Here is a 56867-nt window from a genome sequence, read left to right as displayed (position 1 = left end):
ACACGCAGACCGTGGATTGGGGCACCTATTACGACCAGCTCTCCGCCACCTATTCGACCGGCAGCATTCCCGACATCGCGGTGATGCACCGGAGCGTCCTGCCCAATTTCACCACCCGCAACCTCGTCGAGCCTCTTGCGGAGGGGTTTGCCGAGGTGGGGGTGGACACAAAGGACTTTGCGCCCGCTGCGCTTGAGGCGGTGACGGTGGGGGAAACGGTTTACGGTCTGCCCTTTGATCTGCATGCGCTGCTCTTTCACATCAACATGGACCTGATGGAGCAGGCGGGACTTGTCCAGAATGGGCAGCCGGTCCTGCCTTCGAGCCCCGAAGAGCTCCTGCAGCATGCAAAGCAGATGAAGGAACGGACCGGGAAGAACTATTTCGCCATGGAATCGGGCGCCTCGGAATTCATGCCCGTTCGTCTCTTCAATACTTGGGTTTGGCAGCAGGGGCAGGATGTCATCGCCGCGGACGGCTCGGCCGCAAATCTCGATTCGGACGCCGGCCGCGCCGCAGCGGAGCTTCTGGCGACGCTCTATAGCGAGGGCCACATCAATTCCCGTCACGACTATGCGGCCGCCGAACAGGCATTCCTTGCCGGAGATGTCGCGATCCTGATCAACGGCACCTGGGTGGTGGATTCCTATTCCACCCAGGCCGAAGGCGGTGAGGCGGGCCTGAAGAATTACCGCGTCGCCAATCTGCCCAACCTGTTCAGCCAGGACGCGGTGTGGTCCGACAGCCATCTGTGGGTGATGCCGGTCGACCAGAGCCGCTCGGACGAGGAGCAGAAGGCCGCGCTCGCCTTCCTCGCCTTCCTCAACGAACACAATTACGACTGGGCGCGCACCGGGCATCTTGCCGTCCGCACCTCGGTCCTGGAATCGGAGCAGTTCAACGCGTTGCCGCAACGCTCGAACTACGCCGAGACGTCGCAGATCGCCCGCGCGCTGCCGGCCATTCCCGGCCAGCGGGCGATACAGGACATCATGGTGAGCGAGCTGAGCTCCATCTGGCTGGCCGGAAAGTCGGTCGATGATGTGCTGCCCAGCATGCAGCGGCGCGTGGAACAGACGCTGCGGCGCTCCCAGCGTTGATGCGGGTCCGCATGTTTTAAGAGCATGGTCCTTCTCGAAGGCCGCACAGCCCTCGTCCAGGCGAGGCTTGACCTTCGGGATCATGCACCAGCCCGCCGGGGCCGACCTCCTCCCGAGCCCCGGCGGGTGTTCCTCTTACCGACAACCGATGGTGACTTTCTGCGATGCCGATCTTCGAGGAAACGGCCCAAGTGCGTTCCAGTCTTTCGCTTGACGGACCATGGGAATTCCGCTGGGGCGACGGGGAGGCACGCACGGCCACGGTGCCGGGGCCATGGCAGGCGCAATTCGACGATCTGCGCTGGGCGGCTGGCACGGGCGTCTATACCCGTTCGGTGCAAATTCCAGCCGCATGGCGCGAGCGCGAAGTGGCCCTCCTCTTCGGCGCCGTCAGTGACCTTGCTGTCGTCTTCTGGAACGGGGAGGAGATCGGCCGGCATGAGGGTGGCTATCTCCCCTTCGAGGTGGTCGTTCCCGGGCATCTCCTGCGCGAGAAGAACCGGCTCGAAGTATGGGCTACCCTGCCCGAAGGCGGCAGCAGTACCGATCCGAACTACTCCTTTGCGGAAATCCCGCATGGCAAGCAGAGCTGGTACGGGCCGCTGGGCGGTATCTGGCAATCGGTCAGGCTGGAAGCGCGCGACCCCCGCCATATCCGGCGCATGAAGCTTACGCCGGAGCTTTTGACCGGCCGGGTGGAAGCCGAAATTGCGCTCGCCGGCGCTCCAGCTGGCGCGAGATTGCGGCTGCAGATCCTTCACTCCCTGAACGGAGTGGTCGCCGAGGCAGAGGTGCCCGCCTCCGATGGGACCAAGATCGTTCTGACGGTGCAGAGTCCGATCCCTTGGTCGCCCGACCGACCGGAGCTCTACCAATGCCGGGCCGAGCTCGTCGCCGACGGCGCCGTTGTCGACTGCATCGCCGACCATTTCGGCTTTCGCAGTTTCGAGGCCCGCGACGGGCGGTTCTACCTCAATGGCGAGCCGCTCTATCTGCGCGGCGCGCTGGACCAGGACTACTATCCCGACGGCATCTGCACGCCGCCGTCGGTTGAGTTCCTCGAGGATCAACTCCGCAAGGCCAAGCAGCTCGGCCTCAACTGCCTGCGCTGCCACATCAAGGTTCCCGATCCGCGCTACTACGAGGTGGCCGACCGGCTGGGCATGCTGGTCTGGACGGAAATCCCGAATGCTGCCCATTTTTCAGAATCTTCAGCCGAGCGGCTGATCGAAACCATGAAGGGCATTCTGGAGCGCGATTTCAACCATCCCTCGATCATCTGCTGGACGATCATCAATGAGGACTGGGGAACGCGGCTGACGGAAAACCCGGAACACCGCGCGTGGCTCAAAGCCACCTTCGACTGGCTGAAGGCCGCCGATTCCACGCGGCTCGTGGTGGACAACTCCGCCTGCATCCCGAATTTCCACCTGAAGACCGACATCGACGATTTCCACTACTACCGCTCGGTGCCGGAACGGCGCGCGGAATGGGACAGGCTGACGGAAGAATTCGCCGGCCGTCCCGCCTGGTCTTTCAGCCCGCATGGCGATGCGGAACGGACCGGGCGCGAGCCGCTGGTCGTCTCCGAGTTCGGCGTCTGGGGTCTGCCCAACCCGGCCGATCTGCGCCGGGAGGGGACGGATCCGTGGTGGTTCGAGACGGGCCAGAACTGGGGCGATGGCGTCGCCTATCCGCACGGCATCGAGCATCGCTTTTCCGCCTGCGGCCTTGACAAGGTCTTTGCCTCCTTCGACGATTTCATAGAGGCGGCGCAGTGGTATCAGTTCGAGAACCTGAAATACGAGATCGAGACGATCCGCGCCCATGCATCGATCGCCGGCTATGTCATCACCGAATTCACCGACGTGCATTGGGAGTCGAACGGCCTGCTCGACATGGAGCGCAATCCGCGCGTGTTTCACGAGCGTTTCGGCGAGATCAACGCGGACACGGTGATCGTGCCCATGCTCGACCGCCGCGGTCACTGGGCAGGGAGCACCTTGCGCTTCTCCCCGCGCATAGCCTCGGGCGGCCGTGGCGTCCCCGAGGGCGCGAGGCTGGAATGGTCCCTGGCCGGCCTTGCGCTTCACGGCAGCGTCGCAGTGCCTCCCGTCCCGCCGCTTTCCACGGGGGACGCGGCCGAGATCGTGCTGACGCTGCCGGAAGTAGACTCGGCGCGGATGTTCCGGCTCGATCTTACGCTGCGGCATGGCCGGGACGAGCTGTCGCGCAATTGCGTCGACATTGCGCTTTATCCAAAAAGAAGCAGCATCGGCCTTCCGAGCGTGGCAACGCGCGATCATGCCCTGGCCGACTATCTGGCGGGGCTCGGGCTTGACGTGAAATCGCCGGAGACGGCCGACGTGATCGTCTCCCGGGCGCTGTCCAAGGACGACATGGAGGCGATGCGGCTTGGCGCGTGCTACCTGGTCCTGGCCGACGGCAGCGTCGAAACACACGGCACGCTGCGCTCCGATCCGCCGCCGCGAGAGCAGCCCTTCATGCCGGTCGTGGACGAGATTCCCGGGATTCCATCACCGACACATCATCGCGAGCCGGGCATCGGACTGCATCAGCGCGAGGGCACGATCTGGCGCGGGGACTGGATCGCCAGCTTCTCCTGGATCAGGCGGCAGGGCGCATTCGCACGCCTGCCCGGCGGGCCGCTGCTTGACCTTTCCTTCGACCGCGTGGTGCCGCTGCACGTCATGACCGGCTTCCGCCGCTGGGAATTTGAGACGCGCATCCATGCCGGACTGGCGGTGGGCTGGATTCATAAACCGGCGGCGACGATCGCCGAGCGCCCCTTCGGCAAGGGTGGCCTTGTGGCCACCACCTTCCGGCTGACGCAGGATGCGCCGGGCGAGGACCCCGTCGCCACGACTTTGTTCTCGGCGCTCATCGAAACGGCGGCCGCGAAGCGCAGCTAGAGCGCGGTGGCCGCTCTTGCCGCCGCTCATGCGGCAGGCCGCGCAGCTTCCGCAACGACGCGCGCCGCCGCATCGAGGGCGCCCGACCCGTGCGGGATGCCGAGCGCCTGCATTCCGGCCTCCATCACCGCAAGTACGCCGAGCGTCATATGCGCGTTCACATGTCCCATATGCGCGATCCGCAGATAGTCGCCATAGGTGGGCTCCTCCGGCCTTGCCATGCCCAAGCCGATGCCGAGCGTGACGCCGGCATTCCGTTCGGTCCAGTCGCGCAGTCGGGTGGCGCCACCGCCGCCGATCCTGACCGAGGTGACGGCGCGCGAGCGGGCCTCCGGCAGCGGAACATTGAGGCCGATGTCGCCCTCCCTCGCCCAGGTGTCTACTGCGGTCCAGACCGCGCGGGCGAGCGCTTCGTGGCGCGCGAGAACCTTTTCAACGCCCTCCGAAAAGAGGATCGAAAGCGCCTCCTGCAGACCATAGAGGTGCTGCGCGGGCGCGGTGCCGGCGAAATGGCGGTAGAATTCGCTGCTCAGGCAGCGCGTCCTCCAGTCCCAATAGGGGGTGACGAGGTCTGCGCGCCCGGAGGCTGCAAGCGCCTTTTCGGAGAACCAGATGAAGCTGAGACCCGGCGGCATCATCAGACCCTTCTGGCTGGCGCCGATGAGCACGTCGACGCCCCATTCGCGGAATCGGAACGCCTCGCATCCGATCGAGGCGATGCCGTCTACCGCCAGCAGGGCAGGGTGGCCGGTAGCGTCCATTGCCGCGCGTATTGCAGCGATGTCATTGCGTACGGTACTGGCGGTGTCCGTGTGGGTCACCAGCACGGCCCTGATGGAGCGGTCCCGGTCGGCCGCGAGCGCCTCGGCAATTCTCGCGGCATCGACCGCTGCGCGCCTGCCGAAATCGAGAACCTCCACCTCCACGCCGATCGCGCGCTGGCTCTCGGCCCAGCCGTGCCCAAAATGGCCGGTCACGGCGGCAAGAGCCCGGTCGCCGCGCGAGAACATGTTGGCCCCGGCCGCCTCCCACGCGCCATGCCCGTTGGCGATGTAGATTGCGACATGGGCCTCGTCTGCTCCCACCAGCTTTCGCAGGCCCTCAAGGAGGCCCGGCAGCATCTCGTGTAACTCGCCGTGGTAGATGTTGGGAGAGGCGCGATGCATTGCCGCCAGCACGCGGTCGGGCACCACGGAAGGGCCGGGTATGGCGACGTATTTGCGGCCGGAAGCGAGCGTCATGACTTCCTCGAATTTGAACAGGCGGCAGCCGCCTGCGGGGAATGGCAGCGCCGCGCCCCGATCGGGACGGGTTCGGCAGGTCACGCCGAAAGGGTGACCTGCCCGATCCCTATCAGCTTAGGACCCATTCCTCAAACCGCTCGGCGAGTTCCGCGGGATCAATCCCGAGACGCTCCATGTCCTGGGAGACGACCTGATCGGCGTAGCGGCTGTTGGTGGGCATGCGCTCGGCCTCTGCCGGATCGATCAGCTCAAGCGCGGCCGGATTGAGCGGCCCGTCCTGCTGCGCGGCGGCGAAGCCGGCCAGCGGCTTGGCGGAGGTGGCGAATGCTACGAACTCCTTGGCGGCATCGACGTTCGGCGTGCCCTTGGCTACCACCCAATAGGCCTTGTCCAGGATCGCCTCGTTCCAGGTCATCTCGACGGGCGCCCCCGCGTCCTGCGCGGCGAAAAAGCGCGTGTTCCAGATGCCGATCATGTCCACCTCGCCGTCGCGCAGGATCTGAGCAGACTGCTCGCCGGCCGTCCACCAGACGATGATATGGTCCTTGATGCGGTCGAGGGACGCGAAGGCGCGGTCCACATCCAGGGGATAAAGGTCCTCCTTAGTGACGCCATCGGCAAGGAGCGCGATCGGCAGAACCCGCGCCGGGTAGCGTTGCAGCGAGCGCGTGCCGGGAAAGCGTTGTACATCCCAGAAATCCGCCCAACCTTTCGGTTCACTGCCGTATTTGTCGCTCCGCCAGCCCATCACGGTGGCGAATGCATGGGAGGCCATGCCGTTCTGGTAAAGCCCACCCGGATAGGTCTCCTGCAGCGGCTCCAACAGCCCGTTTTGATTGGCGCGGACGAGTTCGGCCGCTCCGAGCGTGGTCACGTCGAACTCGTAGACCCCGGTTTCCACCTGGGCCGCAAGCTTGGCGAAGGAGACGGGCGAGACCGTCTCAATGCGGATGCCGGTCTGCTCCGTGAACGGATCGAAAAGGTGCTTGCGCGCCGAGTCCAGCCAGGAGCCGCCCCAGGAATTGATGGATAGCCGCTTTTCCTGCGCCCGCAACAAGCCGGGCAAGGCAAGGCTGCCGGCGAGCGCCGCCGAGCCTGCAATAAACTGGCGGCGGGTAACCGACAGGTTTGATGGTTTCGTCATAGGTTCTCTCCTCCCTCTTTTACACCACTGCTCAGGGCACGACCGGCCCAATGAGGATCGCCACCGACCGGGCGCCACGCCTGCCCTTTCGCCTCCTGTTGCGCTTAAAGGACGGCCTGGCGCTCATCTCGCCGCGGCGCAGACCATGATCATCTCCACCTTCAGATCGGGGCTTGCGAGCCGCGCCTCGAAACAGGCGCGGGCAGGCGGCTCGACATCCTTCACCCAATCGTCCCAGACCGCGTTCATGGTTTGGTAGTCCGCCATGTCGGCCAGGATGATCGCCACGAAGGCGAGCCGGTCCTTGCCGCTGCCAATCTGCGCAAGGCGGGCTTCGGCCTTGGCGAGGAGCTGCCGCGTCTGCTCGGCTGTGGAGAGGCCGCCGTTATAGGGGGCTTCCGGCGTGACGGCGAAGTAGCCTGTTCCGCCGAGAACCGTGGCGATGCTGGCGCGCGGCCCGATGCCGAACCGCTTGATGAGTTCTGCCGCCGGCGTGCTGTCTATTGCCAATGTCATGTCATTTCTCACTTTGCCCTTCGCTCAACGGCTGATGACGAAGACAGCCTCCGGCAGCCAGCTGATGCAGCATTCCTCGCCTTCCTGGATGATGACGACGTCGGCGCCGAGCACGCGCACCCGCATGGGAAGATCGCCGACGCGGCCGATGACGAGCGCGTTGTCGCCATAGTTGACGATGGTCTCGACCTGCATTGCCGCGTTCTTGCGTCCCTCGACGGGCTTGCGCGAAAGGCGGATGTGCTCGGGCCGGATCAGCAGCGTGACGTCCTGGCCCTGCGACAGCGTCTCGACCGGCGTGAAGTCGCATGTGCCGAGAGCCGGGTTCTCCGCCTTGCCCGCGGCATCGGTGATCCTCGCCGGTATCAGGTTGCTCTCGCCGATGAAGCCGGCCACAAATCTGGTCCGCGGCCGGTGATAAATCTCGAGCGGCGTCGCCGCCTGCTGGATTTCGCCCTTTTCGAACACGACGATCCGGTCGGACATCGACATGGCTTCCGACTGGTCATGGGTGACGAAGATCGTTGTCACGCCGAGGGTGCGCTGGATACGCTTTATCTCGATTTGCATCTGCTCGCGCAGATTCTTGTCGAGCGCGCCGAGCGGCTCGTCGAGGAGAAGCAGCGACGGTTCGAAGACGAGCGCGCGTGCAAGCGCCACACGCTGCTGCTGCCCGCCGGAGAGCTCCTTCGGATAGCGCTGGCCGAGGCCCCTAAGGCCGACCAGCTCGAGCATCTCGGCCGCTTTCCCGAGACCTTCGGTGCGCTTGATGCCGCGCATCTGCAGCGGGAAATAGACATTCTCCACTGCCGTCTTGTGGGGGAAGAGCGCGTAGTTCTGGAAGACGATGCCTATATTGCGCTCATGCGGCGCAAGGCCCGAAAGCGACCTGCCTTCGACCAGAACGTCGCCCGCCGTCGCCTTTTCGAAACCGGCGATGATCATGAGCGTCGTCGTTTTGCCGGAGCCGCTGGGGCCCAGGAAGGTGACGAACTCGCCTTTCCTAATGTCGAGTTTCACCTTTGCGAGCGCGGTGAAATCCCCGTATTTCTTGGTGATTCCGTTGAGCTGAAGATACTGGTCCATGGAAGATCCTGGCTTACCGGCCGGCCGGCGAAGGAGCCGGCAGCGCGGTTCTTGCAAAGCGGCTGCGGATGCCGCGCCAGGCGAAGGGCGCGATTACGGCAAGCAGCACGGCGACAAAGAGCAGGGTGGAGATGACAGCGATCACCGGGTCGGCCTCCTGCCGGATGCTGTCGAACATCTTCCGCGGTAGCGTCTCGGCATCCCTGCCGGAGATGAAGATGGCCACCACCGTCTCGTCGAACGACTGGATGAAGGCGAAAAGCGCGCTGATCACCAGGCCCGGCCGCAGGATGGGCAGCGTCACGTGAAGGAAGGTTTGGACCGGACTCGCGCCAAGGCTTTGCGCGGCCCTCTCCAGGTTTCGGTCAAAGCCCTTCAGGTTTGCCGACAGAACCAGGAAGGCAATCGGGACGGACAGACAGGTATGCGCGAGCACCACGCCCAAATGGGTGTGGACGAGACGGAGATCGCCGAGGAAGGAATAATAGCCGACCGCGATGACGATATGCGGCACGGCAAGCGGCATCAGCATCATGAGGTCGGCGATGCTCTTGCCCTTGAAGCGGTGGCGCACGAGGGCGAAGCAGGCGGGCACGACCAGCGCCATTGTGAGCACTGTGGTGGCGGCGGCGATGATGATGCTGTTCCAGGTGGGCCGCAGCCAGCTCACATCCGTGAAATAGGCCTGGTAGTAGCCCAGCCAGTAGCCGGGCGGCGGGAATTGCAGGGAGCGCGCGTCGGAGAAGGACATCGGTACAACGATGACCAGCGGTGCGGCGATGAAGATGACGACGGCAATGCCGACGAGGCGCATCAGGCGGTCCATGTCAGCCCCATAATTTGTCGAGGCCGAAGCGGCGGTGGTAAACGGCGAGGATTGCAAGCGTGATGGCAAGGAGCACCATCGCCATGGCGGACCCCATGCCGAAGGCCAGGAACTCCTCGATCTGATGGCCGATCAGGCCCGCGATCATCTGCTCGCGCGGACTGCCGAGCAGCACCGGGGTGACGTAGAAGCCGAGGCAGAGTACGAAGACCAGCACGCACCCATTGGCGATGCCCGGCGCCGTCAGCGGCAGATAGACATGGCGGAAGAGGGAGAAGCCACGCGCGCCGAGGCTCTCGGCCGAGCGGATCAGTACCGGGTCGATCTTCCGCATGACCGAGTAGATGTTCATGATCATGTAGGGCGCCAGGATGTGCACCATGGCGAGGGTCGAGGAAAAGCGCGTGAAAAGGAGCTGCGGCGGGTTCGTCAGCCCGAGCGCCGAAAGCAGCGCGACGATCGGCCCGTTATTGCCGAGCAGCACCATCCAGGCATAGGTCCTGACCAGAAAGCTCGTCCAAAAGCTCATGGTGACGAGCAGGAGGATGAGCATGGCCGTGCGCGGCTTGGAATTGTTCATCAGATAGGCGAGCGGATAGCCGACGCAGAGGCAGACCAACGTAACAAGGCCGGCAGTCAGGAACGTGTTGAGGAAGACGCGCTGATAAAGCGTTCCCGTAACGATCTTCTGATAATTGGCCAGCGACAGCCGCGGCTCGGTGAAGCTCATGACGGCGACATCGGCCAGCGGGACCAGGAAGAAGATGGCCAGATAGGCGGTCAGCGGCGCAAGAAGCAGCCACGGCCAGAGATTGGGCCGCTCGCCCAGTCGCGAAATCGTCGCTCCCATTGCTGCTCCCCTTCTTGTTCTTGTCAGGTTGAGCGGGCCGCCGCGTGGGTTCGCCCAGACGCGGCGGCATGCGGGGCCCCGGCAACCGCAGCCGGTCAGCTCGCCAGCCACTCCTCGAAGCGCTGCGCCACCTCCTCGATATCGGCGCCGAAATTGTCGATCTCCTGCTCGAAGGTGTGCGGATAATTCTTCGGCGAGGTCGGCATCCGCTCGGCGTCTTCGGCGGAGATGAATTCGTTGGCCGCCGGGTTAAGCGGCCCGTAATCGGCCTGCGTGACAAAGCCGGCGAGGGGTTTAGCGCTTACCGCGAAGTCGATGAACTTTTTCGCGTTCTCCGCATTGGGCGTGCCTTTTGCCACCACCCAGTAGGCGCGTTCGATCTCGCCCTGGTTCCAGGTCATGGCAACGGGGGCGCCGGCCTCCTCCGCTTCGAAATAGCGGCCGTGCCAGATGCCGATGAGGTCGATCTCGCCGTCGCGGAGGATCTGCGTCGACTGAGCGCCGGCGGTCCACCAAACGAGGACGTGCTCCTTGATCTTGTCGAGCGAAGCGAAGGCGCGGTCGATGTCGAGGGGATAGAGGTCCTCCACAGCCACGCCATCGGCAAGCAGCGCCAGCGGCAGCACGCGCGCGGGATAACGCTGCAGCGATCGCGGCCCCGGGAAGCGTTCGACGTCCCAGAACTCGGCCCAGTTCTGCGGGCCGCCGTCGGGAAACTTGTCGGTGCGGTGGGCGATCACGGTCGCAAAGGCATGCGAGCCAACGCCGTTGTGGAAGAGCGCGCCCTCGTATGGGGCATCCGCCAGCTCTTCGATGATGCCGGCCTGTTCCGCGCGGATCAGTTCGCCGGCGCCGAGCGTGGTGACGTCGAACTCGTAGGTGCCCGTCTGCACCTGCTGCGCGAGCTTGGCGAAGGAAACGGGCGAAACGGTGCGGATCTCGATCCCGGTCTCGGCGGTGAACGGGTCGAAGATGTGCGCTTTCGCCGCCTCTTCCCAGGGGCCGCCCCAGGTGTTGACGTAAAGCACATTGTCCTGCGCCCGCGCGATGTAGGGCATCGCAAGGGTGGAAGCGAGAGCAGCGCCGCCCGCCTTCAGGAAGGTGCGGCGATCGGGGGCGAGAAGGGTCGGCGACCCGGGCCTGGACCTGGTCATGTTCAGTTCTCCTCTCTGGTGTTTCTGAAGGTGGCTTCGTAGAGGCGAAGCCAGTTGCCGTGGGTTATTTTCGCGACCTCTTCTTCCGAGAAACCCACGCTGCGGAGGCCGTTGGGTATCACCTGCATGTCCTCGACGGACTTGAACCAGTCGGGCGGTGGCGCCTTGCCGGGGCGCGCCGCTGAGCCGGCGCCGTAGTCCACGCCGCGCGTCCAGCGGCCCTGGCGCATCCAGGCATAGTCGGGCGCGGTGAAGTTGTGGCTGCGGTCCGTGCCGATGGCAACGGAATCGATGCCGGCGATCTCCACGGTGCGGGCGACCATGCCGCACCAGGCTTCGATGGACTTGCAGAACTCGTCGCCGGTGATGTTGCGGTAGGCAGCGCAACCGATGACGCCGCCGGTCTCCCTGAGCGCTTTCAGCACGTCGTCGGATTTGTTGCGCTTGTGGTCGAAGAGGGAACGGGCATTGGCATGGGTGACGGCGATCGGCTTTTCCGACACCTCGATCGCGTCGAGCGTGGTGCGGTCGCCGACATGGCTGCAGTCGACCAGGATGCCGGCGCGGTTCATCTCGCGCACGACTTCCTTGCCGAAACGGGCAAGGCCGGAATCCTCAGTCTCGTAGCAGCTTCCGCCCAGCTCGTTCTGGTTGTTGTAGGTGAGCTGGACCACACGGACGCCGAGTTCGGCGAAGAGTTCGACAAAACGGATACGGCCTTCGAAGAGGTTGGCGTTCTGGAAGCCGAGGATCACCGCCACTTTGCCAACCTCCCCGATGCGCTTGACGGCTGCAGCCGTGGTGGCGATCTCGGCGACATCGCTGTTCTCGCGCACGAGATCGCGCCATCTGCCGAGGGAATCGAGCGACTCGACGGCACCCTCCCAAAAACCGCAGGTGACGACCACGCCGCCAACGCCGGCCGCCTGAAGCGAGGTGAAGGCCTGGCGGTCAAAATGGCCGCATTGCAATCCGTCGATGATCATGACTGGGCTCCCTCCGTCTCGATGCCGCCGATCCTGGGCGAGGTGAGGAATGTGATGTCGGTCTCGTCGTCATTGTCCTTGCGGCCGATCACCGTGCCGTCGTCGTTGACGATGAGGGGACCAGCATGACGGCGGGAGACGACGCTGTCGGGCGTGAGCGCCTTCTGCGCGAGATGATAGATGCGCCACCAGAGTTCGGCCTCGATCTGCGCGCCCTCTTGCAGGAGATCCCAGAGGAGCGGCTCGTCGCGGCTGAGGTCGCCGGACGGAGCATCGGGTGAAGCAACGAACAGGGGCTCGTCGCCGCCGGAGAAGGTGGTGAACAGCCCCGTGCGTCCCGCCAGCGGCAGGGCCACCTGCAATTCGTCCGAATCGAGCGCATTGCACACGACAACACTGCCAGTGCCGTATTTCTGGGCGGTCTCGCCCAGAAGATCGATCAAGCACGGCAGCACGAACCAGGCGTGTTCGCCGCCGGCATCTATCCGCAGGCGGTTCTGCTGCTCCGCCACGATTTTGATGCGCGAAGGATCAGCGCTCTTCAGCCGCTCGAACCGTTCCTCCAACAGCGCAAAGCCGCCGAGGCCCAGCTTGTGCGAATACATGACCACGTCCTGCGCGGCGAGGAAGAAGCCCTTTGGCAGGCCGGTGAGCGAGAAGACGCGCTCCGTCATCATCCGCATCTCGCGCGGCATGATGCGCAGCATCTGCTCGGTCTGCAGGTTCTGCATCATCGAGGCTCCGCCGGGTAGGCCCAGAATTCGGCGCGGCCGGCGCGGATCTCGGCCGGCGTCGGTGCGCCGTGATAAAGGACGCCGCGCAGGTTGCGGCGCAGGAAATCGCGAGTCTTGTCAATGCCGTGGATGCCGACATTCATGAGCCGCACGAGATGGATGGGGATGAAATCCTCCGCGTTTATATTCGCCATCGGCGTGTGGTATGGCAGATCGCGCAGCGTCTGGATCCGGGCGACCAGATAGCGGTGGGCCGGGTACTTCACCAGGAAACGCGCGACGGACAGGTCCGGCGCTTCGCGGCCGAGGTCGGCGAGAAGGGATTGCACCCCCCCACAGATGTCGAGGCCGAGATCAAGCGCTTCCGGCACTTCCTCGCGGGCGCCGCGGCGCGGCTCCTCGGCGGCCTCGGACTTGTACCACACATATTTGTAGGCGTCGGGGCCGGACATATCGATGTCGAGGGCCCACCGGTATTGTTTTTGAATGAGCGCCGAGAGGCTCCCTACCCTTTCGGCGGGGGAAACATTCACCTCGTCGGGGCCACCAATCGAGGGCAGGAGGGCATCCGCTTCGTCGGGGACCAGCTCGATCAGGAGCGACAGATAGGTCTCGAAGGATTCCGGCTGGAGCGCCTTCTCGAAACGCTCTGCCAACGCGTCCAACGGGTAGACCGCACGCCGGCCGTCGACGAGCCCCGTCTCGTGCAGCTCCGCCAGGGCCGCGGCCACCTTCTCCAGATCGTCGGCGACCTCCGCACTGGAAGCGAAGGTCTCGTAGACCATGCGGTCTTGCCTTCGAAAGGTGATTGCGCGCCTGACCAGCGCCAGGAGGGTCCCGATCCGGAGATCGCCCTTTTCAAGCGGCAGCCCGCGCGCAATCGCGATCGCCTGCTCGCGGGCGGCAATGAAGCTGCTGATCAGCTGCGGATGCTTGTGGATGAAGAAGATGAGGCCGAGAGCGGAGCCGTTGCCGACGCCTAGATAGCGGCGGATTGCCGGGTCGAGCGGCACCGCCTTGGGAGAGGCGAGGCGGGCAAGATGCTCGACGAGATCGCAGGAGTATTCCCGCATCAGATAGGCAGTAAGGAGCTGGGCTTCCAGCGGGCGCCCCAGCGCATGGTCCGGACCGAGCGAGGGGAAGGGGCGCGTGCCGAAGGTGCCATTACCGTCGAGCCCGGTGTTGCGCATGAGGTAGCAGACCTGCGCCAACTCGTCGATCGAGGGCTGGCGTCCCTCGGCAAGAGCTGCGAGCGTCTGGTCGAAGACGCGCATGGAGCGGTTGGAGCGGCACCAGACGAGCGCATTGGGCGTGGCGCGGCCGCGATAGAGCTTCGGCAGTTCCTCGCGGGCCGACCGGATATCGGCTTCCGTAGCGGGCCCCTCGTTCAGGGTGCCCATCATGTCCCAGGACTGCCCGATGATGCGGCCTGTGCGCGCTTTCCTGCTCGGCGGACGGGAGAATGCGATGAAACTGAACTCCTGTCGCGGCGCCTTGATGGAGTAGACGACGGTGCCGGAGGCGGTCTCGTCGACGTCGAACCGCTCGACGGAAATGTCCCAGCGCTCGCGGACCAGCTTGTTCACGAGCGCACGCGTCACGCTGAGACGGCTCGGCTGCAAGGCGGCAAGCCGCTCGGGCCGCATCATCTCGCTGCTTGGCCTCGGCAGCGGGGCCGCTTGCGTTAACGCTGCCTCGCGCAGTGCGGTCATGCCCTCTATCGCGCTCCCTGCTGCATTTTCGTGATCTTCTCGGCTGCCTTGAGCAGCGGCTTGCGGACAGACTCGAGGTTGAAGCGGGTTTCCGGCATCACCAGCGAGAGCGTCGCGGTGCACTTGCCGTGGACGTCGAAGACGGGCGCGGCAATGGCCCGGACGCCCACCTGGGTGTAGCCGCTCGAAAGCGCATAGCCGTCGGCGCGGGCAGCAGCGAGGACGTCCTCCGAGGCCAGGGGGTCCCCGGTCTCCTTCAGGCGCCGCAGCGTGATCTCGTCCGCGAAGGCGGTGAGGATGCGCCCCGACGCCGAGCCCTCGAGGGACATGGTGGTGCCGATCTTCTGCTCGGCGCGAAGGACGCTGTCGGATTCCACGCGCGAAATGATGCAAGGGACTCCGCGGTCGAGAACGGCAAGCGAGGCTGTCTCCTTCACCTGGTCGACGAGTTCCTGCAGGACCGGCTGAACGCGCGAGCCAAGATCGGCCTGCTCGAGCGCGGCGGCGGCAAGCCGGCAGACATGCATGGAAAGCCGGTAGCGGCCCTGCTCATCCTGCTCGATCCAGCCCGCCTCGACGAGCGTCAGCAGGCGCTGATAGGCCGTCGGGCGGGAAAGCCCGAGAGCCTTGGCGATCTCAGGCAGACGGAGGCTGCGCGGGCTGCCGGCGAATATGTCGAGAACCGCCAGCGTCTTCAGCGCAGTCGTCAAAGGTCTGACGCCGCTTTCGGCCTGTATTCTATTTGAATATATCGTATCCATTTAGGATACATACTTCGCCGGTTCGCACGGCAAGTCAATGGGGGGCGGCGGAAAATAGCGCCCGTGGTCGCCCGTCGCCGTTAGCCAGCCCTCTACGTTCCCGGCCAAAGACAGTGTAGGCGCTTGAAATTGGGAGCGAAGCGCGCGACATGCATGGCGGCATTGACGGCATCCTCATTCTCGGCGGGCTGTCAGACAGCCCATGCCGGGCGGAAGCGCTCTCGAATCCCCCGGAAGCGCCCTCAGAGACTAAAAGGAAGATCATGGACCGGACCCCCTCCGCTTATCCCGACACGCAGCTTTTCGTCGACGGCGAGTGGCGCGCCGGTGCCGAAGGAAAGACGATCCCCGTCGCGGATCCGGCGACCGGCGAGGTGATCGGGCAGGTGGCGCATGCGACGCGGCCGGATCTCGATGCCGCCCTTGCGGCGGTGGAGCGCGGGTTCAGGACATGGAGCGCGGTCTCCGCCTTTGACCGCGCCAAGCTGATGCGCAAGGCCGCTGCGCTGCTGCGCGAGCGCAGCGACAGAATCGCGGAGATCATGACGCGCGAGCAGGGCAAGCCGCTGGCCGAAGCGAAGGGCGAGGTCATGGCGGGCGCCGACGTGATCGACTGGTTCGCCGAGGAGGCGCGCCGGACCTATGGCCAGGTCATTCCGGGTCGGGCGCCGGGCGTGATGCAATTGACGGTGAAGCTGCCCGTGGGGCCGGTTGCCGCCTTCACCCCGTGGAACTTTCCGATCAACCAGATCGTCCGCAAGCTCTCGGCCGCCCTTGCCGCCGGATGCTCCATCATCGTCAAGGCGCCGGAGGAAACACCCGCTTCGCCGGCCGAACTCATCCGCGCCTTCGCCGAAGCTGGTGCTCCGGCAGGCGTGGTCAATCTGGTCTATGGCGTCCCCGCAGAAATCTCCGAATACCTCATTCCCCATCCGGTAATTCGCAAAATCTCCTTCACCGGCTCGACTCCGGTCGGCAAGCATCTTGCTGCGCTCGCCGGTGCGCATATGAAGCGCGCTACCATGGAGCTTGGCGGCCATGCACCGGCGATCATCTTTGAGGATGCAAATCTGGACAAGGCGGTGAAGGTGCTTGCCGCCGCGAAGTTCCGCAATGCCGGCCAGGTCTGCGTTTCGCCGACACGATTCCTGGTTCAGGAGCGGGTCTATGATCGGGTGGTCGATGCCTTCACCGCGGCGGCGAAGTCCATAAGGGTCGGCAATGGGCTGGAGGAGGGCACGCAGATGGGCCCGCTCGCAAATGAGCGGCGCATACCGGCGCTGGAATCCCTTATCCAGGACGCGCTCGACCACGGCGCCGAGCTCAAGACCGGCGGCCGCCGCATCGGCAACAAGGGCAATTTCTTCGAACCCACGGTTCTTTCCAACGTATCCAGGGAAGCACGGATCATGAACGACGAGCCTTTCGGTCCCGTCGCCGTGTTCAACCCATTCTCCACGCTCGATGAAGCGGTGGAGGAGTCCAACCGCCTGCCCTTCGGCCTTGCCTCCTACGCCTTCACGGGCTCGGTCGAGACCGCGCATGAACTGGCCATGAGAATCGAGGCGGGCATGACGACGATCAATCACAATGGGCTCGCCCTTCCGGAAGTACCCTTCGGCGGCGTCAAGGATTCCGGCCACGGGACGGAAGGCGGGTCGGAGGCTATCGAAGCCTATCTGGTGACGAAATTGGTTTCGCAGGCGGCCGCCTGAGGGCGGTCCGAAAAATCGCATCAGGAGCAGCGAGGGAAAAGATGAACGGGGCCGACCGCCTGTGCGACGTGCTGCTCGCCAATGGCGTTGACACATGCTTTGCCAATCCGGGCACGTCGGAAATGCATTTCGTAGCGGCCCTCGACCGCAAGCCGCAGATGCGCTGCATTCTGGGCCTCTTCGAAGGTGTGGTGACGGCGGCGGCGGACGGCTATGCGCGTATGGCCGACAAGCCGGCCGCTACGCTCCTGCACCTGGGCCCTGGCCTCGCGAACGGCCTTGCCAATCTCCATAATGCACGGCGCGCGCGCACGCCGATGGTGAATATTGTCGGCGATCACGCGACCTACCATCTGCGCCACGACGCGCCACTGACAAGCGATATCGAGAGTCTCGCACGGCCCATGTCGCAATGGGTCGGGCGTGTGTCGAGCGCTGCTGACATCCGCAGCAGAGCGGAAGAGGCTTATATCGCGGCGATGAGCAATCCGGGCGTTTCGACGCTCATCCTGCCGGCGGATGCGGCATGGAGCGAGGTGGCGGAGGAAGCGCTCGTGCCGGCGACGCTGCCCCCGCGGCGCGACGTCGCGCCCGAAGCGCTGCGGGCAGCCGCGGCGCCGCTCCGCGGCGGCCGCAAGACGGCGCTCTTCCTGGGTGGTCGCGCCCTACGTGCCGATGCGCTCGATATCGCCGGCAGGATCGCCGCCGGCACCGGAGCGACGCTCTTCACGGAGAGGGCGGCACGCTGGCAGCGCGGCGCGGGGCGTGTTTCTCCCCGGCCGGTGCCCTACAATATCGAACTTGCCGTCGCCGCACTGCAGGAGTTCGAAACAGCGATCCTGATCGGCGGACGGGCGCCCGTCGGCTTCTTCGCCTATCCCGAGAAGCCCGGTTTCCTGCTGCCCGATGGCTGCGACGTGATCGAGCTTGCCGGCGTCGAGCACGACCTTCATCAGGTGTTGCAGGCCCTCGCCGACGAATTGGGCCCCCGGCATCTTGCTCCCGCCGTGACGGGTCCGTTCACGGCGCGCGACCTTCCGGCGCCGACAGGCGACCTGACCCCGTCCGCGATCTCGCAAGCGGTCGCCCGCGCGCTTCCCGAGGGCGCCATCCTTTGCGACGAATCCATCACCTCGGCCGGCCGCTTCGCCGAACTTGCGCCCAACATGGCGCCGCACGACCACCTGCCGCTCACCGGCGGAGCGATCGGAATCGGCATTCCGCTTTCCGTGGGCGCGGCGGTCGCATGTCCAGACCGCAAAGTGGTCGCCCTGCAGGCCGATGGCAGCGGCATGTACACGGTCCAAGGCCTGTGGACCCAGGCCAGGGAGCGGCTGGACATCCTGACGATCGTCTTTTCCAACCGCGGCTATTCGATCCTGAAGGGCGAAATGCGCAATGTCGGCGTGAACGAGTTCGGCCGCAACGCCCGGCGCATGCTGGAGATCGACGATCCGGCGCTCGACTGGTGTTCTCTAGCCAAAGGCATGGGCGTCGAGGCAGCGCGCGCCACAACCGCCGAGGAATTCACGAACCTCCTTACTGCCGGGCTCTCGCGCCGCGGCCCATTCCTCATCGAGGCACTGATCTGACCGGATGCCGGAGGGATCGCATAGGTTGCGGGCCTGACGGAACCTAAACGAGGCTCTCCGGTTCGGTCGCTGATTATGTCCGAGGAAGGAGAGCACATGCGTAGGAAACTCTTGATAGCATCCACCGTCTTGCTTGGCATGGCGGCCCCTGCCGCCGCGCAGGACACCACCCAGCGAATATGGAGGCTGGTGCCCCAAGGCGAGGCGATGGCTCCGGGAGATTGCGTGGAGGCCACAGGCGGAACCGCGGATTTCCAGCCGTCCGGCCAGGACACGCCCACGGCTGAGGCACCGGGAGCATGCCCTCCGGGCATGGTGCCGGCTGACGCAGCAGCCGGCGGAACGAGCGACGACGGTAACGACGACGACAGCACCGACAATGGTGGCAGCGGCGGTGGCAACAACGGTGGCGGGGCCGACGACGACGGCGACGACACCGGCGGCACCGACACGGATGGCGGCGGCACGGGCACGGACGACGGTGACGACACCGGCGGGACCGATGACGGGGCTGCCGGCGGCGGTGGCTGAGCACGAAGTCAACCGTAACCCCGGCTGATGCCAGCCGGGGTTACGACTCGCATCGAGAGAGTCGCGGGAGATTGCTTCCTATCGATCTAGCCGTGTTGCCCTTGCGGCCGGAAACTACTCCTACGTATCAATGCGGACGCTTGCGCAAATAAACCATCAGGTTTGTGCGCATCGGCGGCGGCATGAGCGACTGGAAGAGGGAAACGAAAGCAAAACCCACGGCCGTCCCGCCGTGATATTTTGGCGTGCCGTTGGACGCATAGCTGTGGTGCGCCCAGTTTTCCTCACCGAAGACCTGGCCGATGCGGCGCAGGGTGTTCAGGCGGTAGAAGGTCGGGAAGGCATCCTCCCTCGGCCGCTCGGGCCACAATACCCGCATCAACCTGCCTTTCAGCGCCTCCGGAAGGAGCGTGTTGCCGATCCCGACATAGCCGAACCGGTTGGGGGTGAGGGCGCAGAACCAGCCGCCGGGCTTCAGGACCCGGTGGATCTCCTGCGCGAATTCCTTCGGATGCTCGACATGCTCGAGCACCCACTCGCAGATGATCATGTCGACACTGCCGTCTGCCAGGGGCAGGCGCCCGCCCGGCTCGATCACATGCGCCTCATCGAGCGCCGGATGGCTCATCACGACCGGATCGACATCCATGCCGATCACCCGCCTGACGCGGCCACGGAAGTTGCAGAATGTCCTGCGGAAAGGCGCGCTGCCCTCGTCGAAGCGGGAGCCGCGCCCGGCGCCGAGATCGAGCACGACCATGTCCGGAGTCACCAGCGCGTTGAGCCGTGTGTAGAATTCCACCGCCTCGTCGTCCCGCGCATACCCTCCGGCTCCCGTCTCGGGCCGCCACCGATCAACCACAGTTCCCATGTTCACCCCGCATCTGCTGCCATGAGCCTCATAGCCGAGGTCGCTGGCAAGCACCAACAGAAGTCGCGGTAAGGCGCGATCCCACCCCGCAACGGTCACAGTGCGCCGGTGCTGAATGGCGCCGCCGGCAGTCAGTCCCGGTGCCAGCAGGCGACGAAGTGTTTCGGTGCCTTTTCCATGAGAGGCGGAGCCTCGGTGCGGCAGCGGTCGCTTGCCCAGGGGCAGCGCGTGTGGAAACGGCAGCCGGCGGGCGGATTGACCAGGTCCGGCACCTCGCTCTTGTAGACGATCCTCTTGCGGGCCCGCTGCAGACTAGGATTGGCGATCGGCACGGCCGAAAGCAGCGCCTCGGTATAGGGATGCCTCGGGCTGGTGTAGATGGCCTCGCGGTCGGCCAGTTCCACCACGCGCCCGGCATAGAGAATGGCCACCCGTTGCGAGATGTGGCGCACCACGGAAAGATCGTGCGCAATGAAAAGGTAGCTGAGGCCGAACTGCTGCTGCAGGTCCTGCAAGAGGTTCACCACCTGCGCACGGACGGAAACGTCGAGCGCCGAGACAGGTTCGTCGGCAACGATCAATTCCGGCTTCAGCGCCAGTGCGCGGGCGATGCCGATGCGCTGGCGCTGCCCACCGGAGAAGGCGTGTGGGTGCCGCTCATGCGCGTCGGCGGGAAGGCCGACGAGACGGAGCAGTTCGCGGACGCGGGGACGGGCCTCCTCCAGATTGCGCACCACGCCGTGCACGAGCAGCGGCTCGGCGACGATGTCGAGGACCCGCATGCGTGGGTTGAGGCTTGCATAGGGGTCTTGCAGCACGAGTTGCATGCGTGCGCGGATGCGGCGCAGCTTCTCGCCGGCAAGATCGGTGATGTCCTTGCCGTCGAAGATGATCCGGCCCCTGGCCGCCGCCACGCGGCGCAGGACCGCCCGGCCGATCGTTGTCTTGCCGGAACCCGACTCGCCGACGAGGCCGAGTGTCTCGCCGCGCGCAAGCTCGAAGGAAATGCCATCCAAGGCGCTGAAGGTCCGCTTCGGCTTCCAGAGGAAGCCCTTGCCAAGCGGGTATTCGACGGCGAGATCCTCTACCTTCAGGATCGGTGCGGTGCCGGCGCGGGCGGTGCCATATGTCTGGAGCATGACTTTAGTCCGCCGTCCCGAGAAATGCGTTCTCCGGCAACGCCCTCTCCATGGCCCACCAGCAGGCGGCCTCCCCGCCGGCGATCACCGGTGCCATGGGCGGCATTTCCAGACAGCGATGGAAAGCTACCGGGCAGCGCGGGCGGAAAGGGCATCCCGGCGGAGGGTCGAGCAGGCTGGGCGGCGTTCCTTCGATCGAGGCAAGCCGTTCCTCCACCACGTCCAGGCTCGGCGTCGAGCGCAGCAGGCCCTGCGTGTAGGGATGGGCAGGATGCGTGAAGAGCGCATCGGCATCCGCGCTCTCGACGATGCGTCCCGCATACATCACCGCTACCCGGTGACAGAGGCCCGCGACCACGCCGAGATCATGGGTGATGAGGATCACGGCAAGACCAAGCTTCTGCTGGAGTTCGGCGATCAGTTCCAGGATCTGCGCCTGTATCGTGACGTCGAGCGCTGTGGTGGGCTCGTCGGCGATCAGGAGCTTCGGCTCGCAGGCGATCGCCATGGCAATCATGACGCGCTGGCGCATGCCCCCCGAGAGCTCGTGCGGATGCTGCCCAAGCCGGCGGGCCGGTGCGCTGATGCCCACCGCCGCGAGTAGTTCCTCCGCGCGTCCCCGGGCTTGCGCCCGCGTGAGGCCGAGATGGCGCTCCGTCACCTCGCATAGCTGTGTGCCGATGGTGAGCAGCGGGTTCAGCGAGGTCATGGGATCTTGGAAGACCATCGCCACTTCCTTGCCGCGTATGGAGCGGCCGTAGCGCTGGCCTTCGCGCCCGAGAAGGCTGCGGCCGCGCCAGCGCATATCGCCGCCGCAGATGCGGCCGGGCAGGTCGACCAGGCCCATGACCGCCTGGGCCGTAACGCTCTTGCCCGAGCCCGACTCGCCCACGATGCCGAGCGTCTCACCCTTGGCGATGGAAAAGGAGACATCGTTGAGCGCGTGGACTATCCCGGCGCGGGTTTCGAACTCCACGCGTAGCTGCTCGACTTCAAGGAGGGGCTCGGGCGTGCTCATTCGGCAGGAACCGTCGCTTGATCGCCACGCGCCCGCCGGCGCTTGGCGGCCTGCGCGCGGGCAAACCGCTTCTCCCGCTCCTGCGGGTCGGCGGTGATGCGCACCCAATTCGCGAACAGATTGACCGACAGGACGGTGGCGACGATGCTGAGGCCGGGGAAGGTGATCAGCCACCAGGCGATGAAGATGTAATCGCGCGCGGCGGCGACATCGAGGCCCCAGCTGGTGGCCGGCGGCTGCACCCCCAGACCCAGGAAGGAGATCGCTGCTTCGGCGAGCACGATGTTCGTGAATTCCAGGATAGCCACCGTGAGAATCGGCGAGAAGAGATTTGGCAGGATATGGCGGAAGATGACGCGCCCGGGCCGGCAGCCGATCACCTCCGCGGCTTCCACATAGGCCGTCTGGCGCACGGACATGACAATCCCGCGCACCTGCCTTGCATAAACCATCCAGTTGGTGACAGCCAGCACGACGATCATGGTCGTGATGCTCGGGCCGATGACGGAAACGATCAGCAGAATGAGCAGGATGCCAGGAAAGGACACCTGAATATCGACGAGGCGCATTACGAGGCTGTCGACGCGCCCGCCCGCGTAACCCGCCCATAGCCCGACAATGACGCCGAAAGTACCGGCCAGAAGAACCACGCTGAAGCCGATGAGAAGCGTGGCGCGGGAGCCCCAGATGACGCGCGAAAGCACGTCGCGACCGAGATGGTCCGTGCCGAGCGGGTGCGCCCAGCTTCCGCCGGCTAGCCACGCGGGCGGCTTCAGCCGCGCGATTAGGGATTGCGCGGCGGGATCATAGGGCGCGATCAGCGGCGCGAAGATCGCCATGGCGATGATGAGGAGGATCACCAGCAGGCCGATGGCGGCGGGCTTGTCGTGCCACAATTCGCGCAGGAAGCCGCCGGCAAGGCGCGTGCCGCCGGAGAGCGCCAATGGAAGGGATGAGGTGGAGGCGCTGGACACGGCAGTCTCAGTTGAGGTTGATGCGCGGGTCGATCATCTTGAAGGCGATGTCGAGCGCGATGTTGATCAGCACGATGAGAAACGCGATGGAAAAGACGATCGCCTGCATCAGGAACAGGTCTCCGCGCTGGATCGCCTGCATGGCGGTGAGGCCGAGCCCCGGCCAGGCGAAGACCGTCTCGACCACCACCGTATAGCCGGCCAGGATCGAGATCAGTTCCCAGCCGGTCAGCGTCAGGAACGAGATCAGGACATTGCGCAGGGCGTGTACGCCAAGGATGCGGCTGAGGCCCAGGCCCTTGGCGCGGGCGGCCTTGATATATTGCTGGTTCAATTCGTCGATCATCGAGGAGCGTACCAGCAGCGTCAGACGCGCAAGAGGCGTGAGACCCAGCGTCAGAGCGGGCAGGATAAGATGCGCCGGGGTTCCCATTCCGGACGTCGGCAGCAGCTTCAGCTGCACAGCGAAAATGACGATGAAGAGAAGGCCGACCCAGAACTGCGGCATGGAAAGGCCGATGAGGCCGAGGCTGACAGTCAGCCGATCCACGATACCGCCGGGCCGAAGCGCCGCGATGATGCCGAGCGGAATGGACGCCAGGATGGCGAACCCCAATCCGGCGACGATCAGAAGCAGCGTGTTGGGCAGACGCTCGAAGACGACCTCGATGGCCGGACGCCGCTGCCACAGGCTGTTGCCGAAGTCCAGCGCGACGAGGTCGCGCATGAAGCCGAGAAACTGCACGAGCAGCGGCCGGTCGAGCCCGATCTCATGAGCAAAGGCGGCGCGTTGTTCGGCCGTAGCCGTAAGCGGCAGCATCAGGCTCACCGGGTCGCCGAAGACGCGGGTGACGACGAAGACCGTCAGCGTCACGCCTAGGACGACCAGCAGACCTTGCCAGAGTCTGCGCAGGATGAATGAGCCCATGCGCCTTCTTTCGATCGGTTGCCTCGGGGACTGCCCTACTCGGCGACCGACATTTCCTTTACTATGAGCTTGCCGTCAACACGCGGCTGCCATTCCATCCGGGCGGACATGCCGTAGATGTCCTGATGGTTGAAGAGGGGCACGTCAAAGGCTTCTTCGTGGAGCTTGGCGGTGAGCTTGTCGTAGAGAGTGGAGCGTTCCTCAAGATCTGTCTCGGTGCGGGCGGCGCGAATCGTTTCCGCCAACTCCTTTTCGGAGTTCGAGGCGCCGCCGGCGCCCGCCTCATAGGCAAAGGACATCTCGCGGTCGGCGTCGAAGAGTTCATTGGAATTGAGCACGAAATAGGCGTCCGGGCGCACTTTCATGTCGAAGAGCCGGTCGAGATAGCGCGAGAACTCCTCGATCTGCACGTCCACCTTCAGTCCGATTTCGGTCCAGTAGCCGGCCACCGCCTCAATAACCTCGCGGTCCTTCAGCCACCTGCCGGATTCCCCGAGGAGCTCGATCGTGCTTCCTTCCGCGCCCGCTTCGGCCAGCAGCTGGCGCGCGCGATCCGGGTCATAGGGGTAGGCTTCGATGCTCTTGTTGAAACCGAACGCGTTCGGATGGATCAATTGGCCCTTGGCCACTTCCGCATAGCCGAGAAACAGGTTGTCGGCGATGGCCTTCCTGTCGATGGCAATGTTCAGCGCCTGGCGGACACGCGGATCGCGCGTCGCTTCGTTGTCCGTCGAGAGGATGATAGTCGACGTTTCGATGCCGCGCACTGCCGCGAACTTGGGGACGGTGGCCGTGAACTCGGGCGGGAGATTCACGATCACGTCGAACTCGCCCGCCATCAGGCCGGAAAGCCGCGTTCCGGGCTCGGTGACGAAACGGTAGGTCACCTGCTCGACGTCGGGCGCACCGTCGCGGTGGTCGGCATTTGCTTCCAGCGTGATGTCGGAACCCCGGTTCCAAGATACGAACTTGTACGGGCCCGTGCCGACCGGCTGGGCGGCAAGATCAGCTTCCTCCGCATGCTTCGGCGGCACAATCTTCATCCAGTACATACGCGAGGGCAGGATGGGATCAGGGCCGCTGGTGGTGATGCGCACCTTGTAGTCATCCACCTTCTCGGCACCCGCGATCGTACCTAGATAGGCCATCTGCTCTGAAGCGTTCTCCGGAGCAACGACTCGCTTGACGCTGTAGACCACGGCATCGGCGTTGAAGGGCTCGCCATTGTGGAAGGTGACGCCCTCGCGCAACGTGAACTCCCAGGTCAGATCATCGATCTGCTTGGGCATCTCAGCGGCAAGGCTCGGCACCAGCTCCCCGGTCGGCGTTCTGGCGAGCAGCGTTTCGTAGATATTGTCGTTGACCTGGCGCTCGCCGCCGTCGTCACGCAATTGCGGGTCCAGCGTGGAAGGCTCGGAACCGATGGCGATGGTGATCGACTGGGCAAGGACCGCCCCGGCCGTAAGGCTCCCCGCAGAAAAAACGGCGGCTGCAAGCACCCGTCTGAAGGTGTCGTTCATTCAAGTTCCCCTGTGCGGTATCGTTCTTTTCTTCCCGCTCTCCACCCGGCGGGATGGCGAGAGTGTTCCCTGCGGCGGTGGCTTGTCAACGCGGCAGGCTTGCCTCTCCGGGATAGGAGCCGACACAATCCCGCCGCGCCGGACGAAGTGTCGGGACGCAAGCTGCTGTGCATGCTCAAGCCGCCTCGAAAAACGAAACGGGGCGCGGCGACCAATCGGGCCGGGCTTGGAGAAAGCGCGCGGCGATGTCGAAAAGCCGCTCCTCTGCGCCCTTCAAGCCGATGAGTTGGACGCCGACGGGCAGCTTTGCCGAGGAGAGCCCGCAGGGAAAGGCAAGGGCGGGATGGCCGGTGAAGGCAGCGACCGCATTCGGGATGGGGTCCTTCATGAAATAGTATTTGTTGACTGCACGCAGCAGTGTTGCCGGCGTCAGCGCGCCCGGCGCTAGAATCGCGTCGACGGTCTCCAGCGCGCGCGAAAGATGCTCGGTGAGCAGGACGCGTGCGCGGCCGGCGGTTTCCATAGCCTTTTCGTCGATCGCGTCGCCGATCAGCACCCGGCCGCGGAACATCTCGCCGTAGCTGGAGAAGTCGCGCCTTACCTTCGCTGCGTGGACATCGGCGACTTCGCGCATCATGACCACCATGGCGGGCGCATGGAAAGTCTCCAGTTCCTCCAGATCGAGTTCAACGATCGTTGCTCCGCCGGAGCGGGCGACGGCGATGGCCTCCTGCCAGGCGGCGCCCATATCGGCGTCGAGCCGGTCGCCAATACCCCACGCATTGCGGGGAATGCCGAGATGCAGGCCGGAAAAGGAAGCTTCGGGCGGCAGCGGCTCTGGCATCGACTCACCGCGCATTGCGGCAAAGAGGATGCGGCAGTCGTCCACCGTCGCTGCGATCGGTCCGACATGGTCCATGGACAGCGAGAGCGGAGAGATGCCGTCAAGCGGCAGCGCGCCATGGGTGGGCTTGAGACCGACAACGCCGCAGAGCGTGGCAGGCAAACGGATCGAGCCTGCTGTGTCCGTCGCTACGGAGCCCAGGCACAGCCCCGCGGCGACCGTGACGCCGGAACCGCTTGACGAGCCGCCGGAGAAGAAATCCGTGTTCCACGGATTGCGCGCCGGCGGGCAGGGCAGGTCGAAGGAGGGGCCGCCAAAGGCTAGCTCGTGACAATTGGCCATTCCGAGGACGATGGCGCCCGCCCGTCTCAGCCGCCGCACGACCGTGGCGTCGGAGGACGCAATGCGGCCCTTGCGGGTAGCCGACGCGCCAGTGGCCGGCAGTCCTTCGACGTCGACAATGTCCTTCACCGATATGGGGATGCCGGCGAGGGCGCCCGGCTTGTCGCCCCTGGCGATGCGCGCGTCGAGCTCGCGCGCCGCCGCCATCGCCCGGTCGGCCGCGACATGGTTATAGCCACGGAGCTGCTCGTCGAAACGGGCGATGCGCTCGAGAAAATAGGCGGTGACCTCGGCCACGCTCAGCCGGCGCGAAGCGACCCATTCCGCCAATTGCCTGACGGAAAGCCCCTCCAGGCGGGAACTGCTCATCGCTCCCCTGCCTCGCGCCGCTGCAGCCGGTGCACGATATCGTCTAATTGTCTAGACAACCGCTCCAATATCGCCACGCCTTCGGCGAATTCCGCCGCCTCCCGCTCCGACATTTCGTGCGGCAAGTCGACCGGACGGAGGCGGGGCTCCCGTTCCTCAGCATCTTTCACGTTGTTTCCCCTATGCGCGGGTAATGCGGCGCGCGGTAGGATCACTCCGTGACCGACATCTCCTTCACCATGAGCTTGGCATCAACGCGCGGCTGCCACTCCATACGCTCGGACATGCCGTAGATGTCGTGCAGATTGAAGAGCGGCACCGTGTAGCTAAGATCGTGACCCTTCTTGAAGACGTCGTGATAGAGGCTCCTGCGCGCCTCGGTGTCGGTCGTCACGCGCGCCTTGTCGATCATCTCGGCCATCTCCGCGTCCGAATTGGAGGCAGCGGGCCCGTCCTTGTGGTAGATGAAGGAGGCCTCGCGGTCGGCATCCAGCAACTCGTTCGAATTGGCGATGAAGATCGCGTCAGGGCGCGGGCCATCGCCCATAAGCGTGTCGAGATACTGGGAAAACTCCTCGATATGGACTTCGGGAGCAAGCCCGATCTCGCGCCAATAGGCGGCCACCGCCTCGATCTGCTCGCGGTCCTTCAGCCAGCGGCCGGACTCGCCGTAGACGCCGATGGTCTTGCCCGTGGCACCGGCTTCTTCGATCAAAGCCTTGGCGCGCTCCGGATCGTAGGGGTAGGACTGGAGCTGGTCATTGTAGCCAAAGGCCCTGGGGTTGACGTGATGGCCCTTGGCGACGGTCGCATAACCGAGGAACAGGCTTTCGGCCATGGCTTCGCGGTCGATGGCGAGGTTCAATGCCTCGCGCACGCGCGGGTCCGACGTCACCTCGTTGTCGGTCCCCAGAACGAAGACCGAGGTCTCCAAACCGCTGACGGCAGCGAATTTGGGCACGGAGGCGGTGAACTCGGGTAGCAGATTGGTAATGACGTCGAACTCGCCCGCCATCAGGCCGGAAAGGCGCGTGCCGGGCTCGGTGACGAAGCGGTAGGTCACCTGGTCGATCTCGGGCGCGCCGTCCCAATGGTCCGGATTGGCTTCGAGGGTGAGGTCTGCGCCGCGGTTCCAGGAAACGAACCGGTACGGCCCCGTGCCGGCAGGCTGGGCGGCAAGGTCACCTTCCTCCGCATGTTTCGGCGCGACCATCTTCATCCAGTACATGCGCGAGGGCAGGATCGGATCGGGGCCGGTGGTGGTGATGCGCACCGTGTCGTCGTCCACTTTTTCGGCACCGGCGATCGTGCCGAAATAGGCCAACTGCTCGGAATTGTTCTTGGGGTCGATCACGCGCTTTACGCTGTAGACAACCGCATCGGCGTTGAACGGCTCGCCATTATGGAAGCTGACGCCCTGGCGCAGGTTGAACTCCCAGGTGAGATCGTCGACCTGCTTGGGCATCTCGGCGGCAAGGCTCGGCACCAACTCGCCCTCTGGCGTTCTGGCGAGCAGGGTCTCGTAGATATTGTCGTTGACCTGGCGTTCGCCGCCATCGTCGCGCAGCTGCGGATCCAGCGTCGAAGGCTCGGAGCCGATGGCGATGGTGATCGACTGCGCCAGCACCGTCTCAGCCGAGAGGCTGGCGGCAAGGACGGCGGCGGCAAGCATGTGTTTGAACATAGATAACCCCCTCTGCGGCTTATTCTTCTATGGCGGTGTCGTGGGCGACTGGCGACAGATTGTTTCTTAAGGTGCTGGGTTGTCAAACCTAAAGCGCCCCATAGGGACAAGAAAAGGCAACGAATTCACGCTTCCAAAGACGATTTGCCGGACAGGGCCGAGGGCGGAAAAGCGCGATTGCAAAAACGGCAGCCTGCCGGGTACCTATTTACCGCCGCTTCGGGAGAGCGGAGCTATGCGGGGTCGCAATTTTGGATTCTGTTCTATCGATCGAGTGGCCGCTCCTCGCCTTGGCCGTGGCCGCGCTCCTTACCGCAGGCGCGGTGCAGGGCTCGGCCGGGTTCGGCTTCAATATGCTGGCGGCCCCGATCCTTGCTGTCATCGACCCGGTCTTCGTGCCGGGCCCGATGCTGATCATCGCCGGCCTCGTGTGCATCGGCGGTGCGGTGCGGGAGGCCTCGTCCATCGATGTCAGAGGGCTCGGCTTCTCCCTGGCAGGGCGGGTCATTGCGGCGGTCCTGGCCGTGCTCTGTCTCGGGCTTTTGGACGAGGCGACGTTTTCCCTTGTGTTCGGGACGATCGTTCTCGTCGCCGTCCTCCTCTCGGTGCTTGGCCTCAGGATCGCCGCCACGCCTGGGACGCTCTTCGCAGCGGGGGCTGCATCCGGCTTCATGGGTACGCTAACTTCCATCGGGGCGCCGCCGATGGCAATCGCCTACCAGAATTCCGCCGGCCCGGTGATGCGCTCTACGCTCAACGCCTTCTTTGTCTTCGGCATGGTGATTTCGGTGACGGCCCTCTTCCTGAGCGGGAATGCGGAATGGGGCGATGTCGTGCTGGCGGCCATATTGGCGCCGTTCGCCTTTGTGGGCTTTCTCTTTTCCCGATGGGGGCGGGCCTTCGTGGACAAGGGGCGGGTGCGCGTGGTTGTGCTTGCCATATCGACCGCATCGGCGGTGATCCTGATCGCCCGCCATTTGCTGTAGAGGAGCAAGCCATCCATGCAACAGGGTATCGAGCGAGTGGTGGTGGTAACAGGCGCAGCGAGCGGAATCGGCGCAGCCATTGCGCGGCAACTGGCGGCGCCCGGCACGGCGCTGATGCTCCATACCCGCCTTAACGAGGCCGGGCTGAGCGCGCTGGCGCAGGAGTGCGCGGCAAAAGGAGCGGCGACCGCGACCTTTCTCGGTGATCTGGCCGATCCCGAGATTCCCGCCCGGCTGGTTGAGGCTGCGCGGCAGGGTTTCGGGCGCGTGGATCAGATCGTCAGCAATGCCGGTCAGGCGCAGCAGAATCGGTTCGGAACCCTCACCGACGAGGACCTGCAGAACGCCTTCGAGACCATGCCCTTTGCGTTCTTCCGACTTGTCGATGCGGCCTTGCCGGATCTGGAAAAATCGGATTGGGGGCGGGTGCTGGCCATCAGCTCCTTCGTCGCGCATCTGTTCGGCACCAACGGGCTTCATTTCCCCGCTTCCTCGGCCGCCAAGGCGGCGCTCGAGGCGCTGGCGAAGTCGCTTGCGGCGCAACTGGCACCGCTCGGCGTCACGGTGAACTGCATCGCGCCGGGCTTCACCCGCAAGGATGCAGCGGGCCACGCTGCCACATCGCGAAAGACAATGGAATCGGCTGCCGAGTTGACGCCCACGGGGCGCCTGGCCGAGCCCGCCGACATTGCGGCGGCGGCCGCCTTCCTGCTGGCGCGGGAGGCACGGCAGATCACCGGCCAGGTGGTGCATGTGGACGGCGGGCTGATGCTGGCCTGACGTTCAGGCGCCAAACCGCGCCGGCGAGAAGGGCCCGATCGGCAGGGCAGGGCGCTGGCCGGCTGCGAGCTGCGCCACGATCAGGCCGGTCACCGGCCCGGTGGAGAGGCCGATATGGCCATGGCCGAAGGCAAAGAGCACGCGGTCATGCCGGGGGGCGAAGCCGATCACCGGCAGCCCGTCCGGTGTGGAGGGGCGGCTGCCTACCCAGACCTTCTGATCCGGGGCCTCCTCCAGAGGCAGCGACTTTCGTGCGTCGGCAAGCACGGCGCGAAGCTGGGTCTCGTCAGGGGGGTCGTCGGGGGCGGCGAGTTCCACCCCGCTCAGGATCCGCACTAGCCCCTCCATGGGGGACATCACATAAGCGCCTTCCGCATCGTGAACCGGACGGTTGAGGACGGCGTTCCCTCGCGGACGCAGATGCAGGTGATAGCCGCGTTCGGCCGCGAGCGGGAAGCGATAGCCGAGCTTCGCGGCGAGCCGGCCCGATCGTGCGCCAGCGGCGATGACCGCCAATCCGGCCCGCACCGTTTCCGTGGCGGTCCTTACCGTCACGCCCTCATTGTGCTGTTGGATGGTCTCGGCAGTCCCATGGACGATCCTACCGCCGCGCGCGAGCAGATGGCGCGCATAGGCGTCGACGAGGGCTCCGGGGCTTTCGACGGAGCCGCTCTCGGGAAAAAGCAGGCCGGCTTCGAAGCGGGGGGCAAGATGCGGCTCCAGCTCGCGGACTTCAGGACCGCCGAGGAGCTCGGCATGCACGCCGTGCTCGTCGAGTATGGCACGCTCCAGCCGCGCGGCGGCAGGGGCATCCTTGCTCCGGTAGAGGCGGAGATACCCATTGCGCTTGATCATGTGGCCCGCCCCGACCTTTGCCGCAAGCGCCAGGTGGCGCTCATAGGCCAGACCGACCAGCGGGTCGAGCGCGGCCGCGGCTTTCCGCCACGCTGTCTCGTTGGCAGCACGCACGAAGGAAGCGACCCAGGCGGCATTGCTCGCTATCGATGCGAGGCGTATGCGCACGGCGATGTCGCGTCCGAGCAGATAGCGGGGGAGCTTGCGCAGCACGCCCGGTCCCGCGACGGGGAAGATCGACCCTCGGCTGATGACACCGGCATTGCCGAAGGATGCGCGCCCGGCCGGATCGCCTGAGTCGAGCACGGTCACGGATTTGCCGCGCTCCATAAGCTCGAGTGCGCAGCTCAGCCCGACTATCCCTGCGCCGATAACGGCAATGTCGGCGCTGTATTCGTCCATGTTTCGAGCCCGTCTCCCCACCTTAGTCCCGCTCTAGACAGGCCGCAGCTTCTCAGCAATGCGCTTTGCCAGCGCAAGACGAAATATTCGAGAGATCCGGAATTCCCGTGGGTTCACGCATGCAGTCTTGATAATTCCACGGAAACGTGCAGCCTGCTCCTGATCTGTCCCGCTGTCCCTGCGGACCAACGCGACCCTTGCTGCATGAACGAGATACGCGACAATATCGACCGGCAACTCATCGGGCTTCTTCTCGCCAATGGCCGGGAGTCGACCACCGCGCTTGCGAGGAAGCTGGGGATCGGCCGCACGACCGTCCATGAGCGGATGGCGAGGCTGGAGAAAAGCGGCGTGATCGCGGGGTATTCGGCGATCCTTTCGCAGGATCCGTTCCAGGAGGCGACCTTCGCCCTCGTCATGCTGGACATCGTGCAGAAGCGCCAGCGCGAGGTTCTCGAAGGACTGAAGGCTCTGCCGGAGGTGATGAGCTGCTTCACGATCAGCGGCGACTACGATCTGGCAATCGTCCTGCAGGCCCCGAGGGTGGAGGACATAGACGCCGTGCTGGACGAGATCCTCCACATAGCCGGCGTCGAGAGCTGCCGTTCCTGGATAGTCCTCGGAAAGCACTTCCAGCGGGGCGCTTCGGCCTTGGGAACGGCCGTGGCCGGTCGCCCGCAGTTTGCAGCCGAGTAGCATCAGGCGGCCGAACGAAGAGTCGCATCGCCCGTTGCATAGACGGTCCCGAAACGGTTCGAGAGGAACGGCTCGAGCTCGACATCCTCCTGGCGCAGGAAGCCCCTGTCCGGCAACAGCCCGCCCGCGACCATATCGAGGACGGCGCAGATAGCCGACGCGGTCGTCACCTGGATGGCGCTGCGGGTGACACTGCCGATATTGCGGGCGTAAATCCTGTTCGCATAGGTCTCCTGCATCAGTCGGCCGCTCTTCCGCCCGCTCACCGTCACGAAGATCACCACCACGTCCTGCATGGTCGAGGGCACGGCGTTCTCCAGGATGTCGCGCAGCACGTCGCGCCTGTGGCGGAGGCCCAGGTCGTTGAGGATCACCTTCATGATGGCCGCGTGGCCGGGATAGCGGATGGTGCGGTAGTTGAGGGTGCGCACCCGGCCGAGATAGGTCTCGCACAGCGTGCCGAGGCCGCCCGACGTGTTGAACGCCTCATAGGTGACGCCGTCGAGCGAAAACTCCTCGCGCTCCTCGAGGGGCGGCACCTCTACCAGTTCGCCGTCGAGGATGGCCTCGCAGGGCTGGCAGTACTCGTTGATCACCCCTTCCGTGCTCCAGGTCAGATTGTAGTTGAGGCCGTTCGAGGGATAGCGCGGCAGGGCGCCGACGCGCATGCGGATGCTGTCGATCTCATCGAACCGTTTCGCCAGGTCATTGGCCACGATCGAGACGAATCCGGGTGCGAGCCCGCATTGCGGCATGAACACCGCCCTGGAGCCCGCGGCGAGCGACTTCACCCTGCGCGTGCTGACGACGTCCTCCGTCAGGTCGAAATAGTTGATGGAGACGGCTGCGGCAGCCTCAGCAATCGGTATCGTAAGATGATAGGGGGCAGCGTTCACCACGGCAAAGCGACCATCGAGCAGCCTGGTCAGGGCGGTGCTGTCACGGACATCGGCGATGGCGGCTTCTACTGGCCGCGAAAGCTCCAGGCCCGCGAGACGCTCCCCAGACTGATCGACAAGGGTCACCGCATAGTCTCCGGTCGCGGCAAGCAGGTCGGCGATGGTCGAGCCGATCTTGCCGGCGCCCACGATGACAATGTCCTTCATGCAGTCCTCTTAGATGTTTCCGGAGGACAGTGCGACGGGCGGCCGCCGCTGGAAATGCGAACATGGTTGGCTTCCGGCGCGGGCCGGCAACAGATCGTCGGCGGCGGCGGCACTATGTCGGAGGAGGCACCCGTCGGGTGAAGCAGGAGCCATCCTGATCCAGATATCAATGCTCGGTCAGTTCGATGAGCAGGCGATCGGGATCCCGGCAGAAGGCGACCTTGTGTACGATGTCGGAGTTGTAGGCGAGCCGCGGCCGCTCGACCATCTCCACGCCGGCGGCCTCCAGCCGGCGATAGGTGTCGTCCACGCTGTCGAAGCAGAAGGTCAGATGCCGGACGCCGGCGCGGCCGACGGCCACATCCTCGGCGAGCAGGGCGCCGGTCGCCGGGCTGACAAGTTCAAGCATGCAGTTGCCCGCGCTCAGGAAGGCGACCTCGTCGCCATCGCGCCCGGGCCGGCGGACGACGAGCTCCATGCCAAGGAGGTCGACGTAGAAGGCGAGGCTCCGGTCGATGTTGCGCACCGTCATGCCCACGTGTTCGAAGCCCTTCAGCACAAAGCGCCTCCCTACGTTTGGGCCGCTACTTTACGTCGGATGCGAAGCGGCCGCGTTCGTCTGCCTGAAGCAGCTCATTTATAACGTTCGCTATGTGGTGCGCCATCGCCTTTTGCGCCGCCTCGGGATTGCGCATCCTGAGCGCCGCAACGACCGCGTGGTGGTCGCCGATCCATAGCGGCCGGACGCTCTCGGCATGGATATGCTCATGCAGCTTCTTCCACATGCGCGAAGCGTCGCGCTGCGCCCAAAGCGCCTCGACCATGGAGAAGATGATTGCATTGCCGGTCATCCCAGCAATGGTCATGTGGAAGTCGCGGTCGCCCTTTTCGCTGAGAAGCGGCGCATCCTTCTCCTGCTGCATACGTGCGATGCATTCCTCCAGTTCCATGATGTCGTAATTCGTGGCGCGCTGGGCGGCGAGATAGGCGGCGCCGGATTCCACGGCGAGCCGCGCCTCCAGCAATTCGAAAGGGCCGGGGCCGATATCGGTGTCGATGGCGTCGAAGCCGATCTGGCTGAAGCGGGTGGGCAGGACGATGATGCCGGCGCGTCCGCGCACCTCCACGATGCCGCGCATCTCCAGTGCGATGACCGCTTCGCGGACGACCGTGCGGCTTACCTGAAGCTCTTCGGCGAGCTCCCGCTCGGAGGGCAGGCGCCAGTCCGGCTTGCCGGAATTTTCCTCGATCATGCGGGCGATCCGGCGCGCGACGATCTGGTACAGCCTTTTGGACACCAGGATGCGGGTCCTGCGTTGAGCCTTCTCCAAACTGGTCTCCGTTCCCCGAATGAACGATCCCGAAGCATTGAGGCTCGGGAGCGGCTTGGCGAGGATACTACGCGCTCTTTGTGGCCGCCATGTCCGGCGCCGGCAGCCAAGAGCGGTAAAGGGGATGATCGGGCCTGATGGGCAGCGGCGTCGGCCGGCCGGTTCGGTCCGAGTGATAGGCCGCCGTCACGAGTTCGAGGGAGTTGCGGGCATCCTGCAGGGTCACCGGCGGCTCGGTGCCGTTCCGGATCGCCTGGTGGAAAAGCTCGAATTGGCGCGTATATCCGTCTTCCGTCGGCACATACTCGGAAAGCGCCTTGTCTATCCGCTCCTGGTGCTCCGGATCGCCGGCGACGAAGGTCCAGGGATCGCGGCCCATGGTGTAGGGCTCAAGGATGCTCTCGGCCACGAGCTTCTCGAAGCAGAAGCGCAGGCGCGAGATTTCCTTGCGCGAGCCGAGCGTCATCGACAGCGATGCTAGGGAGCCGTTCTGCATGCGTACGGCAAGCGCCATCGTGTCCTCGACCTCGATCTTATTGACCAGCGTGGCGCCAAAGGCGAAGACCTCGGCGCAGGGACCATGGACATAGTTCAACATGTCGTGCGCGTGGATGGCGTGGCCGAGCAGCCCGCCGCCCAGCTCCGTCGCCCATTTGCCGCGCCAGGGCACTTCGTAATAGGCGGGGCCGCGCCACCAATGGGTCTCGATCGTGGTCATAAAAGGCCGGCCGGCAAGGCCCCGCTCAATCAGCAGCTTCAGCTTCTGCAGCCCGGCCCCGTAGCGGTATTGAAAGATGGGCATGAGCTTGCGGTCGCTGCGGGCGACGATCTCGGCCATCGCATCCACATCGGCTAGCGAGCCGAAGAGCGGCTTTTCGCAGATGACGTGCTTGCCCGCCTCGATCCCGCGGCGGCAGAGCTCGAAATGGTTGTGCGGTGGCGTGCAGACATCAATGACGTCGATATCGTCCCGGCTGAACAGGGAATTCGCGTCCTGGGTATATTCGGGGATGCCGAACTCCTCGCAAAGCGCCTTGCCACGGTCCTCGTCGAGCGAGCAGAGCACCGGCACCTCGAAAAGGTCCTTGTTCCAGCCGAAGCCGGCGAGATGACGTTGGGCAATCCCCGCGCCGATCACCGCCACGCGCAATTTGTTGGTCATGATTTCAGCCCTGTGGTTTGGAAGCGATCACGGCAGCCTTGACCTGCGCCTCGAGGGCAAGGCGGCAGACTTCGAACACGTGCTGCTGGGACATAGCCGTTTCCGTGCGGTCGCGCACGTCCCTGGCGAAGGCGGCGAAATATACGAGCGGCTCGCGCGAACAATCCATATAGCGGACACCCGAGCGGTCGGCCAGGAACAGGTGGTCCTTGCCCTCGCGACCGGCTATGTCGATGTATTTTCGAAGCTCGATGTAGCCCTCGGTGCCGAGGATCGTCAGCCGCCCGTCCCCCCAGGTGGGCAGCCCATCCGGCGTGAACCAGTCGACGCGGATGTAGCCCGAAGCCTTGTCGCTGCGTAGCAGGACCTCGCCGAAATCCTCGAATCCGGCCGACTGCGGGGTGGCGAAATTGGCGACCGAACTTGCCACGACTTCGGCGGTTCGCGACCCGGTGTAGAAGAGGAACTGGTCTATCTGGTGCGAGGCGATATCGTTGATGATGCCGCCGAAGGCATCGAACTCGAAGAACCAGTCCGGACGGGTGGATGGCGCCTTGCGATGGGGTCCAAGCCCCACCGTCTGAACTACGCGCCCGATGGCGCCATCGGCCACCAGCTTGCCGGCCATCACGGCGGAGGGGACGCAGTGACGCTCCGAAAAACAGACGGAGAAGATGCGGCCGGTGCGCTCGACTGCCCTCTTCACCTCTTCCAACTGCCCGAACGTGGTGACGCCCGGCTTATCCACCATGACGTCCTTGCCGGCCTGCATGGCCGTGATCGCAATGCCCGCCCGGTCGCGAGGAATGGCGGCGGTACAGATGACGTCGATGGATTCGTCGGCGAAGATGGCGTCGCGGTCGAGAGGCTTGGCGTCCGGATAGGTCTTGCGGAACTGGTCCATGAGGGCCGGCACGGAAGTCTGCGGGCAATAGCCGGCAAATTCCGCCCCTTCCGCCAGAAGGCCGTTCACATGTTCAAATATATGTCCGTGGTCGATGCCCACGGCGGCAAATCTCAACATCCCGAGGTTCCCTCCTCAAAGCGCGCCTCACCGAAGCGATCAAACCCGCGCTAATGGCGTCCGTAGGAATCCGGCCGGTCTTCCGTTCGGTCAGACCAGACCGGAATCATCAAAGTATGTCAAGCCTGCCGATCGTCGTCTCTTTTTGCACTTGGAACCTTGGAGAAGGTCGAACAAACCAACGCTGTCGCTGCCTCTGGTTCTGACCTATTGACTTTCTGGTGCAACACACGGAATCTTCTCTGGTTAGACCAATGCCGATTGGCCGCGTTTTCGGTTTATCGGCAAGGAGGTGGTCGAACGAGGTGCATCGGGCGCCCTGCGGCCCGAGAGGAGGAGAGTGTCCATGAAGTTCGCCGGTATTTTGTCGGGTACCGTGTTCGGGCTTGCGGTCGCTGCGGCGGCCCAGGCGCAAGAGATCACCGTCCAGTGCGACGATCTCGGCTTTGGCTGCAAGGCGATGGCGCCGGTGGTCGAAAGGTTCAACCAGGAGAATCCAGGCAAGACCGTGCGGCTCGAGACCGTCTCCTACCAGACGATCGTGGAGGCGCTGCCGGTGCAGCTTGAATCCGGCGAAGGTCCGGACGTCGCCATCATCACCGATCTAGGCGGCCTTAGCCGCTACTATCTTGATCTTACGTCCTATGTTGATGCCGCGTATTTCGAAAAGGAATTCGGCCGTACGCTGCAATGGCTGCGCGGCAGCGACCCGGCAAGCAAGGCCATCAACGGCATGCCTACATCGCTTACGGTGAACGGCGCCTATGTCAATCTGACGCTGTTCGAGCAGGCCGGCATCCCTGTTCCGCAGGAAGGCGCCACATGGGATGACTGGGCCGAGGCCACGCGAAAGGTGGCGGAGGCGACAAATACCGACTTCCCCATGGAAATGGACCGCTCCGGCCACCGCTTCGCCAGCTTTGCGATCAGCCACGGGGCGGAACTGGTGGATGAGCAGGGGAACCCGGTCGTAGATGACGGCCTGCGGACGGCGATCGAGAGGTTTGTCGAGTGGCACAAGAACGGCACGATGCCGCTCGATCTCTGGGGCGCGGTCGGCGGCGCGACCCATCGCGAGCTCTTCACGGACTTCCTCAATGCGAATGTGGTATTCTATTTCGGAGGCTCCTGGACGCTGAACCAGATGGATACCGAGGTGGGCGACCTGTTCGAGTGGGCGGTTATGCCCGCTCCCTGCGGTCCGTCCTCCTGCACGGTCATGCCCGGCGGCGGAGCGCTGGTCGGCTTCAAGCACACGAAGAACCCCGAACTGGTAGGCGAATTCATCGCCTATGTCGCGCAGCCGGAAAATTATAAGGAGATCATCGCGGCTTCCGTAGAGATTCCCGCCGCCGCCTCGCTCATCGAGGGCGGCGTCGAATATCCCAGCGCGTCGGAGCGCACACAGGAGGCGCTTGCCACCTTCACCAACCAGATCCCAAAGATGGCGCCCGCCGCCTACCGCTTCCAGGGCTGGCGCTTCCAGCGGGCCATGATGAACGCGCTCACCACACGCATCAGTCAGGTCATCAATGACGAGCTGACCGTCGATGCCGCGCTGGAGCGCATCAAGCAGGATGTCGAGCTGGCCATGGGCGCGGCGCAGACCGGCGGCAACTAGCCCGCGCGAGCCAGAGCGCATGAGCGCGGCCACCCGCCTAACCGGAGCGCTCGCCACCCTAGCCGCCTTGCCGGCCAGGGTGGTCGAGCCTCTCATGCACGGGCTGCAGAAGCTCCTCGGCATCAAGCGCATGCCCTGGGTGTTCCTGATCCCCAATCTCACCGCCGTCCTGCTCTTCTCGCTGCTGCCCGTCTTCATAAACATCTTCTATTCGGTGACCGGCAGCGACAGGCTGTTTCCGCTTGACCGGCCATATGTGGGCGCGGCCAATTACGAGACGCTGCTCGACTGTCGCGACTATCTCGACCCGTCCACTTGCTCGCGCGACCTCTTCTGGCGGGCGCTCGGCAACACGCTCCTGTTCGTTCCCGTGCAGGTGGCGGCGATGATCGGGATCGCGCTTCTGACCGCCATCTGCCTGAACCGTGACATCCGGGGCAGGGGATTCTTCCGCGGCATCTTCTTCTTCCCGGTGATGCTGTCGCCGGTGGTCGTAGCACTCACCTGGCAGTGGATCCTGCAGCGCAACGGCGCGCTCAACGGGCTGCTCACCGCCATCGGGCTGGAGCCCATCAATTGGCTGGTGCTTCCGGACGCCGCCTTCTTCTGGTCGGTCTTCGTGACGGTGTGGGCGCATATGGGCTTCTTCACCATCATCCTGCTCGCCGGGCTGCAATCCATCCCGCGCGACGTCTACGAGGCGGCGAAGATGGATGCGGCGAGCCCCTGGCGCGTCTTCACGCGCATCACGCTTCCGATGCTCAAGCCGACGCTTCTGGTGGTCTTCATCCTCTGCGTGATCCGTTCCGTGCAGACCTTCGACGAGCTTTATGTTCTGACGGGCGGGGGGCCGGGCTCGGCGACCATTCTGATCGTGCAGTTCATCTACGAGACCGGCTTTGCCATCCAGCCGCGCAATTTCGGGCTTGCGGCCGCCGCCTCGCTGCTGCTCGGCATGGTCCTCCTCATCTTCACGCTTGTTCAACTGCGGGTGGCGCGGGGGCGGAGCTATGGCTGAGCTCGCGGCCCGCGGAGGGCACGGGTCCGTCCTGCGATTCCTCACCCGCCGCCGCGGCAGGATCCGGGCGGACTGGTCCGACTGGGCAACCTACATCTACCTGTTCCTCGGCGTCGCCATCATGTTCGCGCCGGTGCTGTGGGTGGCGCTCTCCTCGTTCAAGACGCCTGCCAATCTGGCGGAGTTTCCGCCCACTTTCCTCCCCTACGCCACCGAGACGGTGACGGTGGAGGGATATGACGAGCCTTTGCCCCTTTTCGAGGTCAGAACGGAAGACGGCGGGACACGGCTGCTGGCGCAGGTGCGCCGGGTGGGACTGAGAGCCCAAATGATCGACCCCGCCGACCCGGAGGCCGGCAGGATTGTGGTGCAGGTGGCGGATGCGGAGCCGGTGCGGCGCGTTCTCTTCACCTTCGGAAACTATGCGCGGCTCTTGTCGACCTCCGGGTCGGAACTATGGCTGTTCGTCTACAACTCCCTCTTCATCACCGTCGCGGCGACCATCATCACCCTCATCATGAACTCCATGGCGGCCTTCGCGCTCTCAAAATACCGCTTCAGGGGAAACACGGTTGCCCTGGTGGCCATCCTGATGACGCTGATGATCCCGCCGACCGTTGTGCTCGTGCCCACCTATCTCATCGTGGCTCAGTTCGGGCTGGTCGGGAATCTGTGGGGCGTCATCCTGCCAACCGTCGCCACGCCCACCGGCGTCTTCCTGCTCCGGCAGTATATGCTCACCATCCCGGACGAACTGATCGAGGCGGCGCGCATGGACCACGCCAGCGAGTGGCGCATCTACTGGCGCGTCGTGCTGCCGCTCTCCGCGCCCGCTCTGGCCGTGGTGGCGATCTTCTCCATTCTTTCGCGCTGGAACGATTTTCTGCTCCCCCTCGTCGTCCTCAACCGGCGTGAGGTCTACACGCTGCAGCTGGCGCTCGCCTCCTTCCAGGACGAGAACCAGATCCATTACGACCAGCTCCTGGCCATGACCACGCTGACCGCGCTGCCGCTGGCCTTCGCCTTCATCTTCCTGCAGCGGTATATCGCCAGCGGCATCGCCTCGACCGGCATCAAGTAGAGACCAAATGGCAGATCTCGTTCTGGAAAAACTCAGGAAATCCTTCGGTGCGGTGGAGGTCATACCGAGCCTCGACCTGCAGATTGAGGACGGCGAATTCGTCGTATTCGTCGGGCCGTCGGGCTGCGGCAAGTCCACGCTGCTCCGGCTCATCGCTGGCCTTGAGGAGGCGACGTCCGGCGACATCCGCATTGCCGGCCAAAGCGTCGTTTCCGTGCCCGCGGCGGACCGCGGCGTTGCCATGGTCTTCCAGTCCTATGCTCTCTACCCGCATATGACCGTGCGCGAGAACCTCTCCTTTGGGCTCGAAAACATCCGCATGTCCAGGGAGGAGATCGCACGCCGGGTCGAAGCGGCGGCGAAAATGCTGCAGATCGAGGAACTTTTGGAACGCCGGCCGAAGCAGCTCTCAGGCGGGCAGCGCCAGCGCGTCGCCATCGGCCGTGCCATCACGCGCGACCCCAAGATTTTCCTGTTCGACGAGCCGCTTTCCAATCTCGACGCCGAATTGCGCGTTCTGATGCGGGTGGAGATCACCAACCTGCATGAGCGGCTCGGCAACACGATGATCTATGTCACGCATGACCAGATCGAGGCCATGACCATGGCCGACAAGATCGTGGTGCTGCGCAAGGGCGTGATCGAACAGGTGGGTGCGCCGCTGGAGCTTTATAACCGCCCCTGCAATATGTTCGTGGCGGGTTTTATCGGTTCGCCGCGCATGAATTTCGTGTCCGGCGCCATTGCCGAGGCGACGGAAGCGGGAATCACCTTCCAAGCCCCGCATCTGCCTCCACTGGGGGTGCCCGCAATGGCCGGCAAGGTACGCGCCGGAGAGCAGGTGACGCTCGGCATCCGCCCAGAGCATTTCGTCCTTTCGAATGACGGGAACGGGTGGCCGCTGCAAATAACGATCGCGGAGCAGCACGGCGCCAACAGCTATCTCCATTGCACGACGCCGGGCGGCGCGCCGATCCTCATTCATGAAGCCGGCCAAAGCAGGATCGGGCGGGGCGATGTCCTCTTCGCTCAGCCGCGCATGGACCAGCTACACCTTTTCGATGCCGAAGGTCGGCGCATCGAACTGGGCGAGAGCGAGGCTGATGGGCGGCTTGGCGCAGGGCTGCCGTAGGCTGGCCGTGCCGCGGTGAAGGGCGGCAAGATGCCTAGGCTTGCTGGATGGCGGAGAGCTTCCAGTCACCGCCGTTGTGTCGCGTGAAGGTCCATACTTCAGTCGTCTCCGTCGGCCGATCGGCATCACCCTCAACGATCCTGCCGCTGACCCGTTCGAGCGTGACGTCGCGTGACGAATAGCGCATGGCCGCCGTGGCATAGTCGGTGTCGCCCTCGCGCCAGCTTTCAGAAATGTCTGCCTGCAGGAGCTTCACGTCAGAGACATCGTTCTTCAGCCCGTTTTTCGCGTTCTCGGCGAGTTCTTCCGAAAGGTACGACACCATCTCCGGCGTTGTCAGCCGGCGCAGGGCGGCGTGGTCCTCGCGTCCGAAGGCTTCCTGGACTTCCGTCAGCCGGCGCTCGAACGTATCGAGATCGTGCTGCGTCAGCCCGATCTCGTCGGCGCCCGGACGGAGGATACTTTCCGGCCGGGTGGAGGAGCCGGGGTATGGGTTGGTGACGCCGCCCGCACCGTAGCCGAAGCCGCCGGCATCGCGGGAATGGCCCGCGAGTGCGGGCGCGGGAGTCCGCGCCGGCTGCGTCCTGAACATCTTGAGAAGCAGCAGTACTGCACCCCCGATCAGAAGCAGCTGAAGCAGAAGGCCGAACATGCCGGCCAGCCCGCCAAATCCGTGGCCGAGCAGCAGCCCGATCAAGCCGCCCAGCATCAGACCGCGCAGCATAGAGCCGCCGAATCCGTTCATGAAGCCAGGACGCTGCGCTGCCGGTTGCGCTTGGCGAGCCGCGTTGCTCTGACCTGTGCTCGGTGTCATCGAGCGCTCAACCGGGGCGGTCGGCTGCGGCGCCGTCCTGGTCGGCGGCGCTGCCTGGAAGGTGCGCATCCCGCGGCTGCCGAAGCTGCCACCGCGACGTGCCTCGGCATAGTCGATGGCAACAAGGGAAAATGCCAGGAACAATCCGGAGAAAAGAACTGCTAATCGGGTTTTCCCGGATATCGCCATGGGATTTCCTCGTCGTGAACGGTTGCACTCATATAGGGGCGGATGATCGCGGTGTCAGGGGGTACATGAGTCTGCAGGAACTTTGCGGCGCCTCTGCTGGTTGTGCCGATCAAACGGAGGATGCGCTATGCCAGAGAACAAACACCCTGAAGATCCCGCCGAGGGATCGCGCGAAGTCATCGACCGCCAGCTGAAGCGCTCCGAGAAAAAGGAGGGCCCGGAAGCCGATGCCGAAGGCCAAAGCGAGAAGCGGCACAAAGGCGGAAGCAATGACGGTGTCTCCAGCGCGAACCCGAAGGTGCTTTCGGGCAAGGAAGACGGGGACGCCACCTTCCCGATCCGCCGAGACAAGTAGGGCGGAGACGAAGGCCGCCAAAGCCATCTGAGGGCAGTAGACCCAAGCTGCCACCCGTCAGCATATGAAAGAATGCTTCTCGCCTGTCGGAAAGCCTGCTCTTCTTTCGTCCTCCGCTCATGCAGCGTGGGACGACAGAGGAGAAGGGAATGCTTTACAAAGGCGGATGTCACTGCGGGAAGGTCTCAATCGAGGTGGAGGGCGATCTTGAGGTCGCGGTCTCCTGCAACTGTTCGATATGTTCGAAAAAGGGCGCCTTGCTCTGGGCTGTGCCGCGCGACAAGATGACGGTCGCGGCAGAGACGGAGCCCAGCAGCTATCTCTTCCACAGAAAAGCAATCGCGCACCGCTTCTGCCCAAATTGCGGGATGCATGTCTATGCCGAGGACGCCGCAGAAGGCGGGGAGCGCACAGCCTATATCAACATCCGATGTCTTGAGGCCGTCGAGATTCAAAAGGTGCCGGTGATCGAGTTCGACGGCCGAGCCGCGCTCTAGGGCGGTGCCCGCCATTTTCTTTGCACCACCCGGAGGGCGGTGATAATGACCGCCGCATGGTGGTCGGGAAATTGTTCCGAAAAGCTATCAGGCGCCGCCGGCACACGGAGCGCTCGGATCGGTGCGCTACATGCGCTTTCCTGCCGCGCCAAGAGGGAAGTCGTGGGGAAGCAGCCGTTTAGCCTCAAACAGCGGATCTACGCGCTGCTCATCGCCGGGCTGGGCGGAACCACCGCAGCTGCGGTCTCGTTCGCGATGTCGGTCTATGAAGCCGCAAATCCAGATCCGATCCCGGTACTATCGGCGAACGAAACGGTAGACACCGGACGCTGGTTGGTGACAATCCGCGACGCCCGGATCGGCGACATTCCTCCCACAGGCACGAAGCCGTTCGAGCCGAAGCGGTTCCTCATGGTGGAAATGGACCTCGACAACCGCTCGGCAGGAACAAGCAACGCGTTCCAGGAGCTGGTCGCCATTGCGGAGCCGGCTGTCGAGGGTCTGCCCAGACCGACCTACTATCTGGCGCGCGACCGGTGGATTGCCGGAGGCATCAACCCGAATATGTCCGAGCGTGTGATCGCCACCTGGGAGTGGCCCCGCGACAAGCCGCTTCCCAGTGAGGTGCGTCTGACCGTGGCCGGCCAAATCTACAAGCCCCGGGATAATCTCTATGGCTCCCCCGGCTGGTTCCGCAACGGCACGGCGGCCGTGGTTGTCATGCCGGTCGGCCGGAAGGAACCGCTATTATGAGCCGAGTCCTTGGGATGGCCCTGGCGCTGGTGCTCGCAGCGGCGGCGCTCTATGGCATGCAGCACTCGACGCCGGGCTATGGCGACATCACGTCCCCGATCGCGATAGATGGGAAGGCCGGCGAGCGCGTCGAGGAGGACACATTCGCTTTTGGCGTGGCGAGGGCGCATCTTGCGCGCAGCCTGAGGACGGAAAACTTCGGCAAGGTGAAGGAGTACACCACGTCGGGAGTGTGGCTTTTGGTGGAAGGCGCAGGGGTGGCGAAGGTGGAGAGCTTGACACTCACCTCCGCTGAATGGCTCGGGCCCACCGGTATCCGCTATGCGCTCAGCCAGAGATTCTCGAACCAGCCCGGATATCTTGTGAACGAGCGCCTCGATCCGGGCCTGCCCACCCCCCTCCTTCTCGCTTTCGAGGTGCCGGAAAAGGAGGTAGCCGGCGGCCGGCTCCTGCTCGCCCGATCCGCTCTGATCCCTCTCGACGAGCAACTGCGGATCGACATAGCCGGCGTCCTGCCAAACTCCGTGTCGCCCTCCCTCACCATCCTGCGCAGCGAAGGCGACATCCGTTGGGCAATAAGGCGTGAGTGAGATGCCCTCCAAAACGGTAAGCGAAAGACGCGCGTATTGGGGCAGCATGGCAGCGCTCGGGTTGGTGCTCCCGGCTGCCGTTCTGGCCCATTCCTGGGGGAGTCTTGCCGAATGGTACGATCGGCACGGCCGTGAGCCCATCCTGGTCGAAGGCGGTGTATCGCCGATCTATGCGGGCGCCGCGTGGCGGCTCGTGTATCTGAAAAGACTGCCGGGGCCGTCTGCGAAGGCAGCGGTGGTGCTGGCCGAATTCGAGGCTCGGGTCGGGAAAGACACGGCAAGCATGGCGGGCATGTGCCGGATCCGCCTCACCGATGCCGATGGGCGGCTTTGGGCGCCGACATTTACGCTCGAGCCCATCGCGCGGAAAGCATATCCCGGGATCGAAGAACGGCCGCTTTGCGGCGGCCCGGCATTTGCCGAAGCCGGGCCCGGCGGCAAGGTTGACATGGTCGCCACATTCCTCGTCCCGCATGATGCCGTCGACCTGGCTTTGCTGATCGGCCTTGCCGAGGCCGAGCCGGACACTCTCCTGCTCAAACCATAGCAGGCGCGGCGCCCCGACGCGCGACGGCATGCTCGAGCATCCCCGCAAGTAGCGCGACGCGCAGGGCGTCGAGCAAGATGCCGCCGTCGAGGTCGCTCGGGCTGCCGATGAATACGCCGGCGACACCGAAGATCGCTTGCCAGGTTACCAGATCCTGAGGCGCCAGCATGCGCGTGAGTGCATACCAGGCCCAAGCGCCCATCCAGCCGATCAGACGATACGCGACGATGAAGGAAAGCAGCGTGACGAGCCCCGACCCGAGTGTCAGCTTGAGGCAGATCCATACGGGGCGATAGCGGGCGCGGTAGCCCGAGACGAAATGGTCAGTAAAATCCGCCAGCCATTTTCGCAAAGTTCCGGCGGGGGATGCTGCGGGAACAGACTGACGGCCCGCTCCAGAAAGCTCGTAGCCGTTGATGATAGCGGCCATCACCAGCCATACGATTGGCAGCAGGGCGTAGAAGAAGAGGCTCTGCATCTGGGCAGGCCAGTCGGGCGGCTGGAACTCGACCGGGGTAAAACTCTCGGCTGCATGGGCAACGCTCACCAGCAATGCGCCGCCGGACGCGCCTGCCGAATCGAGCAATTCGCCCGCCCCCAACCATGTGATGAATGCGTCCTTCCAGATGCTCAGGCCATAGAGGCCGATGAAGATCCAACTCGCATCCGCCGCCACCACCAGCAGACGCCAATAGGGCGAGCGGCTCCGCTTGTTCATGCGCTTTGCCAGCCAGCGAATGGCCCAGCAGGCGGCGATGGACAGGAGCAACCCCCGCGAAGTCAGGAGATCGAGAAACCGCGCTTCCTCGCCGAACTGCACCTGGTCGAGGGCAAGCCGGGAATATTCCCGTACCGTGTCGCCGAGAAAGCCCCAGGCAGCGTAATAGGCAAAAAAGGGCAGAATGGCCGCGGCGGTAATGGCGAGCATGCGCCCGCCACGCGCCGATGCGTGCTTAGTCTGCACCGAGGGCTCCGGCTGCGACAGAGAGGCGAGCGCCGGCAAGCCCGGCCGCATGACCAGGAACAACATCACCACGACGGCCAGCTTAACGAGCACCACCAGCGACAGGATCACCATGCCGCCCAGTGGGTGCACCAGCCCGACCGTGGCCGCGGCGCGCAACAGGAGGTCCCGAAGCAGATAGCCGACGGCGCCGACCAGCAGGAGTTGCGGCCAGAAGCGCACAAGCAAGCGGCCGGTCAGGAGAAACGGGCCAACAACGGACTCGATCGATGCCATGCCGGCGTTTTAGCGGCTGCCGCAAGCGGAAGCAATTTAAGGCGGGCGGGGCTAGATAGTCGGGGTGCATTGCCAGTTGCGGCGCTGCTGCCGAGGTTGTCAGACGCGGCAAGCCTGTTGACCGAGCCGACCGTGCCAGCCAGTGGCGGCTTCACTCAAGGCAAAAGGCTGCGCCATCGTAGATCAGCCTCCGCCGCACCCCCGGGTAAGCGATGTGTATTTCACGCCGGTGGTCTGATCATCGATTCAGAGCTTGGCGGCGATCTCCAGCGCGCCGCGAATGGCTGCGTCGTCCTCGCCGCGGAACGCCGAAAGACCGAAAAGCGGTGCTATGCGCACATAACGCTCGTTCAGGCCGTCGTTGCCGACTATTCCGATCTGGTCGCCCGAGGCGAACCAGCCTCGCTGGCGGGCCTGGGCGAACTCGTGCGCGATAACCAGCCCCGACACATAGTCGCGAATCTCCTCCGGCCTGAGCTTGCCTACGAGCATGCCGGTACGGGCCGAGAATAGATCGGAGAGAAGCATGGGAGACCGGCTCTCCGCCGCCAGCCGCGCGCCACGATCAAAAGCGTTCCAGTCCGGCTGGCCCTCTACTACTGCCCCCGCGCTTCTGGCGACAAACGAGTGCCTGGTGAGAAGTGCATAGAGTTCTCCGGTGACGAAGGTCTGGAAGGAGCCGATGGCTCCGTCCGAAACCCGCGCCCACTTGCTGTGAGTGCCGGGCAATACGATCGTAATGTCCTCTGTGAGCCCAAAGCCCACGATCTGCGTTTCCTCGCCGCGCATGACATCCGGGAAAGGCGATGCGGTCGGGTCTGTTAGGCCGGGCAAAAAGATCAGGTTCGAGCCATTGGGTAGTGTCCGCCTTGTCGCCCCGTTCGCTAGTGCCTGGGTATTGGCCGGGCAGGGCACATAGGGCACCTCCACCCAGCCGTTGCGACTCGTCACCATCCCCAGGGCGATGACCGGAATCTTTCCGGCCCGTTTCAGCCAACCGCCCACCGCCTCCATCAGGCAGTCTTCGAACCTGCCGTCCTTGATGAACTGGATGCCGCCGCTCTCGGTCTCCTTTTCCGCCAGAACGGAGCCGTCGCGCGTGACTAGATAAGCGCGCAGTGAGGTGGTTCCCCAATCGACAACGATCGCGTGAGCATTCTCCTCGGATTTCATCATCGGCATTCCCCTGCTGATTGGCTCTTGTCATAGACGCAGCTGGCTGGTAGTGTCAATTTATGAAACTTAGTCTCACAGTTTGGACTAACGGATGGATCAAAACCTGAGCGGAATTCTGCCGGTGCTTCCGACGCCCTTCGCGGAGGATGGCGGAGTTGATGCCGCTGCCATGCGGCGCATTGTGCGCTTCGCGCTCGGTGCCGGCGTGGATGGGGTGGTGTTCCCAGGCTTCGCCAGCGAGGTTGAGATGCTCTCGGCCAGCGAGCGTGAGACGCTGTTGCAGGTCTGCGTGGAGGAAGTGGGAAGCGCCGTGCCAATCGTGGCAGGTGCCAGCGCTCCGACTGCTGCGGAGGTGATTGGCCATGGCGCTCAGGCGCTCGCGTTCGGTATCCACCATCTGATGGTTCAGCCGCCAAAGTCGCTGGGAAGCTCTGCCGAAGCCGTGGCCGCTTTCATGGGTGAGGTGAGCCGCGGCTTGCCCGAAGCCCGGATCATTCTTCAGAATGCGCCGGCGCCGCGCGGTAGCGATCTGTCGCCGGAAACGATCCTTGCCGTCGTCCGGCAGATTCCCGCGATTGCCTATGTGAAGGAGGAGACGCTGCCGGCCGGACCCGCCATTTCCCGTCTGATCGAGGATGCGCCTGCGCATCTCTCGGGCGTGATCGGCGGCGGCGGCGCGCGCTATATCCTCGATGAATATGCGCGCGGCGCCTGTGCTGCCATGCCGGCGGTGGAAATCGCTGCGCATCATGTGGCGCTCGACCGTGCCTATCGCGCGGGCGATCTTCAGCTGGCGCGGGAAATCTATGTGCGAACGCTGCCGCTGCTCACGCTGCAGGCTATCTACCGCATGCGGCTCTCGAAGCATGTGCTGATGCGGCGCGGCGTCTGCGAGAACACGATCGTGCGCGCGCCCACGCCGCAACTCGATGCGCAGGCGATTGCGGATATTGATGCATGCCTTGCCGAGATCGATGCGCTGCCGCTTCACGCTCCGCTGCAAGCAAGTGTCAAGGTCGCGGGGGCCCTCTGATGGCGGACAGCGTCGCCAGCGTTGAGGTTTTCACCCTCACTATATCGCGTGAGACCGTCTATCTCGGCGCTCCGCGCCCGGGAGAGGAGCCCAACGCGCGCGGCTATCTCGTGCGCAAGGGCAACAAGACCGTTTATCCCACCTTCGACCGCAGCGTCCTTGTCCGCGTCCGCACGCGGGAGGGCGTGACCGGCTGGGGCGAGACCTACGGGCTGGTGGCGCCCGGCGCCGTCATTGCCATCATCGATGACCTGCTTGCCGACTTCACCATTGGCCGTGATCCCACCGATCCTGCCGCTGTTCATGACGACCTCTATGACCTGATGCGCGTGCGCGGCTATACAGGCGGCTTCTATGTCGATGCGCTCGCGGCGATCGATATTGCGCTCTGGGATATCGCCGGGAAGATCGCCGGCAAATCTGTTGCGGAACTGCTCGGGGGGAGGGCGAGGGCGCGTATTCCCGCCTATGTCTCCGGCCTGCCGGAGAAAACGCGTGAGGCGCGCGCCGACCTTGCGCAGCACTGGCGCGAGCGCGGCTTCTCTTCCTTCAAGTTCGCACTGCCGGTAGCCGACGACGGAGCCGGAGCGGAATACGCCACCCTGCGCGAGCGGCTGGGGCCTGATGTGCGCATCGCCTGCGACATGCACTGGGCGCACACGCCCGAGGAGGCGATCGCGCTTATCGAAAAGATGGTGCCGCACGCGCCCTGGTTCGCCGAGGCCCCGGTGCGGACCGAAAACATCGCCGGGCTTGCGAAAGTCTGTGCGGCGGTGGACGTGCCGATCGCGGTGGGCGAGGAGTGGCGCACCGTTTACGACATGCATCACCGCGTGCCGCAATGCGCCATCAGCATTGTCCAGCCGGAGATGGGCCACAAGGGCATCACCGAGTTCATGCGCATCGGCTCCTATGCCAGGGAGTACGGCATCGAGGTCATCCCGCATGCAACGATTGGCGCTGGCATCTTCCTCGCTGCGAGCCTGCAGGCCAGTGCCGCGCTTTCAAACGTCACCGCACACGAATTCCAGCACTCGATCTTCGAACCCAACCGACGCCTGCTTGTGGGCGACATGGATTGCCGGGAGGGCGCATACACGGCGCCCAGCGGCCCCGGCCTTGGAGTGGAGCCTTCGGAAGAGGCCTTGGGACTACTGAAAAGCAACTGACCACGTGGAGGAGATCAAGATGAAAGCACGTTTTCTCAAAGCCGCCGCCGCTCTCGCGGTGGGAGCGATGCTGGCGACGACGGCGCTGACGCCGGCACTTGCCGAGACACTGAAATTCGTTTCCTGGCAGAAGGACGAGAAGGGCGTGGGTGACTGGTGGGCCTCCGTCATCGCCGAATTCGAGAAGCGCCATCCAGAGCACAAGATCGAATGGACGAAGGTCGAGCGCGCGGCCTATGCCGACACGATGACAACGCTCTTTGCCGGCGGCAATCCGCCTGACATCGTGCACCTCGCCTCCTTTGAGTTTCACAGCTTCGCCGACAATGGCTGGCTGGAGGATCTGACCCCCTGGACCGAGAAGTCCGGACTCAATCTCGATGGTTGGTCCGGCCAGAAGGCCTGCAACTGGGACGGCCAGGTCGTCTGCATCATGATGCTCTATTATGGGGCGATCTTCGCCTATAACGAGGAGATGCTGGCAAGCGAGGGCGTCGCGGTTCCCACCAATTGGGACGAGTTCCTTGCGGCGGCCCGCAAGCTCACCAAGGACACCAATGGCGACGGCATTCCGGACCAGTTTGGCACCGGCCATGAGACAAAGGGCGGCGCCGGCCAGTATCTGGCGGAGATGGCGAGCTATCTTCTCGATGCCGGCGCCAGCTACACCAATGCGGAAGGGGAAGTGACCATCGACACGCCCGAGATGGTCGAAGGCCTGCAGCGCTGGAAAACGGTGATCAGCGAGAATCTGAGCCCGCGCGATCTTTCCGCTGGCGATATCCGCAAGCTTTTCGCCGATGGCCGCATCGCCATGCGCGTAGATGGCCCGTGGCTCTATTCGATCATGGAGCAGGGCGCCGCCAAGGACAAGCTGAAGCTGGCCAAGGTGCCCTTCGATCCGCCGCTCGGCGGCTCCTCGAACGTGCTTGCGATGCCGAGCGAGATCGACGAGGAGAAGAAGGAACTCGTCTGGGAATTCATCAGCATCGCCACGTCCGACGAGTTCCAGTCTTCCTTTGCCAAGCTTGCCGCCTCGACACCACCCAGCCCGCGCGCCGATGTGAGCGCGGCCAAGGCCGAGATCCCGCATTTCGACCTTTTGGTCGAGGCGCAGCAGGCGGCCAACAAGGCCGGTGTCGACCGCATTCCGGTCGGCCTGGAGATCCCCTTCAACGAGTTCTCGAAGATGATCCAGGAGGAGGCGCAGCGGATGATCATCGAAGATCTCGACCCCGCCGAGGTCGCCAAGCGGATGCATGAAAAGGCCGTCGCGCTGCAATAGAGCGCAAAGGGGTGCCCGGCCGGGCCCAAGCCGGCCGGCAATCCTCCGCAAACAGCATGAGACCGCGATGAACGACACTGCAGACCTTGCGGATGCGGAAGCCTTGGTCCTTGAAGCAGGGCGCGTGACCGCGCGCCTGGAAGAGGAGCGCCGCCGCGCCGGCATCGCCAAGCGCGACCTCGAGCCATACCGGCGTGGCAATGCGGGGATTCCCTACGCCTTCACGTTCGACAGCGGCCGCGCCGGCCCGCATGTGCTTGTCACATCGCTCGCCCACGGCAACGAGCCGGGCGGGCTGGAGGCAGTCCTGGCGATCCTGGAACACGGAATACGGCCGCTCTGCGGGCGTCTGTCGCTCGCCATCTGCAATGTCGCCGCCTACGAGGCGTTCAACGGGGTGGACCCCTACGGCACCCGCTTCGTGGAGGAGGATTTCAACCGCGTCTGGTCGGATGAGAAGCTGGACGGGGAGGGGCATTCCGTTGAGCTCGATCGGGCGCGCGAGCTGCGACCGCTTGTTGCCGATGCGGATTTCCTCATCGACCTCCACGCGACGCCCTATGAAGCCTCGCCCTATTTCGTGCTGCGGCCGGGCACCCGCGCCATTGGCCTGGCAGAGCGGATCGGACTGCCGCACACCCGCTTCCTCTTCAACCAGGGCAGTGCGCACGCGCCCACCCTGTCCAACTATCGGCAGTTCTCCGATCCGCACTCCAATGCCATCGGCATCACGCTGGAATGCGGCCTGTTCTTTGCCGCCGAAAGCAAGCTGGTGGCGCAGGCGGCTGTCGCCAGGCTTCTGCAACTCAACGGCATGATCTCGGACGCCGATTTTGCAGCGCTCGCAACCTGGCGTGACACGCGGCCCCGGCGCGACATCGTCGTGGAATATCCTGAAATCACCCGCACGGCGCAGATGCGGTTCCTGGCCCGCCCCGGCGACTTTCAACCCTTTGCAGAGGGTGAGATTGCCGCATTCGATGGGGACCGGCCGATCCCTGCGCCATTCGAGGGAGCCCTTGTGCTATGGATCAAGCAGACCTTCGAGAAGGACGTGCAGGCTTTTATGTGGGGGCGGATCGTCAGGGCGGCCGATGGTCGGCCGGCGTGAGAAAACGGAAGCTCATCGATCTCGCGCGGCCTAGCCGGCAGCACTGGCTGGGCTACATCCTGCTCGCGCCGGCGGTGATCCTCGTCGCCGCCATCATCGCCTATCCCCTCCTCATTTCCATCGACATTTCCTTCCAGGACGTGAAGCTGCCGCGCATGGGCGCGGCGCGTAAACCCTTTACGCTGGAGAACTATCAGGATCTGTTCTCCTCGCCGGAATTCTGGCACACCTGCTGGGTGACGCTGAAGCTGGTGGTGGTTGTCACCACTGCCTGTCTCGCCGTCGGTCTCGCCACCGCCCTTCTCGTCAACAACCGCTTTCGCGGCCGCAGGATCGCGCGGCTGGCAGTGGCGCTTCCCTGGGCCGTTCCGGAGGTGATCGCGACCGTTATTTTCGCCTGGATCTTCGATTCCTCTTTTGGCCTCATGGGCTGGCTCTTCATCAAGCTCGGCCTCGCGAACCAGATGGTCGCCTGGTTCTCGGATACCACCGCCGCCTTCTGGGTGGTGGCCACCACAATGGTCTGGAAGGGCTATCCCTTCGTATCCATCATGTGCCTTGCCGGTCTGCAGTCTATCCCGGAAGATTTCTACAATGCCGCCAAGGTGGACGGCGCCAGCGCCTTGCAGCGCCTGCGCTGGATCACCATTCCCTCGCTGATGCCGGTGCTCGGCGTGACGATGGTTCTCGTCGTCCTGTGGGTGTTCCGCGATTTCTCCATCATCAAGGTGTTGACGGATGGGGGCCCTCTCAAGGCCACGCAGACGCTGTCGATCATGACCTACAACGAAGCCTTCGGCTTCTTCAAATTCGGCTATGCCTCGGCCGTGGGCGTCATCACCCTGCTTCTGTGCGTCATTGCCAGCATGGCAATGCTCGGCCGCGGCAGCAAGGCCATGTACTGAGGGACCACCGATGAAGCGAATCACCGCCCAAAACATCGCGCTCTATGCCGGCGTCATCGCCGTCTGCGCATTCCTGCTGTTCCCGATCTACTGGCTGTTCGTCACGGCGCTCGCCACCAGTGCGGAACTGACGCAGCTTCCCCCGACCTTCTGGCCGAAGGACCCGCAATGGGAGACCTTCGCCAAGGTCTGGGCCGAGCGGCCGATCCCGCTCTGGCTCCTGAACTCCACGCTCGCGGCGGTGGGCTCCGTGGCGCTGTCCATGTTTGTTTCGGTGCTCGCGGGCTACAGCCTGTCGCGCTTCTCCGTGCGCGGCGGCCACAGCCTCGGCCTCTTCATCCTGACGGCGAAGATGCTGCCGGCAACGCTGCTCGTCATCCCGCTCTTCAGCATCTTCCGCAGCGTGGGGCTCATCGGTAGCCTCTGGTCGCTCGTGATCGCCCATTCGACGCTGATCATCCCCTTCACCACCTGGATGATGAAGGGCTATTTCGACACGATCCCGCGCGAGCTGGAACAGGCGGCGATGGTGGACGGCTGCTCGCCACTTTCCGCCATGGTGCGTGTCATCCTGCCGATCGCCACGCCCGGCCTCGCCGCCACTGCGCTCTACGCCTTCGTGCTCTCGTGGGCAGACTATGCCTATGCGCGCACGTTCCTGACCAACGAGCAGGGCAGCTGGACCGCCAATCTCGGCATCACCACCATGAAGGGCGAGTACGTGACGGACTGGAACGAGGTCGCCGCCGCGGCCGTGTTCATCGCAGTTCCGATCCTCATCATCTACCTTTTCCTCGAACGCTACCTTGTTGGCGGGCTCACCGCCGGCGCGGAGAAGTAAATGGCCAGCATCAGCATCCAGAACGTCTACAAGAACTATGGCGCGTTGAACGTCCTCAGGGAGTTCTCGCTGGAGATCGAGGATGGCGAGTTCGTCGTGCTTGTCGGCCCATCTGGCTGCGGCAAGTCCACCATGCTCAAGATCCTGGCGGGTTTGGAGCCCGCCTCTGGCGGCCGCATCCTGATCGGGGGGCGCGACGTGACCGATCTGGCACCCGGCGACCGCGATATCGCCATGGTTTTCCAGAACTACGCGCTTTATCCGCATCTGACCGTACGCGACAATATCGGCTTCGGTCTGAAGATGCGCGGCATACCCGCCGCCGAGATCAGAAGGCGGGTGGATGAGGCGGCGCGCATCCTCGCCGTCGAGCATTTGCTTGACCGGCGCCCGAAGCAGCTTTCCGGCGGCCAGCGCCAGCGCGTGGCGTTGGGACGTGCCATCGTGCGCGAGCCGCAGGCCTTCCTCATGGACGAGCCGCTGTCAAACCTCGACGCCAAGCTGCGCGTGCACATGCGCGCGGAGATCAGCGCGCTGCACAAGCGCATTGGTGTCACCACGATCTACGTCACCCATGACCAGATCGAAGCCATGACCATGGCCGACCGCGTCGTGATCATGAAGGACGGCCTCATCCAGCAGATCGCCGATCCCGACACGCTGTTCCAGAAGCCGAAGAACCTGTTCGTGGCGAGTTTCATCGGCTCGCCCGGCATGAATTTCCTTTCGACCGCGCCGGCCGATGGTGCCGCCATCAAGCTCTTCGGAAAGAAGGTGCCGGTCAATGTGAGCGCGGATCGCCTGAAGCAGGCGCATTCCAACGGCGGCATCGTTGCGGGCATTCGGCCGGAATACATTTCCACCGAGGGGGGCGGCACGGAATTCATCGTCCGCCCGAGCCTGATCGAAAGTCTGGGCTCGGAGAAATATGTCTATTTCGACGCCGGGGAGCACACGTTCAGCGGCCTCAATGACGAGGAGGCGCGCAAGGGCCTGATTGCTCGGCTCGCGCATTCTAGCCCGCTTGCGGAAGGCGAAGAGCTGAAGCTCTCCTTCGATCCCGCCCGAGTTCATCTCTTCGAAGGCAGAAGCGGCGAGGCTTTGAACTGACATGACCTTTCTGGTTACCGGCTCGGCCGGCCGCGTCGGACGGGCGACGGTGGAGGCACTTCTTGCGCGCGGGGATACCGTGCGCGGCTTCGACCTGAATTCCTCGGGCAAACTGTCGCCCCGCTATTCGGAGGTGACAGGCTCCTTTGATGATGCCGAAGCCTGTGCCCGGGCCGTGGCGGGCGTCGACACCATCCTGCATCTTGGCGCCTTCATGTCCTGGAAGCCGCAGGACCGCGACCGGCTCTTCCGCGCCAATGTGGAAGGTACCCGCATCCTGCTGGATTGTGCGGCGGAGTCGGGCGTGCGCCGCTTTGTCTTCGCCAGCTCCGGCGAGGTCTATCCGGAGAACAAGCCGGAATTCCTGCCCATCACGGAGGAGCATCCGCTCAATGCCAATTCTCCCTATGGGCTGACGAAGCTTCTGGGGGAGGAGCTTGTGCGCTTCCACCAGCGCCTCGGGCGCATGGAGACCGTGATCCTGCGTTTCTCCCACACGCAGGATGCGCGCGAACTGCTCGACCCGGACAGCTTCTTCTCCGGCCCGCGCTTTTTCCTGCGCCCGCGCATCCGGCAACAGGAAGCCTTCGGCAATCATGCGGTTGCCGAGCTTCTGCGCGCGGCCGATCCCGGCCGCGAAGCACATGTGCTCGCCTGCAACGAGAAAGGCCGGCCATTCCGGATGCACATCACCGAGACCCGCGACATGGTGAAGGGCATTCTGCTTGCGGCGGATAGGGCTGAGGCAGCGGGTGAGATCTTCAATCTCGGCGCCACCGATCCGGTCGATTTCCCCATGCTGCTCGATGCGATGTCCGAGGTGACCGGATTGCCCGTGGTGCGGATCGATCTTCCAGGGCCGGGCGTCTACTATCACACGTCGAACGCGAAGATTCGCAGCGTTCTCGGATATGAACCCGAATGGTCGATCGAACGAATGTTGAGCGAAGCGGCAGACGCATGGCGGTCGAGGAAACACTGACCCGCGACGAGCCGGACGTACCTGCCGGCACCGCCGCCCTCGCCAAGGGTCTCACCCTGCTCGACATGGTGGCGGATGCCAACCGACCTGTGCGCTTTGCCGAGCTTCTGAAACGCTCGGGCCTGCCCAAGCCGACTTTTGCCCGCATCCTGCGCACCCTGATCGCTTTCCGTCTTGTGCGTCACGATGAAAAGACGGGCACCTATTCGCTCGGCCAGCGCTTCCTCGAACTCTCGCACCGCGTGTGGGATACGTTCGACCTGAACTCAGCCGCCATCCCGGAGTTGGAGCGTCTCTCGGCCGAGCTGGGCGAAACGGTCGCGCTGTGCCGGCTTGAGGGCGAGCAGGTGGTGTATCTCGAGCAACGCTCGGGCGATGGCCTCGGCGTGCGCGTCGATGCGGGACGGCGGGTCCCTGTCCACTGCACGGCGGCAGGCAAGGTGCTGCTCGCCTTCCAGGAGCCGGCACTGGCGCGTGCGCTCACCGCCCGGCTGAAGCTGGAG

At 64.4% G+C, this 56867-nt stretch carries 54 protein-coding genes (2 of these 54 cut by a window edge); 26 read left to right on the top strand and 28 right to left on the bottom strand.

Translation table 11 applies throughout. The annotated features are described in order from the left end of the window. Positions 1-1100: the 3' portion of an extracellular solute-binding protein gene (locus RIN79_RS01995; protein WP_309082936.1), read on the top strand. The gene continues 223 nt to the left of window position 1, outside the view; the window shows 1100 of its 1323 coding nt (coding positions 224-1323); its start codon lies off the left edge, out of view; it ends in the stop codon at positions 1098-1100. A 191-nt stretch (positions 1101-1291) separates the two neighbouring features. Further along, positions 1292-4033: a glycoside hydrolase family 2 TIM barrel-domain containing protein gene (locus tag RIN79_RS01990; protein WP_309082935.1), complete on the top strand. Its 2742-nt coding sequence runs from the start codon at positions 1292-1294 to the stop codon at positions 4031-4033. Positions 4034-4059: 26 nt separating this feature from the next. Here the strand turns inward: RIN79_RS01990 and RIN79_RS01985 are convergent, their stop codons facing one another. The 11 genes from RIN79_RS01985 to RIN79_RS01935 all read right to left on the bottom strand — a co-directional run bounded on the left by RIN79_RS01985 (position 4060) and on the right by RIN79_RS01935 (position 14995). Beyond that, positions 4060-5274, bottom strand: coding sequence for an aminotransferase class V-fold PLP-dependent enzyme (locus RIN79_RS01985; protein WP_309082934.1), 1215 nt, complete (start codon positions 5272-5274; stop codon positions 4060-4062). A gap of 112 nt (positions 5275-5386) precedes the next feature. After that, entirely contained in the window at positions 5387-6421 is a 1035-nt protein-coding gene (locus RIN79_RS01980) for an ABC transporter substrate-binding protein (RefSeq protein WP_309082933.1), read from the bottom strand. A 123-nt stretch (positions 6422-6544) separates the two neighbouring features. Beyond that, positions 6545-6937 carry a RidA family protein gene (locus RIN79_RS01975; RefSeq protein ID WP_309082932.1) on the bottom strand — a complete coding sequence of 131 codons (393 nt, stop codon included), beginning with the start codon at positions 6935-6937 and terminating at the stop codon, positions 6545-6547. A 24-nt stretch (positions 6938-6961) separates the two neighbouring features. After that, entirely contained in the window at positions 6962-8023 is a 1062-nt protein-coding gene (locus tag RIN79_RS01970) for an ABC transporter ATP-binding protein (protein WP_309082931.1), read from the bottom strand. A gap of 13 nt (positions 8024-8036) precedes the next feature. After that, on the bottom strand, positions 8037-8849 hold the full coding sequence (locus tag RIN79_RS01965; protein WP_309082930.1) for an ABC transporter permease: 813 nt from the start codon (positions 8847-8849) through the stop codon (positions 8037-8039). Position 8850: 1 nt separating this feature from the next. Further along, entirely contained in the window at positions 8851-9699 is an 849-nt protein-coding gene (locus tag RIN79_RS01960; protein ID WP_309082929.1) for an ABC transporter permease, read from the bottom strand. 95 nt (positions 9700-9794) lie between these two features. Next, positions 9795-10853, bottom strand: coding sequence for an ABC transporter substrate-binding protein (locus tag RIN79_RS01955; protein WP_309082928.1), 1059 nt, complete (start codon positions 10851-10853; stop codon positions 9795-9797). 2 nt (positions 10854-10855) lie between these two features. After that, positions 10856-11839 (bottom strand): membrane dipeptidase, encoded by a 984-nt coding sequence (locus RIN79_RS01950; RefSeq protein WP_309082927.1) that lies wholly within the window; start codon positions 11837-11839, stop codon positions 10856-10858. After that, complete coding sequence (locus tag RIN79_RS01945; RefSeq protein WP_309082926.1) at positions 11836-12573, bottom strand: hypothetical protein; 738 nt, start codon at positions 12571-12573, stop codon at positions 11836-11838. The genes RIN79_RS01950 and RIN79_RS01945 overlap by 4 nt, the downstream gene beginning before the upstream one ends. After that, positions 12570-14285 (bottom strand): hypothetical protein, encoded by a 1716-nt coding sequence (locus RIN79_RS01940; RefSeq protein WP_309082925.1) that lies wholly within the window; start codon positions 14283-14285, stop codon positions 12570-12572. Before RIN79_RS01940 ends, RIN79_RS01945 begins: the two co-directional genes overlap by 4 nt. 5 nt (positions 14286-14290) lie before the next feature. Then, the gene (locus RIN79_RS01935) at positions 14291-14995 is read right to left on the bottom strand and encodes an IclR family transcriptional regulator (protein WP_309082924.1); all 705 of its coding nucleotides are present in this window, start codon (positions 14993-14995) and stop codon (positions 14291-14293) included. Between the two features lie 314 nt (positions 14996-15309). Here RIN79_RS01935 and RIN79_RS01930 point away from each other — a divergent pair, with 314 nt between their 5' ends. The 3 genes from RIN79_RS01930 to RIN79_RS01920 all read left to right on the top strand — a co-directional run bounded on the left by RIN79_RS01930 (position 15310) and on the right by RIN79_RS01920 (position 18884). Next, positions 15310-16761 carry an NAD-dependent succinate-semialdehyde dehydrogenase gene (locus RIN79_RS01930; RefSeq protein ID WP_309082923.1) on the top strand — a complete coding sequence of 484 codons (1452 nt, stop codon included), beginning with the start codon at positions 15310-15312 and terminating at the stop codon, positions 16759-16761. A 41-nt stretch (positions 16762-16802) separates the two neighbouring features. Continuing rightward, positions 16803-18353 (top strand): acetolactate synthase large subunit, encoded by a 1551-nt coding sequence (locus RIN79_RS01925; RefSeq protein WP_309082922.1) that lies wholly within the window; start codon positions 16803-16805, stop codon positions 18351-18353. A gap of 96 nt (positions 18354-18449) precedes the next feature. After that, the gene (locus RIN79_RS01920) at positions 18450-18884 is read left to right on the top strand and encodes a hypothetical protein (RefSeq protein WP_309082921.1); all 435 of its coding nucleotides are present in this window, start codon (positions 18450-18452) and stop codon (positions 18882-18884) included. Between the two features lie 127 nt (positions 18885-19011). Here the strand turns inward: RIN79_RS01920 and RIN79_RS01915 are convergent, their stop codons facing one another. The 8 genes from RIN79_RS01915 to RIN79_RS01880 all read right to left on the bottom strand — a co-directional run bounded on the left by RIN79_RS01915 (position 19012) and on the right by RIN79_RS01880 (position 28573). Then, positions 19012-19755 carry a methyltransferase domain-containing protein gene (locus tag RIN79_RS01915; protein WP_309083088.1) on the bottom strand — a complete coding sequence of 248 codons (744 nt, stop codon included), beginning with the start codon at positions 19753-19755 and terminating at the stop codon, positions 19012-19014. A 131-nt stretch (positions 19756-19886) separates the two neighbouring features. Next, complete coding sequence (locus RIN79_RS01910; RefSeq protein ID WP_309082920.1) at positions 19887-20894, bottom strand: oligopeptide/dipeptide ABC transporter ATP-binding protein; 1008 nt, start codon at positions 20892-20894, stop codon at positions 19887-19889. 4 nt (positions 20895-20898) lie between these two features. Next, entirely contained in the window at positions 20899-21912 is a 1014-nt protein-coding gene (locus tag RIN79_RS01905; RefSeq protein WP_309082919.1) for an ABC transporter ATP-binding protein, read from the bottom strand. Continuing rightward, positions 21909-22886, bottom strand: coding sequence for an ABC transporter permease (locus RIN79_RS01900; protein WP_375165856.1), 978 nt, complete (start codon positions 22884-22886; stop codon positions 21909-21911). Before RIN79_RS01900 ends, RIN79_RS01905 begins: the two co-directional genes overlap by 4 nt. A 7-nt stretch (positions 22887-22893) precedes the next feature. After that, a complete protein-coding gene (locus RIN79_RS01895) occupies positions 22894-23814 on the bottom strand; it encodes an ABC transporter permease (protein WP_309082918.1) in 921 nt (306 codons plus the stop codon). Between the two features lie 35 nt (positions 23815-23849). Beyond that, on the bottom strand, positions 23850-25334 hold the full coding sequence (locus RIN79_RS01890; RefSeq protein WP_309082917.1) for an ABC transporter substrate-binding protein: 1485 nt from the start codon (positions 25332-25334) through the stop codon (positions 23850-23852). 175 nt (positions 25335-25509) lie between these two features. Continuing rightward, positions 25510-26889, bottom strand: coding sequence for an amidase (locus RIN79_RS01885; RefSeq protein ID WP_309082916.1), 1380 nt, complete (start codon positions 26887-26889; stop codon positions 25510-25512). Between the two features lie 211 nt (positions 26890-27100). After that, a complete protein-coding gene (locus RIN79_RS01880; protein WP_375165855.1) occupies positions 27101-28573 on the bottom strand; it encodes an ABC transporter substrate-binding protein in 1473 nt (490 codons plus the stop codon). A gap of 248 nt (positions 28574-28821) precedes the next feature. On the opposite strand from RIN79_RS01880, the gene RIN79_RS01875 reads away from it, so the two are divergent. Continuing rightward, the gene (locus RIN79_RS01875; RefSeq protein WP_375165861.1) at positions 28822-29559 is read left to right on the top strand and encodes a TSUP family transporter; all 738 of its coding nucleotides are present in this window, start codon (positions 28822-28824) and stop codon (positions 29557-29559) included. Between the two features lie 15 nt (positions 29560-29574). Further along, on the top strand, positions 29575-30339 hold the full coding sequence (locus RIN79_RS01870; RefSeq protein WP_309082914.1) for an SDR family oxidoreductase: 765 nt from the start codon (positions 29575-29577) through the stop codon (positions 30337-30339). 3 nt (positions 30340-30342) lie between these two features. On the opposite strand, the gene RIN79_RS01865 is transcribed toward RIN79_RS01870, so the two are convergent. Further along, entirely contained in the window at positions 30343-31596 is a 1254-nt protein-coding gene (locus tag RIN79_RS01865; protein ID WP_309082913.1) for an FAD-binding oxidoreductase, read from the bottom strand. Between the two features lie 204 nt (positions 31597-31800). Between RIN79_RS01865 and RIN79_RS01860 the strand changes: the two genes are divergently transcribed. Then, positions 31801-32292 (top strand): Lrp/AsnC family transcriptional regulator, encoded by a 492-nt coding sequence (locus tag RIN79_RS01860; protein WP_309082912.1) that lies wholly within the window; start codon positions 31801-31803, stop codon positions 32290-32292. A 2-nt stretch (positions 32293-32294) separates the two neighbouring features. Here RIN79_RS01860 and RIN79_RS01855 read toward each other — a convergent pair whose 3' ends face one another. The 5 genes from RIN79_RS01855 to RIN79_RS01835 all read right to left on the bottom strand — a co-directional run bounded on the left by RIN79_RS01855 (position 32295) and on the right by RIN79_RS01835 (position 36915). Further along, a complete protein-coding gene (locus RIN79_RS01855; RefSeq protein ID WP_309082911.1) occupies positions 32295-33398 on the bottom strand; it encodes a saccharopine dehydrogenase family protein in 1104 nt (367 codons plus the stop codon). A gap of 166 nt (positions 33399-33564) precedes the next feature. Beyond that, a complete protein-coding gene (locus RIN79_RS01850) occupies positions 33565-33957 on the bottom strand; it encodes a VOC family protein (RefSeq protein ID WP_309082910.1) in 393 nt (130 codons plus the stop codon). Between the two features lie 25 nt (positions 33958-33982). Next, entirely contained in the window at positions 33983-34696 is a 714-nt protein-coding gene (locus RIN79_RS01845) for a FadR/GntR family transcriptional regulator (protein WP_309082909.1), read from the bottom strand. A 100-nt stretch (positions 34697-34796) separates the two neighbouring features. Further along, positions 34797-35891 carry a Gfo/Idh/MocA family oxidoreductase gene (locus RIN79_RS01840; protein ID WP_309082908.1) on the bottom strand — a complete coding sequence of 365 codons (1095 nt, stop codon included), beginning with the start codon at positions 35889-35891 and terminating at the stop codon, positions 34797-34799. 4 nt (positions 35892-35895) lie between these two features. Beyond that, positions 35896-36915 (bottom strand): Gfo/Idh/MocA family oxidoreductase, encoded by a 1020-nt coding sequence (locus RIN79_RS01835; protein ID WP_309082907.1) that lies wholly within the window; start codon positions 36913-36915, stop codon positions 35896-35898. A 346-nt stretch (positions 36916-37261) separates the two neighbouring features. Between RIN79_RS01835 and RIN79_RS01830 the strand changes: the two genes are divergently transcribed. From RIN79_RS01830 to RIN79_RS01815, 4 genes are read left to right on the top strand one after another with little or no spacing between them, the layout of a single operon-like run. Beyond that, positions 37262-38536 carry an ABC transporter substrate-binding protein gene (locus RIN79_RS01830; RefSeq protein WP_309082906.1) on the top strand — a complete coding sequence of 425 codons (1275 nt, stop codon included), beginning with the start codon at positions 37262-37264 and terminating at the stop codon, positions 38534-38536. A gap of 19 nt (positions 38537-38555) precedes the next feature. Continuing rightward, a complete protein-coding gene (locus RIN79_RS01825; RefSeq protein WP_375165854.1) occupies positions 38556-39554 on the top strand; it encodes a carbohydrate ABC transporter permease in 999 nt (332 codons plus the stop codon). Continuing rightward, a complete protein-coding gene (locus RIN79_RS01820) occupies positions 39547-40635 on the top strand; it encodes a carbohydrate ABC transporter permease (protein WP_309082905.1) in 1089 nt (362 codons plus the stop codon). Before RIN79_RS01825 ends, RIN79_RS01820 begins: the two co-directional genes overlap by 8 nt. A 7-nt stretch (positions 40636-40642) precedes the next feature. Continuing rightward, the gene (locus tag RIN79_RS01815) at positions 40643-41767 is read left to right on the top strand and encodes a sn-glycerol-3-phosphate ABC transporter ATP-binding protein UgpC (protein WP_309082904.1); all 1125 of its coding nucleotides are present in this window, start codon (positions 40643-40645) and stop codon (positions 41765-41767) included. 34 nt (positions 41768-41801) lie between these two features. Here the strand turns inward: RIN79_RS01815 and RIN79_RS01810 are convergent, their stop codons facing one another. Continuing rightward, positions 41802-42770 (bottom strand): Tim44 domain-containing protein, encoded by a 969-nt coding sequence (locus tag RIN79_RS01810; protein WP_309082903.1) that lies wholly within the window; start codon positions 42768-42770, stop codon positions 41802-41804. Between the two features lie 127 nt (positions 42771-42897). Here RIN79_RS01810 and RIN79_RS01805 point away from each other — a divergent pair, with 127 nt between their 5' ends. The 5 genes from RIN79_RS01805 to RIN79_RS01785 all read left to right on the top strand — a co-directional run bounded on the left by RIN79_RS01805 (position 42898) and on the right by RIN79_RS01785 (position 45512). Next, a complete protein-coding gene (locus RIN79_RS01805; RefSeq protein WP_309082902.1) occupies positions 42898-43125 on the top strand; it encodes a hypothetical protein in 228 nt (75 codons plus the stop codon). A gap of 149 nt (positions 43126-43274) precedes the next feature. Continuing rightward, positions 43275-43622 carry a GFA family protein gene (locus RIN79_RS01800; RefSeq protein WP_309082901.1) on the top strand — a complete coding sequence of 116 codons (348 nt, stop codon included), beginning with the start codon at positions 43275-43277 and terminating at the stop codon, positions 43620-43622. Between the two features lie 45 nt (positions 43623-43667). Next, positions 43668-44375, top strand: a complete 708-nt coding sequence (locus RIN79_RS01795; RefSeq protein ID WP_309082900.1) for a hypothetical protein — start codon at positions 43668-43670, stop codon at positions 44373-44375. Beyond that, positions 44372-44965 (top strand): hypothetical protein, encoded by a 594-nt coding sequence (locus RIN79_RS01790; protein WP_309082899.1) that lies wholly within the window; start codon positions 44372-44374, stop codon positions 44963-44965. Before RIN79_RS01795 ends, RIN79_RS01790 begins: the two co-directional genes overlap by 4 nt. Before the next feature lies 1 nt (position 44966). Beyond that, positions 44967-45512: a hypothetical protein gene (locus RIN79_RS01785; RefSeq protein ID WP_309082898.1), complete on the top strand. Its 546-nt coding sequence runs from the start codon at positions 44967-44969 to the stop codon at positions 45510-45512. On the opposite strand, the gene RIN79_RS01780 is transcribed toward RIN79_RS01785, so the two are convergent. Together RIN79_RS01780 and RIN79_RS01775 are read right to left on the bottom strand one after the other, a co-directional pair. Beyond that, positions 45502-46752: a hypothetical protein gene (locus RIN79_RS01780; protein ID WP_309082897.1), complete on the bottom strand. Its 1251-nt coding sequence runs from the start codon at positions 46750-46752 to the stop codon at positions 45502-45504. The two genes, RIN79_RS01785 and RIN79_RS01780, sit on opposite strands and share 11 nt — an antisense overlap. Positions 46753-46998: 246 nt before the next feature. Next, the gene (locus RIN79_RS01775) at positions 46999-47928 is read right to left on the bottom strand and encodes a 2-dehydro-3-deoxygalactonokinase (protein ID WP_309082896.1); all 930 of its coding nucleotides are present in this window, start codon (positions 47926-47928) and stop codon (positions 46999-47001) included. Positions 47929-48019: 91 nt separating this feature from the next. Between RIN79_RS01775 and RIN79_RS01770 the strand changes: the two genes are divergently transcribed. The 9 genes from RIN79_RS01770 to RIN79_RS01730 form a co-directional block, all read left to right on the top strand. Then, positions 48020-48961, top strand: coding sequence for a dihydrodipicolinate synthase family protein (locus tag RIN79_RS01770; protein ID WP_309082895.1), 942 nt, complete (start codon positions 48020-48022; stop codon positions 48959-48961). Continuing rightward, the gene (locus tag RIN79_RS01765) at positions 48961-50130 is read left to right on the top strand and encodes a mandelate racemase/muconate lactonizing enzyme family protein (RefSeq protein ID WP_309082894.1); all 1170 of its coding nucleotides are present in this window, start codon (positions 48961-48963) and stop codon (positions 50128-50130) included. The genes RIN79_RS01770 and RIN79_RS01765 overlap by 1 nt, the downstream gene beginning before the upstream one ends. Positions 50131-50149: 19 nt before the next feature. Next, positions 50150-51415 (top strand): sugar ABC transporter substrate-binding protein, encoded by a 1266-nt coding sequence (locus RIN79_RS01760; RefSeq protein WP_309082893.1) that lies wholly within the window; start codon positions 50150-50152, stop codon positions 51413-51415. A gap of 67 nt (positions 51416-51482) precedes the next feature. Beyond that, entirely contained in the window at positions 51483-52526 is a 1044-nt protein-coding gene (locus tag RIN79_RS01755; protein ID WP_309082892.1) for a succinylglutamate desuccinylase/aspartoacylase family protein, read from the top strand. After that, positions 52523-53431 (top strand): sugar ABC transporter permease, encoded by a 909-nt coding sequence (locus RIN79_RS01750; protein WP_309082891.1) that lies wholly within the window; start codon positions 52523-52525, stop codon positions 53429-53431. The genes RIN79_RS01755 and RIN79_RS01750 overlap by 4 nt, the downstream gene beginning before the upstream one ends. A 10-nt stretch (positions 53432-53441) precedes the next feature. Beyond that, positions 53442-54272: a carbohydrate ABC transporter permease gene (locus RIN79_RS01745; RefSeq protein ID WP_309082890.1), complete on the top strand. Its 831-nt coding sequence runs from the start codon at positions 53442-53444 to the stop codon at positions 54270-54272. Beyond that, entirely contained in the window at positions 54273-55382 is a 1110-nt protein-coding gene (locus tag RIN79_RS01740; RefSeq protein WP_309082889.1) for an ABC transporter ATP-binding protein, read from the top strand. It abuts the gene before it with no gap. 1 nt (position 55383) lies between these two features. Then, complete coding sequence (locus RIN79_RS01735; RefSeq protein WP_309082888.1) at positions 55384-56364, top strand: NAD(P)-dependent oxidoreductase; 981 nt, start codon at positions 55384-55386, stop codon at positions 56362-56364. Continuing rightward, positions 56343-56867: the 5' portion of an SMP-30/gluconolactonase/LRE family protein gene (locus RIN79_RS01730; RefSeq protein WP_309082887.1), read on the top strand. Its footprint extends 1191 nt past the window's final position; the window shows 525 of its 1716 coding nt (coding positions 1-525); its start codon is at positions 56343-56345; the stop codon falls past the right edge of the window. The genes RIN79_RS01735 and RIN79_RS01730 overlap by 22 nt, the downstream gene beginning before the upstream one ends.

The organism is Chelativorans sp. (genome assembly GCF_031180965.1).
Lineage (GTDB): Bacteria > Pseudomonadota > Alphaproteobacteria > Rhizobiales > Rhizobiaceae > Chelativorans.
This window is presented reverse-complemented; position numbering and strand designations above follow the sequence as displayed.

Bases quoted from the DNA above. Each gene is read 5' to 3' on its own strand.
- RIN79_RS01785 (WP_309082898.1), top strand. From the start codon at position 44,967: ATGCCCTCCAAAACGGTAAGCGAAAGACGCGCGTATTGGGGCAGCATG.
- RIN79_RS01805 (WP_309082902.1), top strand. From the start codon at position 42,898: ATGCCAGAGAACAAACACCCTGAAGATCCCGCCGAGGGATCGCGCGAA.
- RIN79_RS01855 (WP_309082911.1), bottom strand. From the start codon at position 33,398: ATGAAGGACATTGTCATCGTGGGCGCCGGCAAGATCGGCTCGACCATC.
- RIN79_RS01885 (WP_309082916.1), bottom strand. From the start codon at position 26,889: ATGAGCAGTTCCCGCCTGGAGGGGCTTTCCGTCAGGCAATTGGCGGAA.
- RIN79_RS01890 (WP_309082917.1), bottom strand. From the start codon at position 25,334: ATGAACGACACCTTCAGACGGGTGCTTGCAGCCGCCGTTTTTTCTGCG.
- RIN79_RS01775 (WP_309082896.1), bottom strand. From the start codon at position 47,928: ATGATGAAATCCGAGGAGAATGCTCACGCGATCGTTGTCGATTGGGGA.
- RIN79_RS01740 (WP_309082889.1), top strand. From the start codon at position 54,273: ATGGCCAGCATCAGCATCCAGAACGTCTACAAGAACTATGGCGCGTTG.
- RIN79_RS01950 (WP_309082927.1), bottom strand. From the start codon at position 11,839: ATGATCATCGACGGATTGCAATGCGGCCATTTTGACCGCCAGGCCTTC.
- RIN79_RS01865 (WP_309082913.1), bottom strand. From the start codon at position 31,596: ATGGACGAATACAGCGCCGACATTGCCGTTATCGGCGCAGGGATAGTC.
- RIN79_RS01965 (WP_309082930.1), bottom strand. From the start codon at position 8,849: ATGGACCGCCTGATGCGCCTCGTCGGCATTGCCGTCGTCATCTTCATC.
- RIN79_RS01745 (WP_309082890.1), top strand. From the start codon at position 53,442: ATGAAGCGAATCACCGCCCAAAACATCGCGCTCTATGCCGGCGTCATC.
- RIN79_RS01920 (WP_309082921.1), top strand. From the start codon at position 18,450: ATGCGTAGGAAACTCTTGATAGCATCCACCGTCTTGCTTGGCATGGCG.
- RIN79_RS01790 (WP_309082899.1), top strand. From the start codon at position 44,372: ATGAGCCGAGTCCTTGGGATGGCCCTGGCGCTGGTGCTCGCAGCGGCG.
- RIN79_RS01905 (WP_309082919.1), bottom strand. From the start codon at position 21,912: ATGAGCACGCCCGAGCCCCTCCTTGAAGTCGAGCAGCTACGCGTGGAG.
- RIN79_RS01810 (WP_309082903.1), bottom strand. From the start codon at position 42,770: ATGGCGATATCCGGGAAAACCCGATTAGCAGTTCTTTTCTCCGGATTG.
- RIN79_RS01830 (WP_309082906.1), top strand. From the start codon at position 37,262: ATGAAGTTCGCCGGTATTTTGTCGGGTACCGTGTTCGGGCTTGCGGTC.
- RIN79_RS01940 (WP_309082925.1), bottom strand. From the start codon at position 14,285: ATGACCGCACTGCGCGAGGCAGCGTTAACGCAAGCGGCCCCGCTGCCG.
- RIN79_RS01985 (WP_309082934.1), bottom strand. From the start codon at position 5,274: ATGACGCTCGCTTCCGGCCGCAAATACGTCGCCATACCCGGCCCTTCC.
- RIN79_RS01840 (WP_309082908.1), bottom strand. From the start codon at position 35,891: ATGACCAACAAATTGCGCGTGGCGGTGATCGGCGCGGGGATTGCCCAA.
- RIN79_RS01770 (WP_309082895.1), top strand. From the start codon at position 48,020: ATGGATCAAAACCTGAGCGGAATTCTGCCGGTGCTTCCGACGCCCTTC.
- RIN79_RS01835 (WP_309082907.1), bottom strand. From the start codon at position 36,915: ATGTTGAGATTTGCCGCCGTGGGCATCGACCACGGACATATATTTGAA.
- RIN79_RS01980 (WP_309082933.1), bottom strand. From the start codon at position 6,421: ATGACGAAACCATCAAACCTGTCGGTTACCCGCCGCCAGTTTATTGCA.
- RIN79_RS01780 (WP_309082897.1), bottom strand. From the start codon at position 46,752: ATGGCATCGATCGAGTCCGTTGTTGGCCCGTTTCTCCTGACCGGCCGC.
- RIN79_RS01735 (WP_309082888.1), top strand. From the start codon at position 55,384: ATGACCTTTCTGGTTACCGGCTCGGCCGGCCGCGTCGGACGGGCGACG.
- RIN79_RS01860 (WP_309082912.1), top strand. From the start codon at position 31,801: ATGAACGAGATACGCGACAATATCGACCGGCAACTCATCGGGCTTCTT.
- RIN79_RS01895 (WP_309082918.1), bottom strand. From the start codon at position 23,814: ATGGGCTCATTCATCCTGCGCAGACTCTGGCAAGGTCTGCTGGTCGTC.
- RIN79_RS01765 (WP_309082894.1), top strand. From the start codon at position 48,961: ATGGCGGACAGCGTCGCCAGCGTTGAGGTTTTCACCCTCACTATATCG.
- RIN79_RS01800 (WP_309082901.1), top strand. From the start codon at position 43,275: ATGCTTTACAAAGGCGGATGTCACTGCGGGAAGGTCTCAATCGAGGTG.
- RIN79_RS01815 (WP_309082904.1), top strand. From the start codon at position 40,643: ATGGCAGATCTCGTTCTGGAAAAACTCAGGAAATCCTTCGGTGCGGTG.
- RIN79_RS01970 (WP_309082931.1), bottom strand. From the start codon at position 8,023: ATGGACCAGTATCTTCAGCTCAACGGAATCACCAAGAAATACGGGGAT.
- RIN79_RS01915 (WP_309083088.1), bottom strand. From the start codon at position 19,755: ATGGGAACTGTGGTTGATCGGTGGCGGCCCGAGACGGGAGCCGGAGGG.
- RIN79_RS01795 (WP_309082900.1), top strand. From the start codon at position 43,668: ATGACCGCCGCATGGTGGTCGGGAAATTGTTCCGAAAAGCTATCAGGC.
- RIN79_RS01955 (WP_309082928.1), bottom strand. From the start codon at position 10,853: ATGACCAGGTCCAGGCCCGGGTCGCCGACCCTTCTCGCCCCCGATCGC.
- RIN79_RS01870 (WP_309082914.1), top strand. From the start codon at position 29,575: ATGCAACAGGGTATCGAGCGAGTGGTGGTGGTAACAGGCGCAGCGAGC.
- RIN79_RS01880 (WP_375165855.1), bottom strand. From the start codon at position 28,573: ATGTTCAAACACATGCTTGCCGCCGCCGTCCTTGCCGCCAGCCTCTCG.
- RIN79_RS01930 (WP_309082923.1), top strand. From the start codon at position 15,310: ATGGACCGGACCCCCTCCGCTTATCCCGACACGCAGCTTTTCGTCGAC.
- RIN79_RS01820 (WP_309082905.1), top strand. From the start codon at position 39,547: ATGGCTGAGCTCGCGGCCCGCGGAGGGCACGGGTCCGTCCTGCGATTC.
- RIN79_RS01760 (WP_309082893.1), top strand. From the start codon at position 50,150: ATGAAAGCACGTTTTCTCAAAGCCGCCGCCGCTCTCGCGGTGGGAGCG.
- RIN79_RS01975 (WP_309082932.1), bottom strand. From the start codon at position 6,937: ATGACATTGGCAATAGACAGCACGCCGGCGGCAGAACTCATCAAGCGG.
- RIN79_RS01910 (WP_309082920.1), bottom strand. From the start codon at position 20,894: ATGCTCCAGACATATGGCACCGCCCGCGCCGGCACCGCACCGATCCTG.
- RIN79_RS01755 (WP_309082892.1), top strand. From the start codon at position 51,483: ATGAACGACACTGCAGACCTTGCGGATGCGGAAGCCTTGGTCCTTGAA.
- RIN79_RS01925 (WP_309082922.1), top strand. From the start codon at position 16,803: ATGAACGGGGCCGACCGCCTGTGCGACGTGCTGCTCGCCAATGGCGTT.
- RIN79_RS01945 (WP_309082926.1), bottom strand. From the start codon at position 12,573: ATGATGCAGAACCTGCAGACCGAGCAGATGCTGCGCATCATGCCGCGC.
- RIN79_RS01825 (WP_375165854.1), top strand. From the start codon at position 38,556: ATGAGCGCGGCCACCCGCCTAACCGGAGCGCTCGCCACCCTAGCCGCC.
- RIN79_RS01960 (WP_309082929.1), bottom strand. From the start codon at position 9,699: ATGGGAGCGACGATTTCGCGACTGGGCGAGCGGCCCAATCTCTGGCCG.